The organism is Nitrospirillum amazonense (genome assembly GCF_029594735.1).
GTDB lineage: Bacteria > Pseudomonadota > Alphaproteobacteria > Azospirillales > Azospirillaceae > Nitrospirillum > Nitrospirillum amazonense.
The window spans coordinates 486806-544476 of sequence record NZ_JARPAF010000004.1 but is presented as its reverse complement, the minus strand read 5'-3'; the positions used below and the strand labels follow the sequence as shown (position 1 = coordinate 544476).

The window sequence follows — 57671 nt, the reverse complement described above, 5'->3', positions numbered from 1 at the left end:
CCCTGATCACCAACGCCGACAACGCCGTCACCAAGATCGACGCCATCGCGTCCGACATCACCAGCATCTCCAGCATCGCCACCAGCCTGAAGACGGCCATCAGCGAGGCCATGTCCGCCGACCAGACCAGCCGGTCGACCTATCAGGAGGAGGCGTCGGGCTGGCTGACCGACGTGGCGTCCATTCTGAACGACACCTATGGCGGGCAGTACCTGTTCGGCGGCAGCGACACCAACCACGCGCCGGTATCGGTGGACAGCTCGACCTACCCCGCCCAGACCTCATCCAGCAGCGCCGACACCAGCTATTACAGCGGCAACGACACCCTGGCGACCGTGCGCCTGTCGTCCACCCAGAGCGTCAGCTACGGCGTCACCGCCAGCGACCCATCCATCGAGAAGCTGATGCGGGCCATGAGCATGATCAGCAACACCGACCCGCTGGACGACACCACCCTCACCAACGCCCTGGATCTGGTGAACGACGCGTCGGACGGCTTGAGCGACATCAGCCAGACATTGTCCGACACATCTTCCAGAATACAGAAGGCGTCGAGCCATCTGTCCGATATAAATTCCTTCGCCACGACGCAAAGCAGTGACTTGAAAAGTGTCGATCTGGCGGAGGTGTCAACAACGGTGACGACACTACAGACGTCATTAGAGGCGACGATGCAGGCTATTGCCGCCTCACAGAAAATGAGTCTCGCGAACTACCTGTGATGACTCAAAACTTTTCGCAAAATAGCGAAAAAAGTGCGCCCGCTTTCATCTGACCTGCCGTTGAACCGTGCGAGGGGGAGTACGGCCCGGCCGCAAAAGGCGACCGTCCCACGAACCTCTCGCCAACCACATGGAGGTCCATGATGCCTGTCGTCACCACCAACACAGCGGCGAATTCCGCCCTGCGCTACCTGAACACCAATTCCGAGGCGGAATCGTCCTCGGTTTCCAAGATCGCGTCCGGTTCCCGCATCACCAAGGCGTCGGACGACGCCGCCGGCCTAGCGGTCGGCACCAAGATCCAGTCCGACGTCACCATGCTGAACCAGGCGTCGACCAACGCCTCGAACGGCGAGTCCATCCTGCAGGCGGCGGACGGCGGCATGGCCCGCATCTCCGACATCCTGCAGCGCATGGAATCGCTGGCCACCGAATCCGTCTCGGGCACCGTGACGGACACGGAGCGCGGCTACATCGACGCCGAATACCAGCAGCTGACGGACGAAGTGGACAGCATCTCCACGGGCACCCGCTTCAACAGCCAGAGCCTGCTGGACGGCACCGGCTCCTGGTCCTCGGGCGTCACCTTCCTGGTGGGCACGGCGACCACGGACACGATCACCATCACCCTGACCACGGTGGACAGCAGCGCCCTGGGCCTCACCGGCTCCAGCGTCTCGACCTCCGACGGCGCCACCTCGGCCATCACCACCATCAAGTCGGCGATCAGCGCGCTGTCGACCGCCCGCGCCAAGGTGGGCGCCCAGATCTCCCGCTTCGAATACCAGGGCGAGATGATCTCCACCTCGATCGAGAACCAGGAGGCGGCCCAGTCCGCCATCATGGACGTCGACGTGGCGTCGGAACAGACCAAGCTGTCCAACGAGGACACCCTGGTCCAGGCCGGCATCAACGCGCTGGCCAAGGCCAACCAGCTGCCGTCCGAGCTGCTGAAGCTGCTGCAGTAAGGACTGAACGGGGGCGCCCTCGCCGGGCGTCCCCCGTTTCCCAAGGGGTGAAAGGAAGGCCAGGGGGCAAGTCATGACATCGGTGTCCACCATCGGCAGCAGCACGTCGAGTTCGTCGACGGCCAGCACGTCCTCATCCGCGTCGTCCGTCACCGGGCTGGACTATTCGGCCCTGGTGGCCGCGGCGGTGGCCGCCAAGGAAACCCGAGCCGACACCATCGATAGCGAGATCTCGGACAACGAGTCCAAGATCTCGGCCTATGAGAATTTCCAGACGCTGCTGAACACCCTGGCGACGGCGGCGGAGGCCCTGTCCAACCCGGTGGACAGTTCCAGCACCAACCTGTTTTCCGAACGCACGGCCTATCTGTCAGGCGGCAGTTCCAGCGTCTCCGCCGACGACATGCTGGGCGTGTCGGTGGACGACGGCACCGCCACCGGCACCCACACCATCGTCATCAAGCAACTGGCGACGGCGGAAAAACTGGGCAGCAGCACCCAGACCAGCCAGACGGGCGCGCTGAACCTGTCCGGCACCTTCACCCTGGGCCTGGCCGATGGATCCACCGCCACCATCAGCGTGGCCAGCACCGACAGCCTCAAGGACATCGCCGCCGCCATCAACAAGCAGACCAGCAGCACTGACGTCTCCGCCAGCATCATCCAGGTGTCCGACGGTGCCTATGAACTGGTGCTGACCGCCAACGACACCGGCAAGGCCATCGAGTTCACCAACGACAGCAGCGGCATCATGACCTCGCTGGGCGTCACCAACAGCGACGGCAGCTACGCCGACGAGCTGACGGCGGCGCAGGGATCGGAAATCGAGGTCGACGGCATCGACATCCAGCGCACCAGCAACGTCATCAGCGACGTGCTGTCGGGCGTGACGCTGGACCTTTATTCCAGCGACTACGACAGCAGCACGGGCACCGGCTCCACCATCACCATGGAGCTGACGGCCAATCTCAGCGCCATCAAGAGCGGCATTTCCACCTTCGTCACAGCCTACAACGCCGTGCGCAACTTCATCTCCACCCAACAGGCCACGGCCACCGATGGCAGCCCGGCCAGTTCCGCCGTGCTGTTCGCCGACAGCCAGGTGCGGTCCATCTCCACCGCGTTGCAGAACGCCCTGAACCTGACCGACGGTACCTATTCCATCTCGTCCCTGGGGCTTTCCTTCAACAGCGACAACACCTTGGCCATCGACAGCACCACGCTGGACAGCGCGCTCAGCGACAACCTCGACGATCTGGAGACCCTGCTGGGCTTCAACTACTCCACCTCCTCGACCGAGCTGTCGATGCTGCGTTCCCCCGACAGCACCGACAGCCTGAACTTCAATCTGGACATCACCATGAACGACGACGGCAGCATCGCGTCCGCCGGCGTCGGGGGCGACACCTCCCTGTTCACCATCAGCGGCTCCCGCATCATCGGCAACGATGGCACGGCATATGCAGGGATGACGCTGGTCTACCTGGGCTCCCAAAGCCAGACGATCAGCGTCAGCACCAGCAGCGGGCTGGCCGACCTGATCTACACCACTTCAGACAACGCGGGGGACACCGACAGCGGCACCCTACAGAACCAGATCGACACCCTGACGGACTACGACACGGATCTGACCAGCAAGGCCGACGACATCCGCAGCCAGGCGGAGGCCTACGGCACCCAGCTGGCCACCTACTACGCCCAGCTGGAAGCCCAGGCGCAGACGGCGGCCACCTTGCTGAAGACCCTGAAGGCGTATTCCGACGCAAGCAACAGCAGCAGTTGACGCGCCGGCGGTTCCGCCGGCGCCGGCCGGAGGGACATCCCAGCACCCACCCTTCCCACCAGAGAGTGAAAAGAGCGGCCATGAACCACACCGCGTACCAGCGTGCCTCCAGCGCCTACGGATCGGCCAAGCAGACCCTGCCCCCCCACAAGCTGGTGGAGGCGCTGCAGGACCGCGCGCTGCAGCTGTGCACCTCCGCCGAGCGCCACGCCACCGCCGGCCAGTTCGACCGCTTCCATGCCGACATCGTGCATGCGATCCGCATCTACACCGGCCTGCAGGTGGTCATGACCAACCAGGTGGGCGGCCCCAGCGGCAAGGCGCTGAGCCAGCTCTATGGCGCCTTTATCCTGGCGCTGGGCCGGGCGGCCGGCGGTCGCGACGTGCCCGGCCGCGTGCGCCGCATTCAGGAACGCCTGGCGCTGCACCGGCGGCTGTGGGCGAAGCCGCCCAAGAATTGAGGATTATGCGACCAGGGTATGCCGTTTCGGGGAACAACCGACGGGCTTCCGCCCCGTTTAACGTACACCATCCGTAAATCCGCGCGAGGCGCGCGGATTTACGGATGGGCCCGGGAACATGGGGACCGCCTTCGGGCAAGGCGTGTTGAGCAATGGAAACCCGGGAGCGGCGGCAGCGGCTCCCGGGGGGGCCAAAAAGAAGAGATGGCGGTGACGATGACAAGCTCCCCTTACTCGCGCGGCGGCCCTGCCGGCGCGGCCCTGAACCCCGGGGCGCTGGACGCAAGGGGCCGGGACGCGGGCGCCCTGGCCGTACTGACGCCCGTCCTGGACGGCAACGATCTGGCCAACGCCACGGACGAAACGCTGATGGCCCTGTTGAAGACAGGGAACGTCGATGCCTATCGCCTGCTGATCCGCCGATACTTCCGCCGCCTGTACGCCGTGGCCCGTCGTATCCTGCCCAACGACAGCGACGCCGAGGACGTGGTGCAGGACGCCTTCCTGCAGGTGTGGAACCATCGCGAAACCTGGCAGCCCATCAGCGCGAAATTCACCACCTGGATCCACCGCATCGTCATCAACCGCTGTATCGACTACCGGCGGCGACCAGCGGAAAATACGCTGGAATTGACCGAAGACATCATGGACGACAGTCAAAGCTTTGACGAAATCGTCCTTGAAAAGGAATTGGCCACAGTTCTGCACACAGCGCGGCAACGACTTCCAGCTAGTCAGCAGGTGGCGCTGGCCCTATATTACGACCAATCGATGTCCGCCGCCGAAGTGGCGGCGGCCATGAACACCACCGTCGTGGCGGCGGAAGCCCTGCTGAAGCGCGCGCGCCAGCGCCTTCGCACCGCCTTCCGCAAGACCGCCATACGGCCCCGGGATGCTTTTGATGACGCCTGAGGAACTCGACGACCTGCTGTGCCAGTACGGGGCCCAGCTTCGCGCTTGGCCGGTCGAGCACCAGCGGGCCGTCACGGCCCTGCTGCGGGCTTCCCCCCAAGCCAGGGAGCGCGTGCGCGAGATGCGCCGCCTGGAGGCGATGATCGCCGACGACGCACCGGCGCTGGAACCGCCGCCCGGCATGCTGGAGCGGGTGGAGCGGACGCTGATGGGTGCCGCACTCAAGGACTGGAAGCCAGCTGCCTCGGCATCGGCCCGGGGCGCGTCCGCGTCCGTTTTTTTTGGGTCTTCCGGGGCAGCACCCGCCCAACCGCCATCGTCCGCCGCCGCCAACAGCGACACGGATCAGATCCCACCCGCCCGAGGGCGGCGGCAGGTCCCCGAACCTCATCGCGACTGACCCTGGCGCCCCGGGGCGCCACCCGCCCGGCCCTCTCGCCACTGGCCGGTCGGTGGAATGCCCCGTAGCGCCCGGTCGCGCCGTAACGGCATCCGGACGGATATGGAACCCCAATTTGGGAGGAGGAAGGTGAGCCCGCGCCTTTGGCGCCGGGCTTTGCCATGTGGTCGTTTTTGAACGCCACGACCCTTGCACGCGCGGACGTTGGCAACCTGTCGCCGCTTCCTGACATTTTTTTAATGCGACGGTTTCATCAGACCCCCGGGACGCCGTCCCCTTGATTGTCACGTTGACGTGGGACTGCGGCATGGGCACCTTCCGGCCCAACGCTTTATCCAAAATCCAAAGAATGGGGGCTTCGAAACCATGTCCAAGCGCGCAACCGCCCTGGCCCGCCGTCTGCTGGCCGGCCTCAGCTTCGGCGTCCTGATGGCGGCGGGAGCCGCCCAGGCCGACACCGTGCTGGTGACGGCCGACCATCTGGTCGACGTGCTGGCCGGCAAGGTGGTGGACCGGCCGGCGGTGCTGATCGTCGACGGCCGCATCACGGCGGTGGGCGCACAGGGGACGGTGACGGCGCCGGCCGACGCCCGCACGGTGGCCCTGCCCGGCCTGACGCTGCTGCCCGGCCTGATCGACATGCACACCCACATGACCAGCCAGCCCACCTGGAACGGCTATGAATCGCTGGGCGTGACCACCGCCGACAAGGCCATCGCCGGTGTCGCCAACGCCAAGGTCACGCTGATGGCCGGCTTCACCGCCGTGCGCAACGTGGGCGCCGACGCCTTCACCGACGTGGCCCTGCGCAACGCCATCGACAGCGGCCTGGTGCCCGGCCCCCGCATGAAGGTCTCCGGCCCCCTGCTGGGCGCCACCGGCGGCCATTGTGATGAAAACCTGCTGCCCGCCGACTATGGCCGCGTGGGCGAGGGTGTGGCCGACAGCCCCTGGGGCATGGTGCAGAAGGTGCGCTGGGTGAAGAAGTTCGGCGCCGACCTGGTGAAGGTCTGCGCCACCGGCGGCGTGCTGTCCAAGGGCGACAGCCCCGGCGCGCAGCAGCTGTCGCAGGAGGAGCTGGACGCCATCGCCAAGGAGGCCCACGCCCTGGGCATGAAGGTGGCCGCCCACGCCCACGGCACCGACGGCATCAAGGCCGCCATCCGCGCCGGCATCGACACCATCGAGCATGCCAGCCTGATCGATGACGAGGGCATCGAGATGGCCAAGAAGCGCGGCACCTGGCTGGGCATGGACATCTACAACGACGACTACATCCTGGCGGAGGGCGCCAAGGTCGGCATGCTGCCGGAAAGCCTGGAGAAGGAGCGCAAGATCGGCCGTGTGCAGCGCGAGAACTTCGCCAAGGCGGTGAAGGCCGGCGCCAAGATGATCTACAGCACCGACGCCGGCGTCTATCCGCACGGCGACAACGGCAAGCAGTTCGCCAAGATGGTGCAGTGGGGCATGACCCCGCTGGAGGCCATCCGCGCCGCCACCCGCAACGCCGCCGAGGCCATGGGCACGGACAAGGACATCGGCGCCGTGGCCGTGGGCCGCTACGGCGACCTAGTGGCGGTAAAGGGCGACCCGCTGGCCGACGTCACCCTGCTGGAGCACATCCCTGTGGTGATCAAGGGCGGCGACGTAGTTAAGGACCAGCGCTGAGTTTTTTGGCTCCCTCAATCGCCGGGCGCCCGCATCCGCGGGCTTGGCTATCCTCGCTGCGCCCTACGGTGCTCGCTGCAGTGCCGGCGGTCGCCGGCCTTGCCGTTCGAGAAGCCATTGACGTAAGCCGACACTGGAACCGGGCGGGCGAATGGGGGTAGCTTCTCCCCCGACCCCCGCCCGCTTATCCGGAGCTCACCCATGCTGACCCCCCGTCCCCTGACCGACAGCCTCAGCGTCGCCCCGCAGATCGAGGAGGCGGACTTCGCCCAGGCCAAGGCGCTGGGCTTCCGCACCATCATCAACAACCGCCCCGACGGGGAAGAGCCGGGGCAGCTGACCTCCGCCCGGGGGGCCGAGCTGGCCAAGGAGGCCGGCCTGGAGTACGTGTACCTGCCGGTCAACCAGTCGAACCTGGGCCCGCAGACGGCGGCCGCCTTCGCCGAAGCCCTGGCCAAGCTGCCGGGCCCGGTGCTGGCCCACTGCCGCTCCGGCACGCGCAGCACCATCCTCTGGTCGCTGGGCGCCGCCTCGAACGGGACGCCGGTGAACGAGATCATCGAGGCCGCCGGCCGCCAGGGCTATGACCTGAGCCCCTATGCCGGCGCCCTGGAAAGCCTGGCGCGCGGCTGAGCTTGATTTCATTCACCGATTAATCGTCAACATTGATCAACATAGACACATGATCCGCCGCATTCCCCTGGCGCTGGCCACCCTGCTGGCCGCCACCCCGATTGTCGCCACCGCCCTCCCCGCGGCGGCGCAAGGTCCCGCCTGCACCCGCCCCGACCGCCCCAAGCTGCCCCCCGGCAAGAAGTCCAAGGGACCGGAGATGGAGGCGGCGGAGAAGAAGGTGAGCGACTACACCACCAAGATGACCGCCTACCTGAAGTGCCTGGACAAGGCCAAGACCGACGCCATGACCGAGCACAAAGGCGTGATCGAGGAATGGAACGGCGTCATCGACGCCTACAAAAAGAACCCCGGCTGAGCGTTGCGCCCCGCCCCCGGCCAAGCCACGATCGTTCCCATAGACCGAACGGTACAATGCTGACAAAGCATTGGATAGATCGGTCGCCCTGCTTCTCAATAGGCCGGACAACCATGCCGGGGCAAACGGTCCCGGCCATGGCGCCATCCATTGAGGAGAGTCGGGACCATGGACCAAGGCCATCGGGTTCCCATGATCGGCAGGCGGGGGTTCATCGCGGGTGCCGCCGCCCTGGGCGCGCTGCAACGTCCCACCGGGGCGCTGGGCGCCATGATGCGCGACGGGGACGAGGCCGTGTTCACCACGGCCTTCCCGCAAAAGGGCCGGATGATCCTGCAGCGGACCCGCCCGCCCCTGCTGGAAACGCCGTTCGAGGTGTTCGACCAGGGCGTCTTCACCCCCAACGACCGGTTCTTTGTGCGGTGGCACTGGGCGGACATTCCCGAACAGGTGGATGTGGCCACCTTCACGCTGAAGGTGCACGGCCATGTGGACCGGCCCCTGACCCTGGGCCTGGGTGATCTGCTGGCCATGCCGCGCATCGAATACGCGGCGGTCAACCAATGCTCCGGCAACTCCCGCAGCCTGTTCAGCCCCCGCGTCGGCGGGGCCCAGTGGCGGCACGGGGCCATGGGCAACGCCCGCTGGCTGGGCGTCCCGCTGAAGGCCGTGCTGGACCGGGCCGGCGTCAAGGCCGGCACCGTGGCCATCCGCGCCCGGGGCCTGGACGAGCCCGTCGTGCCCGACGCCCCCGCCTTCGCCAAATCCCTGGCCATCGACCACGCCCGGGATGGCGAGGTCATGATCGCCTTCCAGATGAATGGCGAGCAATTGCCCCTGCTGAACGGCTTCCCCCTGCGGCTGGTGGTGCCGGGCTGGTATTCCACCTACTGGGTCAAGATGCTGAGCGATATCGAGGTGCTGGCGGCGGCCGACGACCAGTACTGGACCAAAATGGCGTACCGCATCCCGGACACACCGCACGCGTCGGTGGCGCCGGGGCAGGCCGGCTATGCCCAGGTTCCCATCAACCGCATGGTGCCGCGTTCCTTCATCACCAACCTGGTGGACGGCGCGCAGGTGGCGGCGGGCAAGCCCCTGGCCCTGCGCGGCCTGGCCTTCGGCGGCGACCAGGGGGTGGCGAAGGTGGAGGTGTCCGCCGATGGTGGCGGGACCTGGAGGCAGGCCCAGCTGGCCCAGGACGAGGGACGCTACAGCTTCCGCCAATGGCACCTCGCCGCCCCCGGCCCCGCCGCAGGCCCGGTGCGGTTGATGGCCCGTTGCACCAACACCGCCGGGGAGACCCAGCCCCTGGAGGCCAATTGGAACCCCAGCGGCTTCATGCGCAACGTGGTCGAGACGACCACGCTGACGGCCGCCTGACGGAGGAAGTCGCACGATGAATCGCACCTGGATTCTAGCCATCGCCGCCACCGGCCTTGCCGCGCCCGCCTTCGCCGCGTCCGACGCCACCACCGTCACGGGGCCCGGGGGCGTCACCCTGCGGTCCGTAACCGTGGACCTGCCCCAGTCGGACCGGGAGTTCCCCGGCACCGACGCGGCGGCCATCAACAACAACTGCCTGACCTGCCATTCGGCCGGCATGGTGTTGAGGCAGCCCCCCTTCCCCCGGGAGAAATGGGCGGAGATCGTGAACAAGATGATCCAGACCTACAAGGCGCCCATCGACGCCGGCGACGTCCCGGCCATCGTCGACTATCTGGCGAAGCGGTAGGACGGCGGGGCAAACGATCCTGTGGCAATCGCGGGCGTGATGCCTGATCTTGTCGGCCCCGCCGCCGACCCAGGTTGCCCAGTCCCGTGATCAGACGCCCCGTGATTCGACACCGTGTTCTGCCCGCCATCGCCACCGCCCTCCTGCTGGCGCCCCCGGCCCTGGCGGCCACCCCCTGCGCCACGGCGGGCAAGCGCACGGAACGGATGATCTGCGCCAGCCCGGCGCTGCGGGCCGAGGATGCGGAGATCGCGCGCCTGTACCGGCTGGCGAAGGCCAAGGCGGGCGCGCACGCGGCGGCCGTGATCGCCGAGCAGGCGCGCTGGCTGGCGACGCGCGACCGGCTGTGCGGCGACCTGGCGCCGGCGGATGACGAGCGGGCGCGCACCTGCCTGGCCCGCGCGCTGCCCCTGCGCCACGCCGCGCTGGCGGTGCAGGCGGCCAAGCCGGATAAGCCCTTCTGCGAGCGCGCAGCCGCCACCCTGGCCGCCGCGCGCGGGCTGGACGGCGGCCCGCCCGTGGGCGATTTGGATGAGCAGCTGATCGGCGCCGGCCTGTTGACCCCGGCGCCGGAGCAGGAACTGACCCAGGTGTGGCGCGACCGGCTGCCGCCGGAGGCGACGCAGGACGCCGGCGACCAGATGGCCGTTGTGCCCTTCGGCCGCGCCCATGTGGCGGTGACGGCGCTGGACGACGCCGCGTCGTGCACCAGCTTCAGCGTCCATTGGCTGGACACGGCCGGCAACGGCGGCCCCGCCCTGCCGCCGCCCGAGGCCCGCCCGGCGGACAAGCCGGCCTATTGCTGGTCGGAAAGCGCCGGCTTCGGCCAGGACGCCACCGGCGCCGCGGTCTTCTTCGCCCAGGATTCCGGCCCCAGCCGGCCCATGGCCCGTCCCAGCCATGCCGAGGTCCGCATCCACCCCGTGCATCGCGACCGCTGGGGGGCGGCCTGCCGCATCGAGGCGACCTACCAGACCGAGTTCCGCCTGGGCGACGGCCGCTGCGCCGCCGACGCCGCGACCTGCAAGGCCCTGGCCGAGGCCACCCCGCGCTGGGCCACCGCCCTGGCCGCCAGCCCCTGGTCCATCGGTGCCGACCACCCGCCCGGCCGCCCCGACTATCCCGCCCTGGACGGCCTGGCCCCCTACACCGGCCCCTTCGTCCCCGCCTTCCTGACCATCCCCAGCGTCAAGGGCTGGACCTACACCGGCCTGCCCAACTTCGAGGAGGAGGCGCCCGTCCTGCACTGGCAGAGCCCCGGCGGCCCCCTGATCCTGCGCCTGTCGCCCGGCATGCTGAACTGGCGCCCCGGCCCCATGATCCTGGGCGCCTGGCGGCGGGAGGGCGACACCCTGACCCCGGTGGCGGCCTACACCATCAACCAGGTGCGGGTGGGCGTGCCGGCGGTGACGATGGCGGCCCGGCCCTGAGGCCCGCCGTCAGCACCTATGGCGTTCCTGGCAAAGATGTTTAATTCTGTCGGCAACCTCCACCACCGGTTGCCTACCGCCGTGAACCGCCTTCCCGCCCTGATCACCGCCGCGCTGTTTCTTTCCAGCATTGCGCAGGCCGCCGGCCCCGGCTTTGACTGCGCTGCCGCCAAGACGGCGACCGAGCGCGCGATTTGCGCTGATCCGAAGCTGGCGGACCAGGATAGGGAGGTCGCGCGGCTTTACAGGCAAGTGTTGACTCAGGCCGGCACGGATGTGGCGGCACTGGTCGGCGAACAGCGCCGATGGCTGGCTACACGGGACCGCCTGTGCCAAGGGCCCGCCAGGCCGACGTCGCCCCTGACGGTCGGGTGGCCGACGGAGGAGGAATGCCTGTCCCAAACGATGACCCTACGCCAGGCGGCGCTGACGGCCCTGAGCAAAGGGGAAGGTGACCCGTCGTTTTGCCCTCGCGCTTCGATGACGCTGACCCTGGCCCGCACCGCTGACGATGCGCCGCTTCAAATTCCCCTGGATCGGCAGATGATCGCCGCCGGGCTCGTGGTTCCGGCGCCTGAGGAAAAACTGGACCCCACTTGGCGTCATCGGCTGCCGGCGGCGGCAATCAATCGGCGGGGCGACGCCATAGCCATCGTTCCCTTCGGGTCCTCGCACGTGGCGGTGACGGCAACGGGGGGCACGGCCGATTGCGTCAGCGTCACCGCCTTTCCCTTGGACGCCAGCGGGAAAGCCGGTCCCGCCCTGCCGCCGCCGGAAAACCACGCCCAGCCCTATTGCTGGACGGAAACCGTCGGCTTCGGCACGGACGGCAGCGGACAGCCTCTGTTCTTCACCCAGAACGCGGACAGTATCCGGGCCAAGGCCGGACCTGAGCGCTCAACCCTGTTCATCCGCCTGGCCAGGAAAGACCGCTGGGGCGACTCCTGCAACCTCGAGGTGACCTACCAAGCCGCCTACCGTCTGGGCGAAGGCACCTGCAATGCCAGCGCGCCCGTCTGCCAAGCCCTGCGGCAAGCGGCCCCCGGTTGGGCGGCCACGGTGGGCGCCAGCCCATGGGTAGAGGCGGGTCCTTTTCATCCGGCTGGTGGGCCCGCTTACCCCACCTTGCCAGACCTGACCCCACAGGAGATGGATGAACCATTGGACGCGACCTTTCGAATGCCGAACTTTCCCGGTTGGCATTATCGCGGCTTCTCGGCGTTCGAGATGTCGTCGCCATTGATGACCTGGCAAAGCCCGGACGGACCGCTGACCGTGCGCATCGCACCCGGCACCGTGGGCTGGCGGGTGGGCGCCATGATCTTGGGCGTCTGGCGGGGGCAAGGCGACACACTGACGCCCGTGGCCGGCTACGTCATCGACCATGTGCGCGTCGGTCACCCCAGCATCAAGACCGTCTCCTCCGTCCAAATTTACTGAGGCGAACCCATCGGTAGAACTGAGCGTCGCCCAACCATTCCCCCACCACCCCATTTCCCTCCCCATTGACACCTGCGCCCTCGGGCGCGCACAGTGCGGCCTTCGTTCCAGGGGTGCGCCGGAGGGCGCTGAGATCCGCGGAGAGACGCGGGGACCCTTTGAACCTGATCCGGATCGTACCGGCGTAGGGATGGGAACAGGGGCCTTCGCGTATCTACCCGCCAACGGGATCACACGCGCATCCGCCCTGTAGGCCGCGACTGCAGCGGCCGCCTTCCTCCCCCTCATCGTCGTTGCCCCGGGTTGGCGACATGTGACGTGCCGGACGCATCAGCGGCCAGAGAGCCAAGGGCGCCGGACTACGGAGGAGCACGACCCTATGCCCGATACCCTGACCCCGGCCGCGATTCCGGCGAACGACGGCTTCACCGTCACCACCGGGCCCCTGCCCGCCTCCCGCAAGGTCCACATCCCGGGCACCCTGCACCCCGACCTGCGCGTGGCCATGCGCGAGATCGACCTGAGCCCCAGCGCCAATGAACCGCCGGTGCGCGTCTACGACCCGTCCGGCCCCTACACCGACCCGGCCGTGACCACCGACATCCGCCTGGGCCTGGCGGAGCTGCGCCGCCCCTGGGTCGAGGGCCGGGGCGATGTGGAGCGTTATGAGGGCCGCGCCATCAAGGCGGTGGACAACGGCCTGAAGGAAGGCGAGAGCAGCCCCGTGCCGGTGTTCGACCGCGCCGGCCGCCTGCCCCTGCGCGCCAAGGATGGCCCCGGGGGTGTTGTCAGGGCGGTGACGCAGCTGGCCTACGCCCGCGCCGGCATCGTGACGCCGGAGATGGAATACGTCGCCATCCGCGAGAACCTGGGCCGCCAGGCGCTGAAGGAACAGCTGGAGCGCGACGGCGAAAGCTTCGGGGCATCCATCCCGGACTTCGTGACGCCGGAGTTCGTGCGGGATGAGATCGCGCGCGGTCGCGCCATCATCCCCAACAACATCAACCACCCGGAATCGGAGCCGATGGCCATCGGCCGCAACTTCCTGGTCAAGATCAACGCCAACATCGGCAATTCCGCCGTCACCTCCAGCGTCGCGGAAGAAGTGGACAAGCTGGTGTGGGCCATCCGCTGGGGGGCCGACACGGTCATGGACCTGTCCACCGGCCGCAACATCCACACCATCCGCGAATGGATTATCCGCAACAGCCCCGTGCCCATCGGCACCGTTCCCATCTACCAGGCGCTGGAGAAGGTGAACGGCAAGGCCGAGGACCTGACGTGGGAGGTGTTCCGCGACACCCTGATCGAGCAGTGCGAGCAGGGCGTGGACTATTTCACCATCCATGCCGGCGTGCGCCTGGCCCACATCCCCCTGACGGCCAAGCGCGTCACCGGCATCGTCTCGCGCGGCGGGTCCATCATGGCCAAGTGGTGCCTGGCGCACCACAAGGAGAACTTCCTCTACACCCGCTTCGAGGAAATCTGCGAGATCATGAAGGCCTATGACGTGGCCTTCTCGCTGGGCGACGGCCTGCGCCCCGGCAGCATCGCGGATGCCAACGACGCCGCCCAGTTCGCCGAGCTGAAGACACTGGGTGAGCTGACGCAGATCGCCTGGAAGCACGACGTGCAGGTGATGATCGAGGGCCCGGGCCATGTGCCCATGCACAAGATCAAGGAGAACATGGACCTGCAGCTGCAGTGGTGCGGCGAGGCGCCGTTCTACACGCTGGGGCCGCTCACCACCGACATCGCGCCCGGCTACGACCACATCACCAGCGCCATCGGCGCCGCCCAGATCGGCTGGTTCGGCACCGCCATGCTCTGCTACGTGACGCCCAAGGAGCATCTGGGCCTGCCCGACCGCGACGACGTGAAGGTGGGTGTCGTCACCTACAAGGTGGCGGCGCACGCGGCGGATCTCGCCAAGGGCCACCCCGCCGCCCGCCTGCGCGACGACGCGCTCAGCCGCGCCCGGTTCGAGTTCCGCTGGCGCGACCAGTTCAACCTGTCGCTGGACCCGGAAACGGCGGAAAAGTTCCACGACCAGACCCTGCCCGCCGACGGCGCCAAGCTGGCGCACTTCTGCAGCATGTGCGGGCCGAAGTTCTGCTCCATGAAGATCAGCCAGGAGGTGCGCGACCTGGCCGGCGTGGAGGGCAGCTTCGTCGAAGCCGAGAAGGGCATGGCCGAGATGTCGGAGGCCTTCCTGGCGCAGGGGGCGGAGATTTATCACACGCCCTGAGGCGCGCATCCGGGTTCAGCATCCCGACGTCCGTTCAATCCCCACCGGTACCCCGCCGGTGGGGATTGTCCTTTGTGCCGGGCCCGTGTCCTGATGCGCGGGCCACGGGTTCAGACAGGCACGGGTTCAGATAGGGAGGATCGTGGACGATGATCACCGTCTTCGGCGAAGGAAGGGGCTTTCGCGTCGTCTGGCTGCTGGAGGAAATGGGGCTGCCCTATCGGCTGAGGCCGGTGGATCTGCTCGCCGGCGTCGAGAATGATCCGGAGTACCTGGCCATCAACCCGGCCGGCTTCATCCCGGCGCTCCAGGACGGCGATGCCACCCTGGTCGAGTCCATCGCGATCATGGAATATCTGATCGCGCGGTACGGGCCCACGCCGCTGGCGCCGGCCGCGCAGGATCCCGCCTTCCCCGCCTATCAGCAATTCCTGCACCTGGGCGAAGCCGGCCTGGCCGCGTCGATGTACTTCGTCGTCGTCAGCCGCAACCTGGCGCCCGAGGCGGAGCGCCGGAACTGGGGCGCCCTCAAGGCGCTGGAGGTGTTCGAGAGCCGGCTGGGGCTGGTGACGCGCCAGCTGGCGCGCGCGCCTTACATGGCCGGCGAGACGTTCACGGCGGCCGACATTTCCGTGACCTACGCGCTTGAGTTCGCCCAGCGGGCCGGCGGCTACACCCTCAACGAGGCGCAGCGCGCCTACATCGCCCGCACCAGCGGCCGCGACGCCTATCGGCGGGCCATGGACACCTGCCAGGCCACCAAGGCCTGGGCCGCCGCCGTGGCGGCGTCGTGATCTTCCGCCGCGGAACCGCCGGGGAACCGCCTATCGCACCGTCCCGATACCGGCCAGGATGAGGTCGATGCCGGCCAGGAACTGGTCACGGTCATCGTGCGCCGCCAGCTGCGGCGCCACCCGACGCAGGAAGGGATAGTCGGCCGGATCCAGCCGCGCCCATCCCCCGGCGATGTCCGCCAGCGCCGCCGAGCGATCCGTCCCCGGCGCCTGCAGGCGCGCGTTCGCCGCGTTCTGCCCGGCGGCGCCGAAGATATAGGTCACCAGCGCCGACCAGGCGTTGAACCACGCCCCCTCCGGCACGCCCAGTTCCCACAGCCGGCCGCCTATGGCCTCAAACACCCGCAGCATCGCCGGCTGCCACGGCGCGCGGGAGAACTGGGCGCCCACCCAAGGGTGCGCGTCGATGGCGTCGAACATGGCCAGGGCGATCACCCGGATGGCCTCGCGCGGGTCCGCCCCGCCGGCCCCGGTCTCGGATATGGCCCCGGATATCGCCCCGGATATCGCCCCTGCCATGGCCCGCGTGACGACATGGTCGGTGGCCGCCGCCAACAGCGCGTCCTTGTCGGCGACATGCCAGTAGATGGCCCCGCTGCCCGTCGCCAGGCGGGCCGCCAGCGCGCGGAAGGTCAGGGCGCCCTCGCCGCCTGCATCGAGGATGGCGATCGCCGCCCCCACGATCCTTTCCCTGGAAAGCGCGTCCGCGCGCCGGTCGGTCCGTTTCGTCATGGGATCATCTTGACATTCATGGAACCCCGTTCCAATTAAATATCTATGGAACATCGTTCCAATCCCTTTGAGGAAGCAAGATGACACCCGTCACCATCGTCGGCGCCGGCCTGGGCGGTCTCACCCTCGCCCGCGTCCTGCATGTCCACGGCATTCCCACGATCGTCTATGAGGCGGAGGGGTCGGCCGGCGCCCGCGCCCAGGGCGGCATGCTGGACATCCATGAGCGGGACGGTCAGCTGGCGCTGAAGGCCGCCGGCCTGTTCGACCCGTTTCGCGCCCTGATCCATGCCGGTGGGGAGGCGTCGCGGGTGCTGGACCCCCAGGGCGCCGTGCTGATGGACCAGCCGGACGACGGCACGGGCGGCCGGCCCGAGGTGCTGCGGGGGGAGCTGCGGCGCCTGCTGCTGGACAGCCTGCCAGCGGGAACCGTCCAGTGGGGCCGGAAGCTGGCGCGCGTGGCGGCGCTGGGCGACGGGCGGCATGAACTGACCTTCACGGATGGGGCCAGCGTGACCACCGGCCTGCTGGTCGGGGCCGATGGCGCCTGGTCCAAGGTGCGGCCGCTGCTGTCGGACGCCACGCCCGCCTATGCCGGCGCCACCTTCATCGATACCTACCTGTTCGATGCCGACGCGCGATATCCGGCGACGGCCCAGGCGGTGGGCGGCGGTGGGATGTTCGCCATGACGCCCGGCCGGGGCATCTTCGCCCACCGTGAGCCCGGCGGCACGCTGCACGCCTATATCGGGCTGCGGCGGCCGGCGGAATGGATCGCCGCCATCGACTTCGGCGACGCGGCCGCCGCCAAGGCCCGCATCGCGGCCGAGTTCGACGGCTGGGCCCCGGCCCTGACCACGCTGATCACCCACAGCGACACGCCGCCCGTGCCGCGCCTGCTCCACACCCTGCCCATCGGCCACCGCTGGGACCGGGTGCCAGGCGTGACGCTGCTGGGTGACGCCGCCCACCTGGCCCCGCCGGCCGGCGAAGGCGCCAACCTGGCCATGCTGGATGGTGCTGAGCTGGCGCAGGCCATCGCGGCCCACCCCGGCGATATCGAGGCGGCGCTGGCCGCCTATGAATCCGTGATGTTCCCGCGCGGCGCGGCCGCCGCCGCCGGCGCTCACCGCATCCTGGATCTCTGCCTGGGCGACAGCGCGCCCTTCGGCTTGCTTGACTTCTTCGCCGGCGCCTTCGCACGCCGGGATGCCTCAGGGGAAGGCTGACAGTTCCTCCTCGATCTCGCGGCACAGGGCGGCGATGGCGTCGTAATCCACACCGGGCGAGCGGCCGGGGGTGGGTTGGCCCACACGGGTCAGGGCGACGTAGCCGCCCTGGCGGATGCCGTTGGCGGTCTCATCCAGCACGGTGCTGCCGAACTGGGTGGTGGGCTCGATCTGGCTGCGCTGGCGCCAATGGTTCCAGCTGTCGATGAAGACCAGCCGCTCCGCTTCCGGGAAATGCTGGGCGACATGGACCATGGCCCCAGCCAGGAAGCGGCGGTAGAGCACGGAGCTGGTGCTGGCCAGCAGCGTCGCGCCGCCCTGGGGATGGTCGGGCCAATCGGCGAAGTCCAGCACCACGCGGGGGAAGACCTTGCCCCGGCTGGGGCGGTCGACCATGCGGCTGTTCACGAACTGGGCATAGCTCATGATGGTGTCGTCGAACATGCCGCCGTCGGCATGCCCCGCCTCCGCCTGCAGGAAGGTATAACCGTTCAGCAGCTCCGCCGGCTTGCAGGAGCGCCACTGCGCCGGGCTTGGGTCCAGCAAGGCGTCGAAGCCAGCATCCAGCAGGCCGCCGCGCACCTCCGCCGCCGTGGCGATAAGGTAGAGGCCGCCCAGGCCGGCCGCGGCGGCCGCCTGGCGCAGCAGGGCCACCGTGCCCGCCGGGTCGGGCATCGTGTAGGGCTCATTCACCACCAGCACCTGGCGGCCGTCGGCCAACAAAGGGCTGAAACCGGCAATGGCCGCCATCAGGGCGGCTGCGTCGGAGGCCGGGTCGTCCACCGGCGCCGGCGTCCAGCGGAAGGCCAGGCCGAAATCGTCATCACACCAGGCGTCCAGGCACTCCGCCCCCGTGAGGTAACCGCCCTCAAGCCGGTGGCAATCCAGGACGAAACCGCCGATGCCGGTGGCGCGCGCCACCGCCACCACCCGGCCGGCGCCGGCCGCGTCCGCCAGATCGTAGCGCCCCAGCGCTTTGCCCGGCTGCAGCAGGGGGCTGTGATGACGGCGGGCGGGATAGGCGTCCAGCGCCCGCGCCCAGGGATCACCGCCGCCCAGCGCCTGCCACAGCGGGCCGGATGACTGGAAGCGGACGTCGAAGAAAGCCAGGACGCGCAGGTTCAGGGGCGGGATCATGCCGCGTCTCCTCTTTCACGGACGGGGGTGCCATAGGCCTCCTCCGCCACCTCCAGGATGGCGGCCACCAGGTCGGCGGGCGCCGGGTGGTTCCGGCATCCCGGCCCCTCATCCAGCGCGCAGGCCTTGTAGCCGCCGCAGGGGGCGCAGGGCAGCGCCGGCGTGGGCAGGCGATAGCCCGCGCGCCGGGGCGCGTCGGAATTGCCGGGAAAGGTGGGGCCGAACACCGCCACGGTGGGATGGCCCAGGATCTGGCTGGCGAAATGCAGGGGAAAGCTGTCGACGCTTACCATGACGTGATGGTCGCGGATCAGGGCCGCCAGCCGGCCGGTGCTGCCGGCGCTGGCCGGGGTGGCGCCGTCCGCCGCCAGCCCCGGCGCGTCCAGCACCGTGACGGCGCAGCCCAAGCGGACCAGGGCCCGGACCAGCACCCGGGCTTGAGCGCTGGGATAGGCCTTCAGGGGCCAGCCGCCGGACAACTGCATCAGCACCCGCAAGGGCGTAAGCGGCAAGGTGCAGCGGCCGGCCTTCACGGGCGCGCGGCGGTAGAGCGTGTCCTCCAGCCTCGCCACCGGATCGCCCAGGGCGAAGCGCGCCTGGTCCACCAGGTTGAAGGGCGTGCGGGAATAGGATTTGGAGAAGCGGCAATAGACCATGAAGGTCCCGGCCCGCACCTCAGGATCGATGTGCGCCAGGCTGTCCAGGTAATAGCGGCCGTCCGACACCTCACCCGTACGGCTGACCGGCGGGATGTCCAGCACGATGGGCTCCAGCCGGTTGCCGCAATCCTGGAAGATGTCGAGATAGTCGCGGCAGACCACCTGGCGCTGGAAGGCCAGCTGCCCCGCCGGCACCAGGCGGGAGGCCAGGCTGAAGAACAGCACGTCGCCGGCATGGCCTGGGTGGTGGGCGGCGAAGGGCAGCCGGCGCCAGTCCGCCCGCGTGCGGATCAGCCGCACGGCATCGGCGCATTGCGCCTGCCAGGCCGCCAGATTGTCGCCCAGGATATAGCCCTGGGCGGTGATCTTGGGCAGGGGCGCCAGCGGCTTCAGCGGCGTCTGGCGCCGGGGCACGATCTGGCCGGTGAGTTGCAACAGCAGCTGCGCGTCCGTCGCTGCGCGATTGGCGGACAGCAGGCACAGGAAGCGGCCCAGGCCCTGGTCGAACAGGGCGCGCGGCAGGACATAGGCGACGGGAAAGGTCTCCGCATCCGTCAGCACACAGGGGCAGCGCAGGGTGTCGCCACCGCGCAGCAAGTCGACCAGCCGGGCACCGCGCGAGGCCAGCAGCGGATTGCCGATCACCACCGCGTCGGCCCCGGGCACGCGCGCCAGGGTACGGCGCGCCACCTCCCACACATAACGGCCGGGGGGTGAGGTGGCGCTGTCCAGCAGTTCCCCCCGCGATAGCTCACCCATGGAGTAGCGGAAGTCGAACGCCTCCATCCGCCCACCGGTAATCGCGACACCGCCCAGCATGGTCCCTGCCCCTTCCTACGCCGCGTTGTCTTGGGCCGCGTCGCCCAGGCCCAGGACGGAGGCCGGGCCGGCGCCGTAGACCTCGGCCGCCACCTCCAGGATGGCGGCCACCAGCTGGGCCGGGCGCGGCTGGTTGGCACAGTCGCGGGTCATCAGCAGGGGGCAATAGTCCAGGCAGCCGCAGGGGCCGCAGGGCAAGGCGGGGGCCGGCAGGCGGTAGCCCGGACGCCGGGGTGCATCGGAATTGCCGGGGGCGGTGCAGCCGAAGATGGCGACGGTGGGATGGCCCAGGATCTGGCTGGCGAAATGCAGGGGGAAGCTGTCGACGCTGAGGAAGACGTGATGGTCGTCCAGCAGGGCCTTCAATGCGCCGGTACTGCCGGCCGTCACCACGGTGGCGCCGTCGGCCGCGGCGTCGGGCAGGTCGATGACGGTGACGACGCACCCCAGGCCGACCAGGGCACGGATCAGCACGCGGCGGTCCTTGGCCGGATAGGTCTTGAGGTCCCAGCCGCCGGTCAGCTGCATCAGCACCCGCATGGGGCCGCCGGGCGGCAGGGATGCCGGGTGGTGCTGGACGGTGGGCGCGTGGGCATAGAGCGTGTCGGCGAAGGTGGCCACCGGGTCGCCCAGGCTGAACCGCGCATGGTCGATCAGGTTGAAGGGTGACTTGGCGTAGGCCTTGGAATAGCGGGAGAAGACGATGAAGGTTTCCTCATCCACCCCCGGCGGCAGGTGGGCCAAGCTGTCGATGAAATAGCGGCCGTCGCCCACGTCGGTGTTGCGCGGCGCCGGCGGGATGTCCAGCACGATGGGCGCCAGCCGGTTGCCGCAGTCCTGGAAGATGTCGAGATAGGCCCGGCACACCACCTGGGACTGGAAGGCCAGGTGTCCGTCCGGCACCAGGCGGGAGGCCAAGCTGAAGAACAGCACGTCGCCGGCATGGCCCGGGTGATGGGCGGCGAAGGGCAGATCGCGCCAGTCGTCGCGCGCCCGCATCAGCTTCACGGCGTTGACGCATTGGACCAGCCAGGCCTCCAGGTTGTCGGCCAGGATGAAGCCCTGGGGCGTGCTTTCCGGCAGGGACCCGATGGCACGCAAGGTGGTGGGCCGGCGCGGCACGAAGCCGCCGCCCGTCAGGCGCGACAGCAACTGGGCGTCGGCGGCGGAGCGGCTGACCGACAGCAGGCAGAGGAAGCGGCCCAGGCCCTCATCCAGCAGTCGGCGCGGCAGGATGTAGGCGATGGGGAAGGTGCCCTCGTCCGTCACCACGGCCGGGGCGGGCAGCGGCCCGCCCGCCAGCACCAGCTTCGCCAAGCGGCTGGCGCGGAGGGGCAGGATGGGGTTGGCGACGACCACGGCGTCGGCGGTGGGACAGGCGGCCAGCGTGCGGCGCGCCACCTCCCACACGTAGCGGCCGGGGGGCGTGGTGGCGCTGTCCAGGATGTCGTTGGGCGTAAGCGCGCCGACGGAAAAGCGGAAGTCGAAGGATTCCACCCCGCCGGCCGTTATCGCCAGACTGCTCAGCATCGCCGCCCCCACGGATGAGCCGGCGCCCCGCTCCCGGATTCTGCCCCCCGGGTGGCACCGGCAAAAATAGATTCAATTTTAGCTACACGGATGGGGCCGCCAAAACAGGCGCGGTATTTGCGCAAGGGGCGGCCGCCGCCCCGCCGGTGGTGGGCCGCCCGACTTGCCGCCACAGTGGGAGGATGGGGAAGCGGGGGCGGCGACATGACGGCGGTATCCAAGGAACGGTTGATGGTGTCGCCGGAGTTGGCGGCCCTGTTCGGGCAGGCGCAGCACCATGACCGCGCCGGGCGCCTGGATGAGGCGGAAAGGCTGTGCCGCCTTATCCTGCGCCGCCTGCCTAACGAGACGGCCGTGCTGCACCTGCTGGGCGTCATCCTCTGCCGCACCCGGCGCCTGGTGGAGGGGGCGGAGATGCTGGCCGGCGTGGCGGCGGCCCAACCCGGCAACATCCCGGCCCTGCGCGCCCTGGGCGACGCCTTCCATGCCCTGGGCCACCTGGCCGACAGCGTCATCGCCTACCAGCGCATCCTGTTCCTGCAGCCGGGCGACGCCGACGCGCACCTGCGGCTGGGCCTGTCGCGCCAGGCCCTGGGCCAGCTACCCAGCGCCATCGCCGCCTTCCGCATGGCCGCCGCCCTGAAGCCCGCCGACGCCGATATCCGCGTCACCCTGGGCATGGCGCTGGAGGCGGCCGGCGACACGGCCGCCGCCCTGGCCGCCTATGCCGACGCCATCCGCCGCGACGCCGACAACGCCCCGGCCTTCCTGGGCCTGGGCAACGTGCTGGCCGACCAGGGCCGCGCGGCGGAGGCCATCGCCGCCTACGCCCGCGCCCTGCACCTAGCGCCCGACTGGCCGGACGCCCTGACCAACCTGGGCCTGGCCCTGCAGGCCGACGGCCAGCTGGACCAGGCGCTGGCCCTGCACCGCCGCGCCGTCCAACTGGCCCCCGACACCGCCAACGTGCACGTCAACCTGGGTACCGCCCTGCAGCTGGCGGGACAGGGTGAAGCCGCGGTGGACAGCTATCGCCGCGCCGTGGCCCTGGCGCCGGAGGACGCGACCTGCCTGTCCAACCTGGGCCAGGCTTTGGCGGAACAGGGCGACGTCGTGGAGGCGCTGGCCGTCCACACCCGGGCGGCCACCCTGGCCCCCGACAACGGCGTGGTGCGCTTCAACCAGGCGCTGGCCTGGCTGCTGGCCGGCGACGACGCGCGGGGCTGGCCGGCCTACGCCTGGCGCTGGCGCGGCGGGGTGGATGAGCTGGCGGACCGGGGCTTCGCCGTACCCGAATGGCGGGGGGAGGACCTCGGCGGCCGCACCCTGCTGGTGCACGCCGAGCAGGGCCTGGGCGACACCCTGCAATTCGTGCGATTCCTCAGCCGCCTGCCCGGCGATGGCCGCATCGTGCTGGAGGTGCAGCCGCCCCTGCTGGCCCTGTTGCGCGGCAGCTTGGCGCACAGAGATGTGGACGTGGTGGCACGGGGGTGCCCCCTGCCCGCCTTCGATTTGCATGTGCCGCTGATGAGCCTGCCGGCAGCACTGGGCATACAGGAGGCCGCCGGGCTGGCGATGCCGGCGCCCTACCTCAAGGCCGAGGCCGATCGCGTCCGCGCCTGGGCAGGACGGCTGGGTACGGACGCCCTCAATGTCGGCCTCGCCTGGTCCGGCAACCCCAGGCACCGGGCCGACCGGCTGCGCAGCATGCCCCTGGCCGACCTGGCCGGCCCGCTGGCGGCCCTGCCCGGCGTGACGCTGTGGCCGGTGCAGGCCGACCGCCGGCGGGGCGATGAGGAGGTGCTGGCGGCCCTGGGCATGGCCGATATGGCGCTGGACGGCTTCACCGACACCGCCGCCCTGGTGGCGGGACTGGACCTGGTGATCACCGTGGACACGGCGGTGGCGCACCTGGCCGGGGCGCTGGGCCGGCCCGTGTGGCTGCTGCTGCCCTACGCCCCTGACTGGCGCTGGCGCCTGAACAGCCAGGACACCCCCTGGTACCCGGCCATGCGCCTGTTCCGGCAAGACCGGCAGGGCGACTGGGCCCCCGTCATCCGCCAGGTGGTAGCTGCTCTGAAGGCGCACTGACCCACCACCAGCGGCATGAAACATGCCGCTGTAGGCCCCGACCGGGGCCGCCGGAGATTTCCGGGGAGCCGAAGGCAGACTGGAAATCGAGGATCAGCCAAAGCCGCGGATGCGGCTGCCGGCGCGTGAGGAACCCGTATTACTGTCCCAGCTTGTGAGCCTTTTCCGTCAGGTAGTCCATGAGGGCCAGCAGCACGCCGGACGCGACGAACACCACGTGGATGACGGTGGACCACATCAGGTCGCGGTCGCTGTAGTCGCTGACGCTCATGAAGGCGCGCAGCAGCTGGATGCCGGAGATGGCGACGATGGAGGCGATGAGGCGCAGCTTCAGCCCGCCGAAATCCACCTCGCCCATCCATTCCAGGCGGTCGTGGTGGCTGGCCACGCTGATCTTGGAAACGAAGTTCTCATAACCGGCGAAGATCACCATCAGCACCAGATTGGCGATCAGCGACAGGTCGATGAGCGACAGCAGGCCCAGGATGATCTCATGCGAGGTGGCGCTGGCCAGATGGTTGATCAGCTCCCACAGCTCATGGACGAAGCCCGCCAGCGGCAGCAGCAGGGCCACCACCAGGCCAAGGTAAAGGGGGGCGAGCAGCCAGCGGCTGGCGAACAGCACGCTTTCGATCCACCGGTCCATGGGCGTCCTTCCGAAGGGCGACCGCCGGGCGGGCGGCCAAATGCTTGATCGGCGACGACATTACCCGATTTCGGCGGCCGATTTCGACCGCCTTCGTCGGGAGAGTGCGGGGACTTACATCCCGCCGGGACCACCGCCCCCCATGCCGCCGCGACCGCCGCCGTGCCGGCCGCCACCACCCATGCCGCCCCCGCCATGGCCACCGCCGCCCGGTTCCCGGGTGCTGAGGTCGACCTTCTCGATCTCCTCGATGGTCAGCTGGCCGTCGTGGTTGGCGTCGATGACCTCGAACAGGGCGCGGGCGTAGGCGCGGAATTCTTCGCGGGTCACGCGGAAGTCCAGGTTGGTGTCGGCCGCCATGATGGGGTCGACCCCACCCCGGCCGCCGCCGCCCATACCGCCGCCCATGCCCCCACCCATCCCGCCGGGACCGCGACCACCGCCGGAAGGACCATCAGGCGATGCACCCTCGGGACCGGCGCCCGGCGCGTCGCCGGGTCCCCCGTCGGGGCCATCCTGGGGGGGGCCGCCATGGGGGCCGCCCTCGGGGGCACCATGCCCCATCAGGGCCATGCGATCCGCCCGTCGCACTTTCTCCAGCTCGGTCACGTTCAGGGCGCCGTCGCCGTTCAGGTCGTAATGCGTGAAGACGGCGTCGGCCTCGGCCTGGAATTCCTCCCGCGACAGCTTGCCGTCCTGATTGGTGTCCACCCGGTTGAACCAGGCGCGCAGCGACACCTTGGCCGCGTCCTCCGACGTGGTGCGACCCAGCGTCTGCCCAAGGGGCGTGGTGACGGTGTAGAAGGTCTTGTGGCTGGAGCACGCCGCCGTCAGCGCCAACGCGCCCAGCAGGGCCGGGCGAATCAGGGTGCGGCGACGTGCTGGGGGGCGATGCATCGGGTGTTCCTTTATGTTGCGCGGGATGCGCTGTCGTGAAACCGTCGCCGGGGCCGTCGCCGGCCCGGGCGGCACGGGGACGCCGGCACCGGACCGGCGCTGGTAACCGGCCCTTGCACGCTTGAGTCCCCGCAAACTGTCGGGCTCCGCGCGGCAATGCAGACCATCCACAGCATGATTTGGCCTGCCCCGTTGGTAAACAACGCTTTTACAACGCCCCCTAAATGGCAAAGCCGCCATGCGCGCGCGGCAATAGGGGCCCTGATTTTCTCATTTTTGCCGGGCGGGCTCACCGTTATGGTTAAGTCGGTGGCGGCGAGACAGGATCGCGCCGTCCCATCCGCATGGAGCGGGGCCCGCATGCCCCGTCCAGTCGGCATCCCATCCCTCCGGCCGGTTCCGGCCGTTCCTATCCCGCTGCTGGAGGCATCCCCCCGATGCTGCGTCCCGGTTTCCCCGTCGCTTCCACCACCGTTCCCGCCCGGTCCCGCCGGCGCCTGGGCCTGACGGCCGCCGCCCTGCTGGGCATGCTGGCGCTGCCCATGCCGCTGTCCGCCGGCGCCCATGCCCAGGAGACCCAGCCGCAGCCGCCGCAGGCGGCGGTTACGCCTGACGCCCCGGCGCCCGACGGCGATGGCGCCCGCACCGAGGTGGCCGAGGCCAAGACGGCAGAGGCGCGCGCCGCCATCGCCGCCTCCCAGGAAGAGGACGCCAACGATCCGCTAGAGGGCATGAACCGCGCCATCTTCTGGTTCAACGAGGGCGTGGACACGGTGTTGCTGCGCCCGGCCGCCAAGGTCTACCGCACGGTGATGCCGGACTTCGCCCAGACGGGCATCCGCAACGTGCTATGGAACCTGCGCTCCCCCCTGACCCTGGCCAACAAGCTGTTGCAGGGTGACTGGGACGGCGCCGAGGTCGCCACCGAGCGCTTCCTCATCAATTCCACCATCGGCCTGGGCGGCCTGATCGACGTGGCGGGCGACCACGGCCTGACCTACGAGTATGAGAGCTTCGACCAGACGCTGGCGGTCTGGGGCGTGCCCGAAGGCTTCTATCTGGTGCTGCCTGTCCTGGGCCCCTCCACCCTGCGTGACGCCGTGGGCTTTGGTGTCGAGGCCTATGGCGACCCCGTGTCGCGCTATCTCAGCAATACCCACGACGATTGGGCCAGCTACACCCGCGCCGGCGTCTACGCCGTCGATCTGCGCGCCCAGTACCTGGACGTGCTGGACGACATGAAGCGCAACAGCGTGGACTATTACGCCACCATGCGCTCGCTGTACCGCCAGCGGCAGAACAACTACATCCGCAACGGCAAGGTGGACCCGGACCAGTTCCCGTCCATCCCGGACTATGACAGCAAGTAAGCCCTCCCGTTCGGATTAGAAGCCTCATCCTCAAGGCCTGGTGCACGGTTCGCCCCGCGCACCAGGCCTTGTGCATTTGGGCCCGTGGTGCCAAGGTCATTGTGATCACAAGCTTGGGACAGGGGCGCGGCCAGCGCCCCTGCCCTGGCTTCGTGGGAACAAGACCCCCCGAAGACGGGGTCACGCACGAGGAACAGGACCCACCATGCCCCTTCCCCGCCCGCAGCCGATGGCGCTGCCGGTCAGCGACCTGACCCTGGATATGGGCCCCAAACTGGACATGGAGCGCTATGTCCCGGCCTTCCTGAATTCCATCGCCAACAAGCTGTCCAGCGGCGCCTCGCGCCTGTACTTCAAGCACTTCGGCATCGGGGTGGTGGAGTGGCGCATCATCGTCCACCTGGTGGCGGAGCCATGGTGCACCGCCGCCCGCATCTGCCAGCTCATCGGCATGGACAAGGCCGCCGTCAGCCGCAGCTATGCCCTCATGGAGGATCGCGGCCTGATCCAGTTCCGCCCGGCGGAGCCGAGGGGCCGCGAGGCCGCCCTGACGGTGGCCGGCCGCGACCTGCACGACCGCATTCTGGTCATGGCGCTGGAGCGGGAGCGGCGCCTGCTGGCCGACCTCAGCCCGCGCGAGGTCGACACCCTGATCAACCTGCTGGGCCGCCTGCAGGCCCGCATCCCCCACGTCAACGCCTACGACCCCACGCCGGAGGAGATCGGCCTGCCCGCGGGGGCCGGGGGGCCGGCCAAAGCCTCCTGAGGCCTTTCGGCACCCCGTGGTCAGCACCCCCGGGCGGCGGCGTACGCCGCCCGTTCCAGCCCCTCGCGGAAGTCGGGATGGGCAATGCCGATCAGCGCCCGCGCCCGCTCCGCCAGCGTCAGTCCGCGCAGGTTCACGACCCCGAATTCGGTGGCGACGTACTGGACATCGTTACGTGGCGTCGTCACCGGCCCCGTCAGGCGCGGGACGATGCGCGAGGCGGTGCCGCCGGCGGCGGTGGAATGGCAGGCGATGATGGACTTGCCGCCCGTCGAGGCCGAGGCGCCGCGCACGAAATCCAGCTGGCCGCCCGCGGCGCTGTATTGCCAGCCGGCAAGGCATTCGGAATTGCAGGCGCCCTGCAGGTCGACCTCCAGCGTGGCGTTGACGGAGACCACGGTGTCATTCCGGGCGATCACCGCCGGGTTGTTCACATAGTCCACCGGCTGCGCCTCGCAGTCCGGGTTGCCGTCGAGGAAGTCGTACAGCGCCCGGTCCCCCATGGCGAAGGTGAATACCGTCCGTCCTGTGTGGATGGCCTTGCGGCTGTTGTCGACCGCACCCCGGCGCATCAGCTCCGCCAGGCCGGGGGTCATCAGTTCGGTGTGGATGCCCATGTGCCGGCGGTCGTGCAGGGCGGCGCACACGGCATCGGGCAGGGCGCCGATGCCCATCTGCAGGCAGGCGCCATCCTCCACCAAATCCGCGATCAGGCGGCCGATCGTCCTGTCGTTGTCCCTGATCCTGGCGGGCGGCACCTCCAGCAGGGGCACTGGGTTTTCCACAAGAGCGGTCACACGATCCAGGGGAATGCGGCAATTGCCCAGGGTGCGCGGCATGGCCGGGTTCACCTCCAGGATCACCTGGCGGGCGCTCTGCGACACGGCCAGGGCGTAGTCGGTGTTGGTGCCCAGGCTGAAACAGCCGTCCGCATCCATGGGCGCCACGGTCGTCAGCAGCACATCCACGTCCACCTGGCGGCTGAGGACGTGCGGCGCCTGGCTGAAGGCGGTGGGGATGAAATCCACCACCGGCAGGCCGTGCGACCCCGCATCCTTGTCCAACGCGCGCTCCAGTCCGCCGTGGAACAGGCTGACCGGCCGGACCCGATGGCGCAGGTCGGACCGCAGCAGGGGGGCCGCGTTGGCGAAGGCCAGCAGGTAGTAGAGCGAGAGGTCGCCCACCTGCCCCGCCTCGGCCCGCCGGGCCAGCGCGCGCAGCAGGGCCGGCGGCTGCGACACGCCCAGGCCCATGGCGATGCGGGAACCTGAGGGAATCAGGTCCACGGCCGCCTCCGCCGCCATGCGGCGTGCGGCATAGGCCTCGGCGTATGGTCCCATGTCATCCTCCCGTCCGGCTTGTTCGGACCATCCTGGCATGAAGCCCGGCCGGTGCCATCCGGTTTTCGCCGCCCCCGCCACCCGACAGGGCGCTGTAACAAACAAGCCCCATCACCATCCAGATTCGGCCCAATCGCGGACACAATCCGGCGGCACAAGTAACCGCAGGGCAAACTTGAGTATTATCCACGCCCGCGTATCGAACCACTAAGTTTCACCGAGACCGGACCCTGATCCCGGTTGATGGCGCCGCCTTCCTGCCGCCCTGGTCATTGCGGGAACCTTCCCCTGGTCTTTGGGGTTTAGGCACACGCGGCGCGCCCCATGCGGGTCCGGCTGATCGAAGACGAAGGAGATGGACATGCGGATGCATTTGCTTGCGGCCACGCTGTTGGCCACCGGTCTGATCGGCGGCACGGCCCTGGCCCAGACCGCCGATACCCCGGCCACCGGCCCGAACGACACGATTTCCCCGCCCGAGGCCAATTCCCCGCCGCCCGCCCCCATGGGTGACGAGGGCATGATCGGCCCGGCGACCACCACCACGACCTCTTCCCAGTCCTACAGCACCGAGAGCCACACCTACATCGTGCGGCCCAAGGGCATGATCTCGACCGGCACCGGCAAGGTGAACACCGCCATGAAGCCGGGCGACACCGTGCCCAAGCCCACCTGCCTGGAGGGCACGGAGCCGCGCGTGTGGACCGCCCCGGTGGTGTTCGGCATGCCGCAGGGCAAGGGCCGGGTGGAAGGCATCGACACCTGGGTCGAGAACCAGGGCGGCCAGTGGGTGATCAAGTCCGCCATGCGCGCCGGCGAAGGCGACGCCCCGGTCAGCGACAAGGGCCAGGGCGGCTGGGTCGAGGTCAGCACCATGTGCGCCCTGCCGGGCGTGACCGACAGCCAGCGTGAGGCCGGCGCCATGCAGGGCGCCATGAACTAAGCGTGGCCCATGTCTGACGCGTCTGACGCGTGAAGGGCGGTTCCCAGCCGGGGGCCGCCCTTCTCATTTGTGGGATCATACCAGCGGCACGAGATAGCGGCTCGTGCCGCTGTAGCCCGCGACTGCGGGGGTGCCGAAGATTTCCGGGGAGCCGAAGGCGGACTGGAAATCAAGGACAAGCCAAGGCCGCGGATGTGGCCGCCCGGCGCCTGAGGGGGCATTTGAGCGGTCATGATCAAATGCCGCGCGTATCAAATGTCCTGGACGTCGATGACGCCGGGGATGGAGCGCAGGGCGGACCGGCTGGCGCTGCTGATCTGATAGGCCTGGGGCAGCACCAGCTCCACCTCTAGCCGGTCGACCTCCACCATCAGATGGATCTTGCCCCGGCCGGCGGGCAGGCGCTTCAGCACCGTCTGCAGGCCTTCCACCGGCGCCTGGTCCTTCAGCGTGACCCGCAGGCCGGACGCGACCTTGGCGACCTCATCCTCCAGCAGCTGCACGCCACTGCCGGTCAGGCGCAACTCCTCCCCGTTCTGCTGCACATCCACCGTCATCAGCACGGCCTTGCCTGGCTCCAGATGCTCGCGCGCCGGGGCCAGCGCCTCGGAGAACAGCGTCACCTCATAGACGCCGGAGGCATCCGACATGCCGATGAAGGCGAAGCGGTTGCCGCTCTTGGCCGTCCGCTCCTGCCGGGCGACGACGATGCCGGCCATGCGGAAGCGGGTGGACCCGCCGCCGCGCGCCACGATGCCCGGCAGGTCGGCGAAACGCACCACCTTCAGCTTGGCCAGGGGAGCCGCGAAGGCGTCCAGCGGGTGGGCCGACAGGTAGAAGCCGATGGCTTCGAACTCGTGCCGCAGCTTTTCCAGCGGTTCCCAATCCACCACGCGCGGCAGTTCCGGCGCCTTCAGCGGGGCGGACGCGCCGAACAGGCTGTTCATGCCGCTCTCGCGCTCCGCCGCCTCGGCCTGAGCGTAGCGCAGCATGATTTCGATAGCGGAATGAACCTGGTGGCGGTTGGGCACCAGGCTGTCGAAGGCGCCGGCGGCGGCCAGGTTTTCCAGCTGGCGCTTGTTGATGACCTTGTTGTCCAGGCGGCGGGCGAAGTCGAACAGGTCGCGATAGGGGCCGTTGGCGTCCCGCTCCGCCACCACCGCCGCCATGGCCGGCCCGCCCACGCCCTTCACCGCCGCCAGGGCGTAGCGCACGGCGCGGTCGCCATTGGGCAGGATCTCCACGCGGAAGATGTCGCCAGAATGGTTGATGTCCGGCGGCAGCAACTTGATCTTCAGCCGGTCCAGTTCCTGCCGGAACTGGTTCAGCTTGTCGGTGTTGCCCAGATCCAGCGTCATGGACGCGGCCATGAACTCCACCGGGTAGTTGGCCTTGAGGTAGGCCGTCTGGTAGGCGACCAGGGCGTAGGCGGCGGCGTGCGACTTGTTGAAGCCGTAGCCGGCGAACTTGTTCACCTGGTCGAAAATCAGGCCCGCCTGTTCCGCGTCCACCCCGCGCGCCGTGGCGCCGTCGATGAACTTGGAGCGTTCCTTCTCCATCTCCTCCTTGATCTTCTTGCCCATGGCGCGGCGCAGCAGGTCGGCGCCGCCCAGGCTGTACCCGGCCAGCACCTGGGCGATCTGCATCACCTGTTCCTGGTACACCATGATCCCGAAGGTCTCCTTCAGGATGGGCTCCAGCGAGGGATGCATGTAATCGGGCTCCTCCTGCCCGTCCTTGACCTTGATGTACTTGGGGATGTTGTCCATCGGGCCCGGCCGGTACAGCGAGACCAGGGCGATGATGTCCTCGATGCGGTTGGGCTTCATGCGGCGCAGCACGTCGCGCATGCCCGAGCTTTCCAGCTGGAACACGCCCGACGCCTCGGCCCGGCCCAACAGCTTGTAGGTCTTCTCGTCGTAGAGGTCGAGGTTCAGCAGGTCCAGGTCGGGATTGCGCGGCCGGATCAGCTCCACCGCCTTCTGCAGCACGGTCAGGGTCTTCAGGCCCAGGAAGTCGAACTTCACCAGGCCGGCCAGTTCCACATACTTCATGTTGAACTGGGTGACCGGCATGTCCGACCGCGGATCGCGGTACAGCGGCACCAGCTGGTCCAGCGGGCGGTCGCCGATCACCACGCCGGCGGCGTGGGTGGAGGCGTGGCGGTAGAGGCCTTCCAGCTTCAGCGCCACGCCGATCAGGCGGTCCACCGTCTCATCCTGGCGGCGCATCTCCTGCAACAGCGGCTCGCCGTCCAGCGCCTCCTGCAGGGTGACGGGGTTGGCCGGGTTGTTGGGCACCATCTTGCAGATGCGGTCGACCTGGCCATAGGGCATCTGCAGCACGCGCCCCACGTCGCGCAGCACGGCGCGGGCCTGCAGCTTACCGAAGGTGATGATCTGGGCCACGCGGTCATGGCCGTACTTGGCCTGGACATAGCGGATGACCTCGTCCCGGCGATCCTGGCAGAAGTCCACGTCGAAGTCGGGCATGGACACGCGTTCGGGGTTCAGGAAACGCTCGAACAGCAGGCCGAAACGGATGGGGTCCAGGTCGGTGATCAGCAGCGACCAGGCGACCAGCGAGCCGGCGCCCGAGCCGCGGCCCGGCCCCACGGGGATGCCGTTGTCCTTGGCCCACTTGATGAAGTCCGACACGATAAGGAAGTAGCCGGGGAACTTCATCCGCTCGATGACGGACAGTTCGTAATCCAGGCGCTCGCGGTAGCGCTTCTCCGTGTCCGCCTTATCGTCCTCCCCCATCTCGGGCGTGAAGACGTAGCGGGTCAGGCGGAAGGTCAGGCCGTCATGGGCCTGGGCGCGCAGTTCCTCCGCCTCCGTCCGGCCTTCCTCGGTGGGGAAGTTGGGCAGAATGGGGTTGATCTTGCGCGGCATGTAGGCGCAGCGCTGGGCGATAACCACCGTATTGTCCACCGCCTCCGGCAGGTCGGCGAACAGCGCCCGCATCTCCTGGGCACTCTTGAAATAGTGGTCGGGGGTCAGGCGGCGGCGGTCGTCCTGCATGATGAAGGCGCCATCGGCGATGCACAGCAGGGCGTCGTGCGCCTCGTACATGTCGGCGGTGGCGAAGTAGCAATCGTTGGTGGCGACCAGCGGCAGATCGTGGGCGTAGGCCAGATCGACCAGCGCGCCCTCGATGCGCTGTTCCGCCCGGCCGATGGCGGTGTCCTTGTCATGCCGCATCAGCTCGACATAGAGGCGCCCCGGGAACAGGCGCTTCAGTTCCAGCAGCAGCTCGGCCGCCGCCGGTGCCTGGCCCTCCAGCAGCAGGCGCCCCACCCCGCCGTGGATACCGCCGGTGAGCGCGATCAGGCCATCGCTATGCCCCTCCAGCGCCGCCATGGACACCTGGGGCTCCAGCCCCGGCTCCGTCTCCATGTACGCCTTGCTGATCAGCTCCATCAGGTTGGCGTAGCCCTGGGCGTTCTGCGCCAGCAGCACCAGCTGGTCGGCCCCGAAGGTGCCGGGGCGCTGCGGCCCGCGCGTGGTCGCCACCGGGCCCCAGCGGCCGATCCACATCTGGCAGCCGACGATGGGCTGCACGCCCGCGTCCGACGCCGCCATGGCGAATTCCAGGCTGCCGAACAGGTTGCCGGTGTCCGTCACCGCCACCGCCGGCATGGCGTTCTTGGTGCACAGCTTCACCAGCTCCTTCACCTTGATCGCCCCCTCGGACAGCGAGTAGGCGGAATGAGTGCGCAGGTGGATGAAGCCGGGATGGGACATGGGGGCGGGACGGTCCGGGACAGGGGTGGGACAGGCAGTTTACGAAGGCCGCGAAGGCCGCGTCACCTGTCCTCTCGGCAACCCCGATTCCCCCAATGAAAACGCCCACCTGGAGAGGGCGCCGGTGTTGCCCGGCACCACCCCAGGTGGGCGCTGTACTCTACGCCGTCGCGACTCAGGCGGCCTGAACCGACGAGCGAATCAGGTGGTCGAAGGCGCCCAGGGAGGCCTTGGCCCCTTCGCCCATGGCGATGATGATCTGCTTGTAGGGCACCGTGGTGACGTCGCCGGCAGCGAAGATGCCGGGGACGGAGGTCTCACCATGGTGGCCGACGATCACCTCGCCGCGCTGGGTCAGTTCCACCGTGCCGCGCAGCCAGTCGGTGTTGGGCAGCAGACCGATCTGCACGAAGATGCCCTCCAGCGCCAGGCGATGCGTCTCGCCCGTGGCGCGGTCCTTGTAGACCAGGCCGTTCACCTTGTTGCCGTCGCCCGTGACCTCGGTGGTCTGGGCCTGGGTCAGGATGGTGACGTTGGCCAGGCTTTTCAGCTTGGTCACCAGCACCGCGTCGGCGCGCAGCTGACTGTCAAATTCCAGCAGCGTGACGTGGGAGACGATGCCGGCCAGGTCGATGGCCGCCTCGACGCCGGAGTTGCCGCCGCCGATCACCGCCACGCGCTTGCCCTTGAACAGGGGGCCGTCGCAGTGCGGGCAGAAGGCCACACCCTTGGTCTTGTACTGTTCCTCGCCCGGCACCTTCATCTCGCGCCAGCGGGCGCCGGTGGCCAGGATCAGGGCCTTGGCCTTCAGCTTGGCGCCGCTTTCCAGCGTCACCTCGTGCAGGCCGTCGACCGTGGCCAGGGCCTTGGCACGCTGCTGGTTCATGATGTCCACCTCATAGGTGCGAACATGCTCTTCCAGGCTGCGGACCAGCTTGGGCCCTTCCGTCGCGGTGACGGAGATGAAGTTCTCGATGCCCAGCGTGTCCATGACCTGGCCGCCAAACCGCTCCGCCACGATGCCGGTGCGGATGCCCTTGCGGGCGGCGTAAATGGCGGCCGCGGCGCCGGCGGGGCCACCGCCCACCACCAGCACGTCGAACGGGTCCTTGGCGTCGATCTTGGCGGCCTCGCGGGCGACGGAGCTGCTGTCCAGCTTCGCCAGGATCTCCTCCAGCTCCATGCGGCCCTGGCCGAAGGGTTCGCCGTTCAGGAAGACGGCCGGCACGCCCATGATCTGGCGCCGCGTCACCTCGTCCTGGAAGACGCCGCCGTCGATCATCTCATGGCGGATGCGGGGGTTCAGCACCGCCATCAGGTTCAGGGCCTGCACCACGTCCGGGCAGTTGTGGCAGGTCAGCGAGATGAAGGTCTCGAAGTGGTAATCGCCCTCGATGGCCTTGATCTGCGCGATGACCTCGTCGCTGACCTTGGGCGGATAGCCGCCGGCCTGCAGCAGCGCCAGCACCAGCGAGGTGAACTCGTGGCCCATGGGCAGGCCGCTGAAGCGGATGCCGATGTCGCCCGCCGGCCGGTTGACGGTGAAGGACGGGCGGCGGCCGGCGCCGTCCACGTTCTCGTTGATGTTCACCAGGGCGGAGGCTTCGGCGATATCGGCCAGCAGCTCCATCATCTGGCGGGAGGTGGCGCTATCGTCCGGGTAAGCAACAATCTCGATCGGCTGCTTCACCCGTTCCAGATAGGCCTTCAATTGGGTCTTGAGATTGGCGTCCAACATCGGGGCGGGCTTTCTGGCGGAGATTGAGGGAAAGGGCGGGCAAAGAGGGGGCGGTCACCGGCGCCAGGGAAGGCGGCCAGATGCGCATTTTGAAACGTAATGTCACAGGCGGACTGTTCAAGCGGGCGCGCCACCGAAGGCGTCGCGGCCCGGACCTAAGCCTCCGAGGGCGTGGGCCGGGAGGCGTCCAGGGGCCCGAGGGCCCCCGGACAGGAACCGGGACGTCGCCGTCCCGGTCCGGCATCAACCAACGCGGATCAGATCTTGCCGACCAGATCCAGCGACGGCTTCAGGGTCTCGGCACCCTCGGTCCACTTGGCCGGGCACACTTCGCCGGGGTGGCTGGCCACGTACTGGGCGGCCTTCACCTTGCGCAGCAGCTCCGACGCGTCACGGCCGATACCGTTGTCGTGGATCTCGCACAGCTTGATCTGGCCTTCGGGATTGATCACGAAGGTGCCGCGCAGGGCCAGGCCCTCTTCCTCGATCAGGACGTCGAAGTTGCGGGCCAGCGTGGCGGTCGGGTCGCCGACCAGCGGGTACTGCACCTTGGCGATGGTGTCGGAGGTGTCGTGCCAGGCCTTGTGGGTGAAATGGGTGTCGGTCGACACGCCATAGATCTCCACGCCCAGCTTCTGGAACTCGGCGTAGTTGTCAGCCAGGTCGCCCAGCTCGGTCGGGCACACGAAGGTGAAGTCGGCCGGGTAGAACACCACCACGGACCACTTGCCCTTCAGGTCGGCTTCGGTCACGGGCACGAACTTGCCGTTGTGGTAAGCGGTCGCCTTGAAGGGCTTCACTTCGGTATTGATGAGGGACATCGTTAATTCCTTGGCTGTTGAATTAATGAATAGCGGTCGGTTTCGGCGGGGCGCCCCGGCCGCGATCCCCATCAGGGGCCCTGCGGCGTTCGCCCTACCGACGAACAGGACCATACCGACATCTTAGAATAATTCCAATTATAAAAATTGAGAGCCGTTTGCAGTCGCAGCATGCCAGCGTCGCGATGCGCGATGGAGGCGCCCCCTTGGCATCGGCGACAGGCGGGGCCAACAGAGAGGCGATGGTCCCGACCGACCGGTGGGGCCGGCCGGGTGCCATCTTAAAAGCAGCGGCGGTGAAGCGCCACCGCTAAGCCCTTCAGCCCTGCGGGATGGTCAAGCCCTCGCCCTTACAGGTGGCGACGAAGTCATTCAACACCTTGCCGATCACCTGCGGCACCATGGTCTTGGACTTGGCCATGGTCTGCTGCATCACCTGAGGCATCTGGGTGATCAGCTTGGCCCCCGCCGGCGTGTCATAGAACGCCAGCACCTGCTCCAGCTCCGCCTCCGTGAACAGCTCCGCATAGGTGGTGGCGATGGCGTCGGTCACGGGGGCCAGGGCCCTTTTGAAATCGGGCAGCAGCCGCTTGTCGACCAGGCCCTGCACGTCCGCCTCCCGCCCGGGGTTGGCGATCTTCAGCTTCTGCACCAGGGGATCGATGGCCATGGGCAGTATCTGCTGCATCAGGTCGCCGGCGTGCGTCTTCTCAATCAGCTTGTGCGCCAGCTCCAGCGATTTCGGCGATGGCGTGCCGGCATTCTGGGCGCCGGCGTTTTGGGCGAAGGCCGGAGCGGCCACCATGACCCACGCGCCGACCAAGCCGGCGGCAATTCCCTTCAACAAAGCGCTTTCCCCTTCTGGTGTTGCTGAATTCAGCACCACCAGCCTAACCCGCCGCCCCGCGCGGCGCGATGGCCAACCGCCACTTATGGCTGAATGTCGCAGGGCGGATTACATCGGTAGGACGCCCTCTCACCCCTGGGGCACGACCAGGCCCTTGCCCTTGCACGCGGTGACGAAGTTCCCCAGCACGGGCCCTAGGGCCTGGGGCAGGACGGCCTGCGCGCGGGCGCGGCCCCGCTGCTGCACGCCCGGCATCTCCTTCAGCATCTTGGCCCCTGCCGGCGAATCGTAGAAGGCCAGGATGGCCGCCAGCTCCGCCTCCGTGAAGCGCGCGGCGTAGGCCTGGGCATAGCCGTCGATGACCGGCGCCATGGCCTTGCGGAAATCCGGCAGCAGCGTGTGCTCGAACAACGCGTCGACATCGGCCTCGCGCCCCGGGTTGGCGGCCTTCAGGTTGAAGGTCAGCGGCTGGACCGTGGCGCCCAGGACCTGCTGCATCAGGTCATCGGCGTCGACCCTGTCCGCCAGCGCCCGGGCCAGTTCCAGGGCTTTGGGCGTTGGGGCGGCCATGGGGGTGGGGGATTGGGCGAGGCCCGATCCAGCCCACATCATGACGACCATACACAGGCCGGCCATGCCAGCGGCGGTTCCCTTGCGCACTCCCATCCCTCCCTTGCCGTGCCCTGCGGGGCTTTATGCCCGCGAGCTTAGCGCCAGGGGTGCGGGATCCGGAAGATGGGGGCCGCCGTCTACATCTAAATGTCAAACGCCGCCGCCCGGCATCCCGGACGGCGGCGTTGCGGTCTTTGCGGCGATGCAGGCCTCAGCCCGGCTGGTACAGCTGGTCGAAGCTGCCGCCGTCGGCAAAGTGGGCTTTGTGGGCGTCGTGCCAGCCACCGAAGGTGGTGATGTCGAACAGCTCCACCTTGGCGAACTTGTTCACCACCTCCTGCAGCACCACCGGGTCGCGCGGGCGGTAGAAGTGCTTGGTAGCCAGAATCTGCGCCGGCTGGGTGTACAGTGTCTGCAGGTAGGCCTCCGCCACCCGGCGGGTGCCGTGGCGGTCCACCACCTTGTCCACCACCGCCACCGGCGGCTCCGCCAGGACGGAGACGGACGGGGTCACCAGCTCGAACTCGCCCGGGCCCAGTTCCTGTATGGCCAGGTAGGCCTCGTTTTCCCAGGCCAGCAGCACGTCGCCCAGGCCACGCTGCACGAAGGTGGTGGTGGCGCCGCGCGCGCCGGTGTCCAGCACCGGCACCTTCTTGAACAGCGCCTTGATGAAGTCGCGGGCCGCCGCGTCGCCGCCCTTGGCACGGGCGTAGCCCCAGGCCGCCAGGTAGTTCCAGCGGGCGCCGCCGGACGTCTTGGGATTGGGGGTGATGACCTCCACCCCCGGCTTCAGCAGGTCCGGCCAGTCCTTGATGCCCTTGGGGTTGCCCTTGCGCACCAGGAACACGATGGTGCTGGTGTAGGGCGTGGAATTGAAGGGCAGGCGCTTCTGCCAATCCTTGTCGATCAGGCCGCCATTCTCGACGATGGCGTCGATATCGTAGGCCAGCGCCAGCGTGACCACGTCGGCCTCCAGCCCGTCGATGACGGCGCGGGCCTGCTTGCCCGACCCGCCGTGCGAGGTGTTGACGCTGACCTGGTCACCGCCCGAGGCCTTGGCCCATTCCTTGGCGAACAGGTCGGCATATTCCTTGTAGAACTCGCGCGTCGGGTCATAGGAGACGTTCAGCAGCTGCGAGGCGGAGCGCGCACGCACCGACCCCAGCAGGGCCACGCCGGCGGCACCCGCCATGGCGGTCAACAGTGTTCTGCGATGCATTCGGATTCCCCCTAGGTAGTGCGAGCCCCGGCCCGGAGTCCGATGTCCTGACCCCGGGGCCCCGGCGAAGGAGGGCGCATCCCCTGTGACAGGACATCGCACCCCATCCGCGCTGTTGACGCCCATGACAAACGACACCGCAATCTGTGTCAACCGAAACATTAATAACAGATAATTGATGTTATTATGAGGTGCGCCGATTTCCTAGCGGCCATTATCCCGCCAAGCCAAAGCTTTGCCCGGATCCGCGCCGATTAACCAAAATGAGTCTGTGGAATTGGAAGCGGATCACACCATGTCGGCGCATGGCAGTGTTGCGGCCCACCCCCCGTTCCGGGCGCCATCACCATCACCTTTCCCGCAATTTTGTCACAGAAGCTTGAAGGAAAATGGTTTTCCATAACGTGAGACCGTCATCGCGACCATGGCGCGGGGCTTGGGACTATCCGAATGCCAGGACGCTGGAACCTCGACAAACATGCCGTTTACGAACACATTATGAGGGAACATTGACGCTTTCACAGGAATGTTCCGTACAATGCCCGCCGCCTTCCCCCTGTTCCTGACACTGACCGGCCAGACGGTGCTGATCGTCGGCGGGGGGGAATTGGCCCTGCGCAAGGCGCGCCTGGTGGCGGGCGCCAGCGGCGACGGCCGGGGCGCGCGCCTGGTGGTGGTGGCGCCAGATGTGCACCCGGATCTGGCCGCGCTAGCCGCGGAGGTGCGCCGCCGCCCCTTCGCCGCCCATGATTTGGACGGGGTCACCCTGGTGTTCGCCGCCGGCGAGGATGAGGATGAGGCGGCCCTGGTGGCCGACTTGGCCCGCGCCCGGGGCCTGCTGGTGAATGTGCCGGACCGCCCCGCCCTGTCCACCTTCATCATGCCCGCCATCGTCGACCGGGGCCCTATCACCGTCGCCATTTCCACCGGCGGCACCTCACCCGTCCTGGCCCGCCGCCTGCGCGCCCGCATCGAGGCGGCGCTGGAACCGGGCCTGGGGCGCTTGGCCACCTTCCTCGACGGCTTCCGCGCCGCCGTCCGCGCCGTGAAATCCGACGAGACCGCGCGCCGCCGCTTCTGGGAACGGGTGATCGATGGCCCCATCGCCCAGCGCTTCCTGGCCGGCGACGAGGCTGGCGCGCATGAGCAACTGGTGAAGGTGCTGAACGCCGCCGAAAGCGCGGAGGGCGGCTCCGTCGCCTTGGTGGGCGCCGGCCCCGGCGACCCGGATCTGCTGACCCTGCGTGCCCTGCGCGTGCTGCAGAACGCCGACGTGGTGGTGCACGACAAGCTGGTTGACGACCGCATCCTGGATTACGTCCGCCGCGACGCCCGCCGCGTCTATGTCGGCAAGTCCAAGTCCTGCCACACCGTCAGCCAGGATGAGATCAACGCCCTGCTGGTGCGCGAGGCCCAGGCCGGCCACCGTGTCGTCCGGCTGAAGGGCGGCGACCCCTTCGTCTTCGGCCGGGGTGGCGAGGAGATGGCCGTGCTGCGCGCCGCCGGCGTGGCGGTGGAACTGGTGCCCGGCATCACCGCCGCCGTGGGCTGCGCCGCCGCCACCGGCATTCCCCTGACCCATCGCGGCCTGGCCCAGGGCATCACCCTGGTGACCGCGCATGGCGCCGCCGCCGAGGGCGGCTCGGCCGAGCCCGCCATCGACTGGACGGCCCTGGCCCGCCTGGACCACACGCTGGCCGTCTATATGGGCCTGAGCAAAGCCGGCCTGGTGGCCGAGCGCCTGATCGCCGCCGGCAAGGCGCCCGGCACCCCGGCCGCCGTGGTGCAGAACGGCACGCGTCCGGACCAGACCCTGGTCGTGGGCCGGCTGGCCGACCTGGGCGCGCTGGCCGCAGGCCTGACTGGCCCCGCCCTGATCCTGGTGGGGGAGGTCGTGACCCTGGCCGACCCCGCAAAAATCGCCGCCTCCGACATCATCACCGACATTTTCACCACCCTCAGCTCCACTCCGGGCCGCCTCGGCGACACGACCCCGGAAAATGGGCTGAAAGCCGCCGTCTGAAGAGGATAGTCCCATGGCCCGCGTTACCGACGCCCCCAAGGTCGTCACCGCCAACCGCCTGCAGGACGGCGCCGTCGTCTGGCTGACCGCCGCCGGTACGTGGTCCACCCGCGTGGCCGATGCCCAAGTGCAGACCGAGGCGCCAGAGGCGGAGACGGCCCTGGGCATCGCCCGCGCGTCCGCCGCCCGGCAGGAGGTGGTGGAGCCCTATGCCGTGGACGTGGCGGTGGAAGCCACCGGCCCCCGCCCCCTGAAGACGCGGGAGTGGATCCGTGCCGCAGGCCCCAGCATCGACGCCATCCCCACGGCGGCGTGACGTCGGCGCCCCCAAAATTCCCGCATGAATGAAGACCACATCGAGCTTGCCGTCATGAGCCCCTCCGCCGCCGCCCGTCAGATCGACCCGCCCGCCAACGGCCTGTCCAGCCATGCCGGCATCTACCACTACGACCAGGTGGACCGCGATTTCCTGAAGGAGCGGGTGGAGCAGTTCCGCCGCCAGGTGGCCCGCCGCCTGGCCGGGGAGCTGACGGAGGACGAGTTCAAGCCGCTGCGCCTGATGAATGGCCTGTACCTGCAGCTGCACGCCTACATGCTGCGCATCGCTGTGCCCTACGGCATCCTGACCAGCCGTCAGGTGCGCCAGTTCGGCCGCATCGCCCGGCAGTACGACAAGGGCTTCGGCCACTTCACCACCCGCCAGAACCTGCAGTTCAACTGGATCAAGCTGGTGGATGTGCCGGCCATCCTGGACCTGCTGGCCGAGGTGGACATGCACGCCATCCAGACCAGCGGCAACTGCATCCGCAACGTGACCTCGGACCAGTTCGCCGGTGTCGCCAGCGATGAGGTGGTGGACCCCCGCCACTATGCCGAGGTGCTGCGCCAGTGGTCGACCCTGCACCCGGAATTCTCGTTCCTGCCGCGCAAGTTCAAGATCGCCATCACCGGCAGCAGCGCCGACCGCGCCGCCATCTGCATCCATGACGTGGGTCTGATCGCCAAGCGCGACGCCGAGGGTGCCGTCGGGTTCGAGGTCTATGTCGGCGGCGGCCTGGGCCGCACCCCCTTCATCGCCAAGAAGCTGCGCGACTTCCTGCCCGAGGATGAGCTGATCGCCTATCTGGAGGCGGTCTTGCGCGTGTACAACGCCTACGGCCGGCGCGACAACATCTACAAGGCGCGCATCAAGATCCTGGTGCACGAGCTGGGCATCGACGCCTTCCGCGACGAGGTGGAGGCCGAGTTCGCCCGCATGCCGGTGGCCCAGTACCGGCTGGAGCCGGCCATCCTGGACGGCATCCGCGCCCGCTTCGCCGGCCAGCCCTATGAGGCGCTGGAGCCCATCTCCGGCGTCCTGGCCCGCGCGCGGCTGGAGGACCAGGCCTTCAACCGCTGGGTCCGCACCAACGTCGCCGCCCACCGCCAGCCGGGCTACGCCATCGCCACCATCACCCTGAAGCCGGCGGGCGGCATCCCGGGCGACGTCTCGGCGGATCAGATGGACGCCATCGCCGACCTGGCCGACCGCTACAGCTTCGGCGAGATCCGGGTGACGCATGAGCAGAACCTGGTGCTGGCCCATGTGCGTCAGGATGACCTGCCCGCCCTATGGACGGCGCTGGCCGACATCGGCTTCGGCGAGGCCAATTCCGGCCTGATCACCGACATCATCGCCTGCCCCGGCCTGGACTACTGCGCCCTGGCCAACGCCCGTTCCATCCCCCTGGCCCAGCGCATTTCCGAGCGCTTCGCCGACCTGGACCGCCAGCACGACATCGGTGAGCTGAAGATCAAGATCAGCGGCTGCATCAACGCCTGCGGCCATCACCATGTCGGCCATATCGGCATCCTGGGCGTCGACAAGAAGGGGGTCGAAGCCTACCAGCTGACGCTGGGCGGTTCGGCCGCCGAGGTGGGCGCCATCGGCGACATCCTGGGCCCGGCCCTGTCGGCCGATGAGACGCTGGACGCCATCGATGCCGTGGTCGGCATCTATCTGGACCGGCGCCAGGACGGGGAACGCTTCCTCGACACCCTGGCCCGCATCGGTCACACCCCGTTCAAGGACAAGGTCTATGCCGCTCATTGACTCCGGAAAGCTGGTCGACGACGCCTGGGTGCGCCTGGGCGATGACGACGCCCTGCCGGCGGCGGACGTGCCCGTCATCGTCAGCCTGTCCCGCTTCCAGAAGGACCGCGCAACCCTGGTGGGCCGCAACGGCGGCCTGGGCGTCTGGCTCGCCAGCAACCAGCACCCCAAGGACATCGCCGACCACCTGGCGGATTTCGCCCTGGTAGCGCTGGACTTCCCCAAGTTCCGCGACGGCCGCGGCTTCACCATCGCCCGCGAGCTGCGCGAGCACCTGGGCTATCGCGGCGTCATCCGCGCCACCGGCCACACCCTGCCCGACCAATATCTGGCCCTGGTCCGCTGCGGCGTCAGCCAGGTGGAGATTCCGGAAGGCCGCGATCCGGCGCTGTGGGCCCACGCCCTGACCGAGATCAGCACCGCCTACCAGGTGTCGGTGGCGGGCCCCCTGTCCATGGCGCGGCTGTCGCGCCACAAGAAGACGGAGCATGCAGCGTGACGGCGACAGGCGACCGGGCGGCCAATCTGGCCCGGACCTACGCCGGCCTGACGGGCCTGGCACTGCTGGAACCGCTGCTGACGCGGGAGCTGAAGGGCGAGATTGCCCTGGTCTCCTCCTTCGGGGCGGAATCCGCCGTGCTGCTGCACATGGTGGCGGAGATCGACCCGGCCACACCGGTCATCTTCCTGAACACCGGCAAGCTGTTCGGCGAAACCCTGCGCTATCGCCGTGAGCTGGTGGCGCGCCTGGGCCTGACCGACGCGCGGGAGATCAAGCCGCTGCCCGAGGACGTGGCGGCGCGCGACGCCGACGGCCTGCTGTGGCGCACGAACCCGGACGCCTGCTGCCGCTTCCGCAAGGTGGAGCCGCTGAACCGCGCGCTGGAGGGCTTCGGTGCCTGGATCACCGGGCGCAAGCGCTTCCAGGCCAGCACCCGCGCCGACCTGGTGACCATTGAGGCGGCCGAGGGGCGGCTGAAGGTCAACCCGCTGGCCGACTGGGACCGTGACGATCTCGTGGCCTATCTGGACCGCCATGACCTGCCGCGCCACCCGCTGGAAGCCGACGGCTATCTCTCCATCGGCTGCATGCCCTGCACCGACCGCGTCGCCCCGGGCGATGATCTGCGGTCCGGTCGCTGGGCCGGCATGGGCAAGACAGAATGTGGCATCCATCTGCCGCTGTCCGCCGTGGCGGCTCCCTCCAGCTAAGCCCGCCTCAGCCCTGGGCCTCTTTCGGCACGGCCTGCGGGCCGGCGGCGGGCCCAAGGGCGGTGGGGCGCGAGGCAGCGTCGCGCGGCTTGAACACTTCGCGCAGCTTGTCCACCGCGGCATCGAACATGGCGAACACCGCCTCTACGCTGTAGCCAGCCAGGAAGGCCGCGCCCAGCAGTGAGATCTGGGCGGAGGCCGTGGGTTCGATGGTGGCAACCACGCTCTTGTAGAACAGCCCGGTGGACAGCCCCAGCGTCAGGCCCAGCGCCCGGCGCAGCACCATGCGGAAGCCCAGTTGCGGCATGAAGGAGGCGTTGATCACCGCCTCCGTCAGCACCCGCGCGATATAGGCGCAGGCACCCAGCAGCCCGAAAATAGCCGGCAGGACGTACAGCGTCAGCGCCGTGCCGGCGCTCCACGCCAATTCCACCGTGTGCAGCAGGACCGTGTCGGCATCCTCCCCCGAGGGGGCGGCCGGCGCCCCGGCGTCCCGCCGCTGGCAAAAGCCGTGTGCATCGAAGCTGAGGGTCACGACACGGGAAAGCGGATGGCAGATCCAGGGGGCCAGCAGCTTCGCCGCCGCCTGCCGCCGCAGTTGGACCAGCGGCTCCTGAGCCGCCGTCAGGGCGGAGGCTCCCGGGCTGGCGTTGGCGTCCGCAGCCCCTTCCCCCATGGGGCGCTGCGCCGCCGCCCCCTCGATGAACAACAGCTGGCGCACCCCGGTCTGGGCCAGCAGGTTGGTGCCGTTGGCGGCGTGGATCTGCACGATGGCCGTGACCAGCGCCACGCCCACCAGCCACACGACGCCACTGCGTATGGTCCTTTGCACCAGCCCCGCCCGGGTCAGGGAGCGCCACCAGCCCGCCAGGCCCAATTCGCGCCGAAACTCGCGGATATGGCGCAGGCTGCCGCTGGTGGCCGGGGCGATGACCACCGACAGCGCCTGGTACACCACCCACAACGCCTGCTTATCCTCCAGGCTCAGCCGCTCCGGCGGGCTGGCGGTGACGCGCACCGCCGCGTCGATCACCGCCCGTTCCAAGGCCAGGCCCCGGCCGGCGGCGTAACCCAGCATGATGCGCACGTCATCCTGCCATTCGTCCCAGCGCTGGTGGTCGCGCGCATCCGTCCCGCCCGCGGCCGGCGCCGTGGCGATCCCATCTCCGTTCGTTCCATCGGTCATGGCCCGCCCCTCCCCGCCGCAAGATCTCAATTAAAGAGATATGCGATGGCAAAGTCTTTCTCTTTTTTTAAGACATTGGCATTCCGGCGGTTCGCCGCCATGCTTCGCCCGCCGGGGACGACCCCGGCCCACCATCCGCCATCCCCGGTGGCCGGCGTCCCTTCGGCGGGGACGGCCCCGCCCCTTCACACACACCGGAGAACCGCCATGGCCTGGCTATGGTTGCTGCTGGCCGGCCTGTCCGAAGTGGGCTGGGCCGTAGGCCTGAAATACACCGACGGCTTCACCCGCCTGGTGCCGTCCGTCCTCACCATCGCCGCCATGGGCATCAGCCTCGGCACGCTGGGCCTGGCCTTGCGCACCCTGCCGCTGGGCACGGCCTACGCGGTGTGGACCGGCATCGGCACGCTGGGCACCGTCGTCGCCGGCATCCTCCTGTTCAACGAGCCGGCGACGGCCCTGCGCCTGGCCTGCATCGGCCTGATCGTGGCCGGCATCGCGGGCCTGAAGCTGGCGCACGGGTAAACCTCAGATCACCCAGGTGACCACCATGGCGGTGTCCACCACCGCCATGGCGGCCATGCAGGCCCAGCCGAGGGCGCGCAAGACCGGCGGCAGGACGAAGTCGCCCATGATCTCGCGCTTGGTCGCCATGCGCATCATCATGACGATAACCGGCACGGCCACCAGGCCGTTGACCACCGCGCTCCAGAACAGGGCCTTCACCGGGTCCATGTCGATGACGTTCATGACCGAGCCCACGGCCATGGCCAGCAGGATGGCGCCGTAGAAGGCCTTGGCCTTGTCCCAGGGCCGCGCCAGGCCCACCGGCCAGCGCCGCGCCTCGCCCAGCGCATAGGCCGCCGACCCCGCCAGCACCGGCAGGGCCAGGAGGCCGGTGCCGATGATGCCCAGGGCGAAGATGGCGAAGGCGAAGGTGCCGGCGATGGGGCGCAACGCCTCCGCCGCCTGGCTTGAGGTCTGGATGTCGGTGACGCCGTGGACATGCAGGGTGGCGGCGGTGGTGATGATGATGAACAGCGCCACGCCATTGGACAGCAGCATGCCGATGTAGGTGTCCAGGCGGATGCGCCGCAGTTCCTCCGGCGCCTGTTCCGGCGCCTTTTTCAGGGGCTGGGCCTTGGGGTCGCCCTTTTCCTCCTCCACCTCCTGGTCCGCCTGCCAGAAGAACAGGTAAGGGCTGATGGTCGTGCCGAAGACGGCGACGACGGCCACCAGATACTCCGATTTCAGCGAGACGGGCGGGTGGATCACGGCATGGCCCAGCTCGGCCCAGGGAATGGGCACCACCAGTACGGTGGCGACATAGGCGAACAGCGACAGCGTCAGCCATTTCAGGATAGAGACGTAGCGGCAGTAGGGCACCAGGATCTGCAGGGCGGCCGAGGCGCCGCCGAACAGCAGGACGTACAGCCATTGCGGGCCGCCGATCAGCAGGCCCAGCGCCGCCCCCATGGCCCCCAGGTCGGCTCCGATGTTGATGACGTTGGCCGCCACCAGCAGGAAGACGATGGCGTTGATGGTCAGCGGGGGATAGTGGCGGCGCAGGTTGCCGGCGATGCCATGGCCCGTCACCCGGCCGATGCGGGCGCTGATTTCCTGGATCGCCGCCATCAGCGGGTAGGTCAGGATCAGGGTCCAGGCCAGGCCGTAGCCGAACTGCGCCCCCGCCTGGGAATATGTCGCGATGCCGCTGGGGTCGTCGTCGGACGCTCCGGTCACCAGGCCTGGGCCCAGGCATTGCCAGATGGTGCGGGGCTTTTTCGGCCCCCCTTCGCCGGTTTTGGAATCCCGCCCCGCCGGGGCGGGCGTGGGCACGGCTGTCGTTTCGGATGGCGCCGATCCCGGCTCCAGGGTGTCCAAGGCTAGCCTCCCCGCTGTCCCTTTGAAAGGCGGGCGAGCCGCACCCCGCGTGCGCGCTCGCCCCACCCTTTAAAGATGCGGACGGGATGCCTTGTTCCTTCCCGCTTCCAGGCTAGGCCGGTCAGGCGCCTTGCAGGACCGGCGGGTCGCACTCCTCACACTCTTCCTTCAGCGCCGGTTCCGCCAGGCGGTCCAGGATCTGCTTCAGGGTGGCGAGATCGGTGGCGCAGCCCTGGGCCTCTGCCAGGATGCTGTCCATGATCTGGAAGCCCAGCGACCGGTAGCTCTCGAACTGGCTTTCGGAGAACCACTGGTCTGTGGTGGATTCGTGCGGGAAGGTGGGGTGGGCGTTGGCGTAGGCCTTCACCCCCGCCCCTTCATCGCAATTATGGAAGCTGGCCTTGACGTACAGGATGATGCCCGGCTTGGCCGCCGGCCCGTCGGCCATGGCGTAGTCGATGACGCCCATGGCGTGATAGGGCACATCGGTCAGCGTCACCCCCGGCGCCGGCCGCGGCTGCATCTTCTGCAGTTCGTGGAAGCGGATGGGAATGCCGAAGTCGATGCCGATCTTGCGCACGGCCATGCCCAGATCGGAGTAGGTGAAGGTGGGGTCCTCACCGGCGTCGCTGACCACAATGTAGCGGCAGCGGCGGCGGACCATCTCATAAAGGCCCAGATCCTCGAAATGGCCGCCGTCCGACAGGGCGACATAAGGCTGGTCGTCCGTCGTCAGGCCGAAGGCGTCCTTCACCAGGGGTGCCGCCGCCGTCGGCGGGCCGTTGCGGTACCAGGACTTCTCCCCCACCGGCGCCGGATTGCCCAGCCACCAGCCCAGCCGCATGTTCAGCAGGGTCAGCAGCAGGGACACGGTGGGTGAGGAGTGATAGCCGGCGTTGGGGTCCACCGCGGCCCCGGAGATGGCCATGGCCGTGCCCAGCGAGATGCCCGGGTTGGTGGGGTCATCCTCCGGACGGGGCGGGCATTTCGGCTGGCGCGCGAACGGCCACAGGCGGAACCGGCGGCCGCTGTGCGACGAGCCACCGTATTTCGAGGACGGCCGGAAGGCGCCGCGATAGGCCACCAGGGTGCCGCCCGGCTGGTCCAGCAGGGGGCACAACGACGCCGCCCCGCTGTGCAGCGGCGTGATGGTGAAGGACATGCCCTTGCGCTGCTGCCACGCCAGATTACGGGTGGAGATGACGTTCAGGGTCGTGTTCAGGACATGGAAGGGCCGCCAGTTGTCGCCCGTCCGGTCCTCACGCTTCGCCGGCCACAGCGACTGCATGGTCGGGTTGTCGTCCATGTCGAAACCGGTGAAGCGGTCCGGCTTGCGACCGATGTGCGACGCCCCCAGGAAGGCCCGGACCAGGCGGTTGCGATAGAGGCCGTGCAGGGAAAAGCGGTTGATGTTGATGTACTTGGACGCGAAGAAGGCGATGATGCCCAGGATCACCCCCGCGATCACCAGCAGCGGCACCACCATGCTGCGCTCCTGCGCCTCCACCATGCCGCTCTGGAACAGCACCGACCCGGCGCTGTCCGGCAGGATGAGGTAGTTGCCGTAGGAGATCAGGTAGGCGAACAGGGAGTCGCGCAGCACCACCAGGTCGATGACGGCCGACCCCAGCACCAGCAGCAGGGCGAAGAACAGGGGCGCCGACAGGCTGGCCGCCACGTTGTAGGCAATGGCGACAGGGCTGCGGTTGGGGGCCTGGTTGGACGGCTGGGCCGAGGTGCGGCCGCTGCCGCCCGTCAGCCAGCCGACCATGGCGGTGGCGCCGCCGCCGGCCACCAGCCAGTCGAACAGGGCCTGCGTGCCCAGTTCCACCTGCCCGGCCGTCCACGACCCCAGGAGCGCCAGGGCCACGCCGGCGATCCAGGCGATGCAGGTCGCCAGGTACCAGCCGGCCGACCGCGCGAACCACTCGCGCTGCTCATCCGAGCGGGGGGTGTTGCTGGTCAGCGCCACATAGCAGGTCTCGGCCATCAGCTGCGACACCAGCAGCCACGGCGGCGCGAACAGCAGCAACAGCAGCAGGCGCACGGCCGGATCACCGCCGGAGCCGATGACATGGGCGCCGAAGCCCAGGAAGGCGCCGTAGGCGATGCCCGCCACCAGCCAGCCCCAGGTGGTGCGGTGCTTCAGCCGCGCCCAGCGCTTGAGGTCCAGCAGCGCCGTGAACAGCTCCCCCGTCGTCAGCAGGGTGATGAGCTGGGCCGCCCCGTAGACGACGAAGCCGAGGATGCCGCCGAAGACCAGCAGGTCGGCCAGCGGCGTGACGATCAGCAGCTGATAGCCGATGGTGGTGTCCAGGGCCCCGGTCCAGGCGACGCCGCCCAGGAACATGGGCAGCAGGTTGCCCTTGAGGAATTGTCCCTGTGTTGGGCTGGCCGTGCCGCTGAGCCTCATGGCGCGCAGCGTGAACCTTAGTCCTATGAGCACCAGAGCCAGGGAGATGACGGCCAGGATGACCAGGGCCAAGCCGTACTTCTGGTCGCCGAAGGGATGAGACAGCCAGGCCACGCCCACGGCGGCCAGCTTCACCACCACCAGGCTCAACAGGAACAGCGGGATCAGCAGCACCCAGTTCAGCAGCAGGTTGCGCAGGATCATCGCCGCCGCCGCCCAGGTATCGGCCGAGACCAGGCCCACCTTGGGCGTGAGGTAGTTGCTGTCGCGGCGCAGGTCGCCGATGGCCGTGGGCTCGACGGCGCTGACCTCATGGCCGCGGGTGTTCAGCTGCGGCAGCACCTCGGCATAGGGCTGGCGCGACAGCCAGGCCGACAGCCAGCTGCCGATATAGCCGCCGCCGGAGACGGTGGAGAGATAGTTGAACTGGCCCAACAGGGCCTTGTCCGGCGGCGGCAGGCGGAAATCCTTGCAGGGCCGCGGCCGGGCGGCCAGCGCCTGGATGATGCCCAGGCCGAAGGTGGCGCTGCGGATGCCGCCGCCCGACAGGCAGAGGGCGGTGGATTCCAGGGTGTTGAGCGCCAGGGTCAGGTCCTCGTCCTGCACCCCGTCGAGTACGTGGTCACCATGGATGCTCTTGGCCTCGGCCCGCAGAACCTCGATGGTGCTAAGCGGATTGGTCATTGGTCTAGCCCCCCTGAGTCTCACGCCCGCGCCTGATGGCGGCGGTTCTGCTGGCAACGGGTCTGCTCGATGATCACCTCGGCCGCCTTCTCCCCGATCATGTAGACGGCGCTGACGATGAAGTAGCCGGGGATGCGCGGGAAAACGGAGGCATCCACCACCCGCAAGCCCTTGACCCCATGGACGCGGAAATCACTGGACAGCACGCCACCCCCCGTGGCGCTGCCGATGGCGCAGGTGCAGGAGGCGTGATGCCCCCAGGCATGGGTGCGCACGAAGTGCTTCAGCTCCTCATCCGTCTGCACGGCGGGCCCCGGCAGCAGTTCCTGCTTGGCGATGCCCTGGTCGTACAGCTTCTTGGTGACGGCGCGCACGAAGCGGATGCCCTCGACCACGCTGTCCAGGTCCTGCCCCGACTTGTCGGTCCCTTCCTCGAAGTAGTGGAAGTTGATGTAGGGGGTGTCGCGCGGGTCGGCCGACCGCAGGGTCACCTCGCCGCCGCGGTTCAGCGTGTGCGCCTTCAGCACCGCCCAGGTCAGCATGTTCAGATGCTCCGGGAACAGGCTGGAATAACCGGGGTAGTAGCCGCGGAACTCACCCAGCAGGCCGAAGCAGAACAGGTCGGGCATGGGCCGCTCGGGCGCCGAGCGCTTGGTGACGGCCAGCACGGCGCCGTTGGTGGTGTAGACGCCCTCGCGGTTCTCCTTCCATTGCTGGTACTGCGGATCGCCGGCGGCGAACTTGGCGCCCTTCAGCACCTCCCAGTCCGTGGTCATCTCGTTGACGACGCCGACCTCGTAGCGGTCCTGCAGGTTGCGCCCCACGCCGGGGCTGTCGACCCGTACCGGGATGTTGAATTTCTCCAGCGTTTCCCGGGGGCCGATGCCTGACAGCATCAGCAGCTGCGGCGTGTTGAAGGCGCCGCCGGACAGGATGACCTCATGCTTGGCGTAGACGGCGCGCTTTTCCCCGCCCGTGCCCTGGGCGAAAGAGGCGGAATACAGCTTCTCACCTTTCTCGTATTCCACGCCGATGGCGCGCGGCTCGCCCCCCAGCGGCCCGTCCTGCGGCGCGGACTCGTCGAACAGGACGCGGGTGACCAGGGCGTCCAGTTCGATGTGCAGGCGATCGGGATGCTTCTCCGCCACCTCCAGCAGGCGCTCGCGCGTGCCGGTGCGGGCATGGTTGCGGTTGGACAGGGGGACGTAGCGCAGGCCGAACGCGTCCGCATCCACCAGCCGCACGTCGTTGGGATCGCCCTCCCCCTCCAGCAGCCATTCGAAGCCCTGGTCGGGGTTGGGATCGCGCAGCAGCACGGCCTTGGCGCAATCCAGCAGTCCCTGGATCAGGGGCTTGTCGCCCAGCGCCTGCAGCGGGATGGCCTTCTGGGTGTGCAGCCAGCCGCGGAAGCCGTGGCCCGACGGGTTGATCAAGCCCAGGCTCAGCCAATACAGCAGGCGATAGAACCAGCGGTAATGGCAGTTCTCCAGCTTGCGGAACAGCCGGCGCATGGCCTCCGGCTTCCAGCTGATGTCGCCGGTCAGGTCGGCGATGAACTGCCAGTCCTCGTTGTTGGGATAGACGACGATCTGGGCGTTATGCGCCGTGCAGCCGCCCAGGGTGCCGGCGCGGGGATAGAGGATGCCGTCGACCGGCCGCCCGTTGGGCGGTGGATACACCGGCACATACTTGGGGTCGGAGGTCTGCACCGCCTGGTCGCTGTAGTGGCGCACGAAGAAGTCCCAGCGCATGCCCGTGTTTTCCGAGGCGAAGGCGTGGAGTACCGGCACGTCGTAATCGTCCGGCAAACGGTTCTCGTTCGGATAATAGGGATCGCCCCCATGGGACTTGCGCGGGTCCCCCCCCGCCTCCAGCACCAGGACGGTATACCCGGCCTCCGCCAGGCGGGCCGCCACCGTGCCGCCCCCGGCGCCGGAGCCGACGACGATGAAGTCATATTGAGCCGATTGAACGGATGCGTCGTTTACATCTGCCATAGCCTGTCCCCCATGCCTGGCCCGTGGGAATGCCGCCCCAACCGCCGGCCGCGGAGCACGCGGCCGGACGGGGTTTGAAGGGCGGGGTGGTCAGAAGGTCTTCAGGAACTCGATCAGCGCTTCCTTGTCCTCATTGCTGAGCGCCGTCGTCTCGGACGTGAAGCTGGTCCCGAAGTAGTGGCCGCGGTTGACCTCGAAATCCGGGCACTTGCTGAAGTCCAGCAGCGGCTTCCGGAGGTTGGCGAACACCTTGCGCGCCTCCTCGTCTGTCGCGTTCTTGGGCAGCTGCGCCAAGTCGTGGGTCGCTTTTTTCAGCAGCTGCAGCAGTTGGACATAGCGGGGCAGGTTCTCCGCCAGGGTGGCGTCGTCCTTGTACAGCTCGGTGTTGGAGATGAGGTTGACCGGCGTGTCCTTGGGGATGGGCCCCACCATCAGGTCGCCGTCGCCGAAGATGCTGGGCAGCCAGCGGTGCAGCGGGCTGAGCAGCGGCTTCAGGAAGGCGGGCAGGAAGCCGCCGGGCACCTTCAGATAGCTGCCGACACTGGTGCGGTCGATGAGGAACACCCCCTTGTCGCCCAGCAGCTTGTCGTGGGGGCGCGTCTCGGGCGACAGCATCTGCCGGATCGAGACCTCGAAGGTCTTCACGCGCTCCTCGACCGACGGATTCAGCGGGTCAAACGGGTAGTAAGGCTTTTGGTCGGGCGGCGGCGGCAGCGGCGGCTGCGCGTAGAATGACCCGCCGGGCCAGCCCACCGTGTTGTTCACCAGGTAAGGCGCTGTCGACCACAGGGCCACCAGCGAGGGCACGCGGGTGTAGCCGCGGCCGCCGGCCGGCATGACGTAGTCCTTCTCCTCACCCGTGAAGGGATCGTGGATCTTGATGGTGCCGACGGACGGCAGCTGCTTGTAGGAGGTGGAGGAGAAGTTGTCCCAGATGTTGCCGGCGATGGCGTTGGTGGCCAGCGGGCTGCAGGCGTTGGTCTGCAACAGGGTCACGGGCACCCGCATGTCGGTTGACAGGTAGTTGTCCGTCAGGAAGTCCGGCGCCTTCACCATCTCCTTCATCTGCGCCTTGAAGGCGTCCGATTTCACCCAGGCCCAATACTCGTTCCAGCAATTCAGGTAGTCGGGGCCGTTGCACGTGCTGAAGTCGATTTCCTTGGGCAGCGGCGGCTGCTTGCTGGAATGGCAGCCGGCGCAGGTCTCGGCGAATACCTCCTTGCCCCGCTCCAGCTTGGCCAGGTCGGTCGTCATATGGGCCTTGCCGCCCGGCGCATCGGCCAGCTTGTGGCCCTTCTGGATATCCGTGTTCAGGAAATACTCGGCGAGAAAGCCCGTCTGTGCTTCCGTCGCCTGCCAATAGCTGGAGTTCTTGCGGCCCACCTCGATCTGGATGGCCGTGTTGGGCACGCCGCCGAACAGCGGGTTGAAGTGGCGCAGCCATTCCTCGCTGAACAGGCCGATGTTGATGAAGACGCGGTTCAGCGCCCCCTGCACCCCGACGCTGTCGGAACCGTCCTTGAGCACGTGCGGCGTGATCACCCGCTTGCCGTCGAGGCTGCCCTTCAGGAATTCGTTGTTCAGCTCGGGCCCGCTCAAGGTCTCAATCCCGCGCTGCATGGCCACGTTCATGCGGGCGCCAAGGCCATAGACCGCGTTCATGGTGCGGGGATTGTTGATGTAGTCGGTGGAAACCAGCGAGGTATCCAGCGCGCCGGGGCGTGAGGTGTGCACCAGCTGGATCAGGTAGTTCTGCTCGCTCGCCTTGCGCTCCGGCGAGCCCGGCTTGCCGTAGTTCCAGCCGAAGATGCGGTCGATCCAGAAATACTGGGCGCCGACCACCGCGCTCATGTTCTCCCACTTCGGGTTTTCCGGGTCGGCCGGCGGGTTGGTCGGGCTGGGCCCCACATGGCAGAAGCCGCAGGACATGCCCACGCGGTAGGGGCGGACCAGGTTCTTGTCGTTGTAGTAGGACGGATCCTCGTAATACTTCTTCGCGTCCCAGTGCTTCTTCGCCTTTTCGTCGAAGGCGGGATTGGGGAACAGGCGCAGACCGACGATGCCCGTGGGATAGCCATAGTAGGAGCCCACCGGGAACTCGACGCCGTCCAGCTTGGTGCCGCGCGCGCCGATCTTGACTCCGGGGTACTTCTTCTCATTGGCGAAGGGGTCCTCGGGACAGTTGGGATCGTCCTTCACCCGCTGATCCAGCCACAGGCCGAACCGGTCCTCCGAAGGGCCTGTGGGCGCCACGAAGCACGGCTCATTCATTAGACCCAGTTCCCTGAACCGGGTACCACGGCCATAGGCCAGCGACGGATGGCTGGAGATGGTCTTCAGCAGGTCGAAGTTGCCGAAGGCGCTGTCCGTGATGAGGTCCCAGAAGCGGTCGTTGCCGCCGGTCCACACCACCCAGTTGTTGCGGCCCTTGACCTCATCCGAGGTCAGCTTCACACCGCCGTCCATGTCCTTGAAATAGTCCTCGTCGGCGGCCGGGAAGGTGTCGGCGGCCCGTCCGGCCCGCATCGCCTCATCCTTCACCTGCTTGTCACCGCAGCCAGACAGCAGCAGCACCGCCGCCACCAGGGTCGCAAAGACCCCAAGACCGATCCGCGCCATGCCCCACCTCGCGCCCTGAAAAGTTGTTCGTTGGTCTGGACATTATATCCGGAGCGAACTAGTCTCAAGCCAAAGATACAACTTACAGGAAATATAGTTCCTGTTGTTACGCCGTTTATCTCGAATTTGATATCCGGCTTCCACCCCTAAAGTGTAAGGCCGCCCTTCAGAACGACATAACCCTTCCGACGGGGTGCCGGTGGCTGAGCAGGCTTGAATATCATTGAAAATCAATGTGATACGGCGCATTGCGCGAACCTGGCGGGACTGACGGAGGAAGACGATGGGGCGCATCTTCAACAGGACCAGGGGCCTGAACATCCTGGGAAAAGCGCTGCGGCGGCTGCGGCTGCCGGGGCTCGCGCTGGTTGCATGCCTTGGCCTGGCGAGCCCACAACCTGCGCGCGCGTCGGACCATGCCGACCCGACCAACCTGACCGACCCGACGGCCAACATCACGGATCTGTTCTTCTACCCGGACGGGGACGACATGATCCTGATCTTCGACGTCAACCGCGCCCTGTTGGCGCCCAAGCCCTACAACCTGGCGCCCTATGACTATGAGATCCACATGGACCTCACCACGCCGGTGTCCTTCCAGGATCCGGTCATCCGCGCCCGGTACGGCGGCACCGTGCTGGTGCCCGACCAAATCCATCCCGACGTCACCATCAAGGTGAAGCTGCAGGACGACGTGACGGTGAACACCATCACCTACACGGGCCTGAAGGATACCGACAAGATCAAGACCTACTTCGGCGTGCGCGACGACCCCTTCGTGTTCCCGCGCTTCTTCAAGAAGAACGTCATCGCCATGGTGATGCGCATCCCCAAGAGCGCGTTTCCGGCGGACCAGCACGACTTCATCCTGTGGGGCACCACCGCCAAGGATGGGACGGAGATCGACCATGTCGGGCGGTCCATCCGCACCCAGTTGCCGCGCTTCGGCTTCATCAACACGATGCCGCCCAAGGACCAGCTGAAGGCGCTGATGGCGCGCAAGGCCAAGCTGGACAACATCTACAACTACCTGCACAGCGCCAAGGAATGGTGGGCGATAGCAGCAGCCGACTTCCTGCAGTTCACCCTGCAGCTGCGGCCCTATGACCTGCAGCCCGACGTCATGGTCTACACCGACCGCTTCCCCGTCGGTTACCCCAACGGCCGCCTGCTGACCGACGACGTGGTGGCCCAGACCTGCGCCTTCGGCGACTGCCTGCTGCAGGAAATCTCCTTCATCGAGGGACCCTATCCGCGCGCCACGGTGAACGACAAGCCCTTCAGTGCCGAATGGCCCTACCTGGCGCCGCAATGGCCGGACCAGACGCCGGCGCCATCCAACGCCCACAGCGTCCTACCCTGGGTCATCCTGGGCGTGATCGTGCTGCTGCTGGTCAGCTGGGGAATCGTGGAGATCATCCGCCGCCTGGTCCGGCACCTGCTGCGCTGGTGGTGGCGCCGGATTGACGCCTGATGGGGACGGGACGCGCCTGCCTGACCGCGCTGGCGGTAGCCTTCTGGACCGCCGGCGCCCTGGCGCATGATTTCTGGATCGAGCCGTCCACCTTCCGTCCCGGCCCCGGCACCGCCGTGGCGGTGGGCCTGAGGGTGGGAGAGAATTTCATTGGCGATCCCGTGCCCCGCACCGCCAGCCTGATCGACCGCTTCTTCGTCCGCCAGGCGGGGGAGGAGCAGGCGGTGGGCGGCGCCGACAACATCGACCCGGCCGGCTTCCTGCGCGCCGACGGCCGGGCCACCGCCCTGGTCGGCTATACCGGCGGCGGCAGCTATATCGAACTGCCGGCCGAGCGCTTCACCGCCTATCTGCGTCAATACGGCCTGGACGGCATCGTGGCGGAGCGGGACCGGCTGGGGGAAAGCGGCCTGGCAGGCCGCGAATGCTTTTACCGCTATGCCAAGTCCCTGCTGGCCGGCGCCAAGGCCGATCCGGCGGTGACCCGGCCGCAGGGCTTCACCTATGAGATCGTGCCCGACGCCGACCCCACGGTGGCCGGCACCGCTCCGGTGCGCGGCCATGTGCTGTTCCTGGGCCAACCGGTGGCGGGGGCGGTCGTCACCGCGCACCTGCAAGGCCAACCGGCCGTGCGCCTGGCCACACGCAGCGACGCCCAGGGCGCCTTCGCCTTTCCCCTGCCCCAGGGTGGTGTCTGGCTGATCCGGTCGGTGCACATGGTGCGGGCGGGCACGCTGGCCCACTGGCTGCATCACCGGGACTGGGAAAGCCACTGGGCCTCACTGACCTTCGACTGGCCGGGAGCCCCGTCATGAAGGGCTGGCTCTGGGCCTTGCTGCTGGCGCTGTGCCTGGCGGGCGGCACCCAGGCGCATGAGATCGGCACCACGCAGGTGCAGCTGACGGTGGGGCCGGGCGACGCCTGGTCCGCCACCATCACCACCGCCCCCACCGCCTTGGTGAACAAGCTGGAGGCGGCGGCCGGCCAGCCGCTGAGCCGCGACCTGACGGCGGAGCGGGTGCGGGCCGTCCTGCCCGCCTACGCCGCCGCCATCGCCGCCCAGGTGGATCTCAGGGCCGACGGCGCCGCCCAACCCGCCACGGTGGCGGTGGAACAGGTGGAGATGCCCAGCGACATCACCCTGCCGGCCTTCGTCGTGCTGCGCGCCGACGGCCCCCTACCGCCCGGAGCGCATGCCGTCACCTGGCGTTACGGCCTGGTCTACAGCACCTATGGCGTCGTCTTCACCGACGCCACCGGCGGCACCCCGCAAACCCAGTGGCTGGAGGGCGACGCCGCCAGCCAGCTCTTCGCCCTGGCGGCCAACGCCGCCCCCCTTGCCCTGCCCCGGCTGGCGGCCCAGTACCTGGAACTGGGCTTCCTGCACATCCTG

Annotated in this window: 47 protein-coding genes and 1 riboswitch (1 of these 48 cut by a window edge); of the genes, 29 read left to right on the top strand and 18 right to left on the bottom strand. The window is 68.4% G+C overall.

Translation table 11 applies throughout. The features are described from left to right. From P5F91_RS23240 to P5F91_RS23170, 15 genes are all read left to right on the top strand, one after another. Positions 1-722, top strand: the 3' portion of a protein-coding gene (locus P5F91_RS23240; protein WP_186454498.1) for a flagellin. The gene continues 193 nt to the left of window position 1, outside the view; 722 of the gene's 915 nt are visible here — the last part of the coding sequence; the start codon falls outside the window, past its left edge; the stop codon is at positions 720-722. 140 nt (positions 723-862) lie between these two features. Beyond that, positions 863-1690 carry a flagellin gene (locus P5F91_RS23235; protein WP_004273368.1) on the top strand — a complete coding sequence of 276 codons (828 nt, stop codon included), beginning with the start codon at positions 863-865 and terminating at the stop codon, positions 1688-1690. A 73-nt stretch (positions 1691-1763) separates the two neighbouring features. Next, a complete protein-coding gene (gene fliD / locus P5F91_RS23230) occupies positions 1764-3473 on the top strand; it encodes a flagellar filament capping protein FliD (RefSeq protein ID WP_145608388.1) in 1710 nt (569 codons plus the stop codon). 80 nt (positions 3474-3553) lie between these two features. Further along, positions 3554-3934, top strand: a complete 381-nt coding sequence (locus P5F91_RS23225) for a flagellar export chaperone FliS (protein WP_145608390.1) — start codon at positions 3554-3556, stop codon at positions 3932-3934. Positions 3935-4150: 216 nt separating this feature from the next. Then, complete coding sequence (locus P5F91_RS23220) at positions 4151-4846, top strand: sigma-70 family RNA polymerase sigma factor (RefSeq protein ID WP_186454499.1); 696 nt, start codon at positions 4151-4153, stop codon at positions 4844-4846. Next, entirely contained in the window at positions 4836-5246 is a 411-nt protein-coding gene (locus P5F91_RS23215; protein WP_277908391.1) for a hypothetical protein, read from the top strand. The genes P5F91_RS23220 and P5F91_RS23215 overlap by 11 nt, the downstream gene beginning before the upstream one ends. 366 nt (positions 5247-5612) lie before the next feature. Beyond that, on the top strand, positions 5613-6914 hold the full coding sequence (locus P5F91_RS23210; RefSeq protein WP_145608395.1) for a Xaa-Pro dipeptidase: 1302 nt from the start codon (positions 5613-5615) through the stop codon (positions 6912-6914). A 201-nt stretch (positions 6915-7115) separates the two neighbouring features. Further along, the gene (locus P5F91_RS23205; RefSeq protein ID WP_211106799.1) at positions 7116-7547 is read left to right on the top strand and encodes a protein tyrosine phosphatase family protein; all 432 of its coding nucleotides are present in this window, start codon (positions 7116-7118) and stop codon (positions 7545-7547) included. A gap of 49 nt (positions 7548-7596) precedes the next feature. Further along, a complete protein-coding gene (locus P5F91_RS23200; protein WP_145608397.1) occupies positions 7597-7905 on the top strand; it encodes a hypothetical protein in 309 nt (102 codons plus the stop codon). Positions 7906-8073: 168 nt separating this feature from the next. After that, positions 8074-9288: a molybdopterin-dependent oxidoreductase gene (locus tag P5F91_RS23195; RefSeq protein ID WP_277908390.1), complete on the top strand. Its 1215-nt coding sequence runs from the start codon at positions 8074-8076 to the stop codon at positions 9286-9288. Positions 9289-9304: 16 nt separating this feature from the next. Next, on the top strand, positions 9305-9640 hold the full coding sequence (locus tag P5F91_RS23190; protein ID WP_145608400.1) for a cytochrome c: 336 nt from the start codon (positions 9305-9307) through the stop codon (positions 9638-9640). A gap of 101 nt (positions 9641-9741) precedes the next feature. After that, positions 9742-11070, top strand: a complete 1329-nt coding sequence (locus tag P5F91_RS23185; protein ID WP_277908389.1) for a lysozyme inhibitor LprI family protein — start codon at positions 9742-9744, stop codon at positions 11068-11070. An 18-nt stretch (positions 11071-11088) separates the two neighbouring features. Next, complete coding sequence (locus P5F91_RS23180) at positions 11089-12510, top strand: lysozyme inhibitor LprI family protein (RefSeq protein ID WP_277908388.1); 1422 nt, start codon at positions 11089-11091, stop codon at positions 12508-12510. A 99-nt stretch (positions 12511-12609) separates the two neighbouring features. Next, positions 12610-12720: riboswitch (TPP riboswitch) on the top strand. 169 nt (positions 12721-12889) lie between these two features. Next, the gene (thiC, locus tag P5F91_RS23175; protein WP_277908387.1) at positions 12890-14758 is read left to right on the top strand and encodes a phosphomethylpyrimidine synthase ThiC; all 1869 of its coding nucleotides are present in this window, start codon (positions 12890-12892) and stop codon (positions 14756-14758) included. Positions 14759-14907: 149 nt separating this feature from the next. After that, positions 14908-15552 (top strand): glutathione S-transferase family protein, encoded by a 645-nt coding sequence (locus P5F91_RS23170; protein WP_277908386.1) that lies wholly within the window; start codon positions 14908-14910, stop codon positions 15550-15552. A 30-nt stretch (positions 15553-15582) separates the two neighbouring features. Here the strand turns inward: P5F91_RS23170 and P5F91_RS23165 are convergent, their stop codons facing one another. Next, positions 15583-16284, bottom strand: coding sequence for a TetR/AcrR family transcriptional regulator C-terminal domain-containing protein (locus tag P5F91_RS23165; RefSeq protein WP_277908385.1), 702 nt, complete (start codon positions 16282-16284; stop codon positions 15583-15585). Between the two features lie 80 nt (positions 16285-16364). Here P5F91_RS23165 and P5F91_RS23160 point away from each other — a divergent pair, with 80 nt between their 5' ends. Continuing rightward, the gene (locus tag P5F91_RS23160) at positions 16365-17513 is read left to right on the top strand and encodes an FAD-dependent oxidoreductase (protein WP_277908384.1); all 1149 of its coding nucleotides are present in this window, start codon (positions 16365-16367) and stop codon (positions 17511-17513) included. Here P5F91_RS23160 and P5F91_RS23155 read toward each other — a convergent pair. From P5F91_RS23155 to P5F91_RS23145, 3 genes are read right to left on the bottom strand one after another with little or no spacing between them, the layout of a single operon-like run. After that, the gene (locus P5F91_RS23155) at positions 17499-18650 is read right to left on the bottom strand and encodes a glycoside hydrolase family 99-like domain-containing protein (protein ID WP_277908383.1); all 1152 of its coding nucleotides are present in this window, start codon (positions 18648-18650) and stop codon (positions 17499-17501) included. The two genes, P5F91_RS23160 and P5F91_RS23155, sit on opposite strands and share 15 nt — an antisense overlap. Beyond that, positions 18647-20128: a glycosyltransferase family 9 protein gene (locus P5F91_RS23150; protein ID WP_277908382.1), complete on the bottom strand. Its 1482-nt coding sequence runs from the start codon at positions 20126-20128 to the stop codon at positions 18647-18649. Before P5F91_RS23150 ends, P5F91_RS23155 begins: the two co-directional genes overlap by 4 nt. A 15-nt stretch (positions 20129-20143) precedes the next feature. Then, a complete protein-coding gene (locus P5F91_RS23145) occupies positions 20144-21658 on the bottom strand; it encodes a glycosyltransferase family 9 protein (protein WP_277908381.1) in 1515 nt (504 codons plus the stop codon). Between the two features lie 204 nt (positions 21659-21862). On the opposite strand from P5F91_RS23145, the gene P5F91_RS29925 reads away from it, so the two are divergent. Further along, positions 21863-23749, top strand: coding sequence for a tetratricopeptide repeat protein (locus P5F91_RS29925; protein ID WP_422394493.1), 1887 nt, complete (start codon positions 21863-21865; stop codon positions 23747-23749). A gap of 139 nt (positions 23750-23888) precedes the next feature. Here P5F91_RS29925 and P5F91_RS23130 read toward each other — a convergent pair whose 3' ends face one another. Further along, positions 23889-24395, bottom strand: a complete 507-nt coding sequence (locus P5F91_RS23130; RefSeq protein ID WP_145608419.1) for a TIGR00645 family protein — start codon at positions 24393-24395, stop codon at positions 23889-23891. A gap of 114 nt (positions 24396-24509) precedes the next feature. Further along, complete coding sequence (locus tag P5F91_RS23125; RefSeq protein ID WP_277908380.1) at positions 24510-25292, bottom strand: EF-hand domain-containing protein; 783 nt, start codon at positions 25290-25292, stop codon at positions 24510-24512. A gap of 437 nt (positions 25293-25729) precedes the next feature. On the opposite strand from P5F91_RS23125, the gene P5F91_RS23120 reads away from it, so the two are divergent. Beyond that, positions 25730-26662, top strand: coding sequence for an MlaA family lipoprotein (locus P5F91_RS23120; protein ID WP_246134174.1), 933 nt, complete (start codon positions 25730-25732; stop codon positions 26660-26662). A gap of 205 nt (positions 26663-26867) precedes the next feature. After that, positions 26868-27428 carry a MarR family winged helix-turn-helix transcriptional regulator gene (locus tag P5F91_RS23115; protein WP_145608422.1) on the top strand — a complete coding sequence of 187 codons (561 nt, stop codon included), beginning with the start codon at positions 26868-26870 and terminating at the stop codon, positions 27426-27428. Positions 27429-27448: 20 nt separating this feature from the next. On the opposite strand, the gene P5F91_RS23110 is transcribed toward P5F91_RS23115, so the two are convergent. Further along, positions 27449-28768 (bottom strand): acetyl-CoA hydrolase/transferase family protein, encoded by a 1320-nt coding sequence (locus tag P5F91_RS23110; RefSeq protein ID WP_277908379.1) that lies wholly within the window; start codon positions 28766-28768, stop codon positions 27449-27451. Between the two features lie 361 nt (positions 28769-29129). Here P5F91_RS23110 and P5F91_RS23105 point away from each other — a divergent pair, with 361 nt between their 5' ends. Continuing rightward, complete coding sequence (locus P5F91_RS23105; protein ID WP_145727678.1) at positions 29130-29711, top strand: hypothetical protein; 582 nt, start codon at positions 29130-29132, stop codon at positions 29709-29711. A 251-nt stretch (positions 29712-29962) separates the two neighbouring features. Here P5F91_RS23105 and dnaE read toward each other — a convergent pair whose 3' ends face one another. The 6 genes from dnaE to P5F91_RS23075 form a co-directional block, all read right to left on the bottom strand. Further along, a complete protein-coding gene (dnaE, locus tag P5F91_RS23100) occupies positions 29963-33457 on the bottom strand; it encodes a DNA polymerase III subunit alpha (protein WP_277908378.1) in 3495 nt (1164 codons plus the stop codon). Between the two features lie 175 nt (positions 33458-33632). Beyond that, positions 33633-35195, bottom strand: a complete 1563-nt coding sequence (gene ahpF / locus P5F91_RS23095; protein WP_145608430.1) for an alkyl hydroperoxide reductase subunit F — start codon at positions 35193-35195, stop codon at positions 33633-33635. A gap of 257 nt (positions 35196-35452) precedes the next feature. Continuing rightward, a complete protein-coding gene (gene ahpC, locus P5F91_RS23090; RefSeq protein ID WP_145608432.1) occupies positions 35453-36016 on the bottom strand; it encodes an alkyl hydroperoxide reductase subunit C in 564 nt (187 codons plus the stop codon). A gap of 319 nt (positions 36017-36335) precedes the next feature. Then, a complete protein-coding gene (locus P5F91_RS23085; protein WP_145608434.1) occupies positions 36336-36860 on the bottom strand; it encodes a DUF2059 domain-containing protein in 525 nt (174 codons plus the stop codon). A 132-nt stretch (positions 36861-36992) separates the two neighbouring features. Next, positions 36993-37523, bottom strand: a complete 531-nt coding sequence (locus P5F91_RS23080) for a DUF2059 domain-containing protein (RefSeq protein WP_211106800.1) — start codon at positions 37521-37523, stop codon at positions 36993-36995. Positions 37524-37686: 163 nt separating this feature from the next. Beyond that, a complete protein-coding gene (locus P5F91_RS23075; protein ID WP_211106801.1) occupies positions 37687-38694 on the bottom strand; it encodes a sulfate ABC transporter substrate-binding protein in 1008 nt (335 codons plus the stop codon). A gap of 538 nt (positions 38695-39232) precedes the next feature. On the opposite strand from P5F91_RS23075, the gene cysG reads away from it, so the two are divergent. Genes cysG through P5F91_RS23050 form a run of 5 tightly spaced genes read left to right on the top strand, consistent with a single transcriptional unit; the run spans position 39233 to position 44021 of the window. Continuing rightward, positions 39233-40717, top strand: coding sequence for a siroheme synthase CysG (gene cysG / locus P5F91_RS23070; protein ID WP_145608436.1), 1485 nt, complete (start codon positions 39233-39235; stop codon positions 40715-40717). Positions 40718-40730: 13 nt separating this feature from the next. Further along, entirely contained in the window at positions 40731-41033 is a 303-nt protein-coding gene (locus tag P5F91_RS23065; RefSeq protein WP_145608438.1) for a DUF2849 domain-containing protein, read from the top strand. 24 nt (positions 41034-41057) lie between these two features. Then, positions 41058-42809: a nitrite/sulfite reductase gene (locus P5F91_RS23060; RefSeq protein ID WP_422394492.1), complete on the top strand. Its 1752-nt coding sequence runs from the start codon at positions 41058-41060 to the stop codon at positions 42807-42809. Then, positions 42796-43308, top strand: a complete 513-nt coding sequence (locus P5F91_RS23055; protein WP_145608440.1) for a DUF934 domain-containing protein — start codon at positions 42796-42798, stop codon at positions 43306-43308. Before P5F91_RS23060 ends, P5F91_RS23055 begins: the two co-directional genes overlap by 14 nt. Next, positions 43305-44021, top strand: a complete 717-nt coding sequence (locus P5F91_RS23050) for a phosphoadenylyl-sulfate reductase (RefSeq protein WP_145608442.1) — start codon at positions 43305-43307, stop codon at positions 44019-44021. Before P5F91_RS23055 ends, P5F91_RS23050 begins: the two co-directional genes overlap by 4 nt. A gap of 7 nt (positions 44022-44028) precedes the next feature. Here P5F91_RS23050 and P5F91_RS23045 read toward each other — a convergent pair whose 3' ends face one another. Further along, positions 44029-45207, bottom strand: coding sequence for a hypothetical protein (locus tag P5F91_RS23045; protein ID WP_277908377.1), 1179 nt, complete (start codon positions 45205-45207; stop codon positions 44029-44031). Positions 45208-45414: 207 nt separating this feature from the next. On the opposite strand from P5F91_RS23045, the gene sugE reads away from it, so the two are divergent. Further along, entirely contained in the window at positions 45415-45732 is a 318-nt protein-coding gene (gene sugE, locus P5F91_RS23040; RefSeq protein ID WP_277908376.1) for a quaternary ammonium compound efflux SMR transporter SugE, read from the top strand. A 3-nt stretch (positions 45733-45735) separates the two neighbouring features. Here sugE and P5F91_RS23035 read toward each other — a convergent pair whose 3' ends face one another. The 4 genes from P5F91_RS23035 to P5F91_RS23020 form a co-directional block, all read right to left on the bottom strand. Then, positions 45736-47091 carry an NRAMP family divalent metal transporter gene (locus tag P5F91_RS23035; protein WP_277908375.1) on the bottom strand — a complete coding sequence of 452 codons (1356 nt, stop codon included), beginning with the start codon at positions 47089-47091 and terminating at the stop codon, positions 45736-45738. Positions 47092-47212: 121 nt separating this feature from the next. Then, positions 47213-50188, bottom strand: a complete 2976-nt coding sequence (locus P5F91_RS23030) for a patatin-like phospholipase family protein (RefSeq protein WP_145608448.1) — start codon at positions 50186-50188, stop codon at positions 47213-47215. A gap of 20 nt (positions 50189-50208) precedes the next feature. Continuing rightward, positions 50209-52185, bottom strand: coding sequence for a GMC family oxidoreductase (locus tag P5F91_RS23025; RefSeq protein ID WP_277908374.1), 1977 nt, complete (start codon positions 52183-52185; stop codon positions 50209-50211). Positions 52186-52275: 90 nt separating this feature from the next. Beyond that, the gene (locus P5F91_RS23020) at positions 52276-54804 is read right to left on the bottom strand and encodes a cytochrome c family protein (protein WP_277908373.1); all 2529 of its coding nucleotides are present in this window, start codon (positions 54802-54804) and stop codon (positions 52276-52278) included. Between the two features lie 283 nt (positions 54805-55087). Between P5F91_RS23020 and P5F91_RS23015 the strand changes: the two genes are divergently transcribed. The 3 genes from P5F91_RS23015 to P5F91_RS23005 all read left to right on the top strand — a co-directional run. Then, a complete protein-coding gene (locus P5F91_RS23015) occupies positions 55088-56278 on the top strand; it encodes a hypothetical protein (protein WP_277908372.1) in 1191 nt (396 codons plus the stop codon). After that, on the top strand, positions 56278-57093 hold the full coding sequence (locus P5F91_RS23010) for a DUF4198 domain-containing protein (RefSeq protein ID WP_277908371.1): 816 nt from the start codon (positions 56278-56280) through the stop codon (positions 57091-57093). Before P5F91_RS23015 ends, P5F91_RS23010 begins: the two co-directional genes overlap by 1 nt. Next, positions 57090-57671, top strand: a 582-nt coding sequence (locus tag P5F91_RS23005; protein ID WP_277908370.1) for a hypothetical protein, incomplete at its 3' end; no start/stop codon positions are given. The genes P5F91_RS23010 and P5F91_RS23005, both read left to right, overlap by 4 nt.

Excerpts from the sequence above, each read along its gene's own strand:
- P5F91_RS23105 (WP_145727678.1), top strand. The coding sequence starts at position 29,130 with ATGCGGATGCATTTGCTTGCGGCCACGCTGTTGGCCACCGGTCTGATC.
- P5F91_RS23160 (WP_277908384.1), top strand. The coding sequence starts at position 16,365 with ATGACACCCGTCACCATCGTCGGCGCCGGCCTGGGCGGTCTCACCCTC.
- P5F91_RS23150 (WP_277908382.1), bottom strand. The coding sequence starts at position 20,128 with ATGCTGGGCGGTGTCGCGATTACCGGTGGGCGGATGGAGGCGTTCGAC.
- P5F91_RS23145 (WP_277908381.1), bottom strand. The coding sequence starts at position 21,658 with ATGCTGAGCAGTCTGGCGATAACGGCCGGCGGGGTGGAATCCTTCGAC.
- ahpF (WP_145608430.1), bottom strand. The coding sequence starts at position 35,195 with ATGTTGGACGCCAATCTCAAGACCCAATTGAAGGCCTATCTGGAACGG.
- P5F91_RS23020 (WP_277908373.1), bottom strand. The coding sequence starts at position 54,804 with ATGGCGCGGATCGGTCTTGGGGTCTTTGCGACCCTGGTGGCGGCGGTG.
- P5F91_RS23195 (WP_277908390.1), top strand. The coding sequence starts at position 8,074 with ATGGACCAAGGCCATCGGGTTCCCATGATCGGCAGGCGGGGGTTCATC.
- P5F91_RS23120 (WP_246134174.1), top strand. The coding sequence starts at position 25,730 with ATGCTGCGTCCCGGTTTCCCCGTCGCTTCCACCACCGTTCCCGCCCGG.
- P5F91_RS23210 (WP_145608395.1), top strand. The coding sequence starts at position 5,613 with ATGTCCAAGCGCGCAACCGCCCTGGCCCGCCGTCTGCTGGCCGGCCTC.
- P5F91_RS23200 (WP_145608397.1), top strand. The coding sequence starts at position 7,597 with ATGATCCGCCGCATTCCCCTGGCGCTGGCCACCCTGCTGGCCGCCACC.
- P5F91_RS23125 (WP_277908380.1), bottom strand. The coding sequence starts at position 25,292 with ATGCATCGCCCCCCAGCACGTCGCCGCACCCTGATTCGCCCGGCCCTG.
- dnaE (WP_277908378.1), bottom strand. The coding sequence starts at position 33,457 with ATGTCCCATCCCGGCTTCATCCACCTGCGCACTCATTCCGCCTACTCG.
- P5F91_RS23065 (WP_145608438.1), top strand. The coding sequence starts at position 40,731 with ATGGCCCGCGTTACCGACGCCCCCAAGGTCGTCACCGCCAACCGCCTG.
- P5F91_RS23055 (WP_145608440.1), top strand. The coding sequence starts at position 42,796 with ATGCCGCTCATTGACTCCGGAAAGCTGGTCGACGACGCCTGGGTGCGC.
- P5F91_RS23110 (WP_277908379.1), bottom strand. The coding sequence starts at position 28,768 with ATGGGACCATACGCCGAGGCCTATGCCGCACGCCGCATGGCGGCGGAG.
- P5F91_RS23025 (WP_277908374.1), bottom strand. The coding sequence starts at position 52,185 with ATGGCAGATGTAAACGACGCATCCGTTCAATCGGCTCAATATGACTTC.
- ahpC (WP_145608432.1), bottom strand. The coding sequence starts at position 36,016 with ATGTCCCTCATCAATACCGAAGTGAAGCCCTTCAAGGCGACCGCTTAC.
- P5F91_RS29925 (WP_422394493.1), top strand. The coding sequence starts at position 21,863 with ATGACGGCGGTATCCAAGGAACGGTTGATGGTGTCGCCGGAGTTGGCG.
- P5F91_RS23010 (WP_277908371.1), top strand. The coding sequence starts at position 56,278 with ATGGGGACGGGACGCGCCTGCCTGACCGCGCTGGCGGTAGCCTTCTGG.
- P5F91_RS23235 (WP_004273368.1), top strand. The coding sequence starts at position 863 with ATGATGCCTGTCGTCACCACCAACACAGCGGCGAATTCCGCCCTGCGC.
- P5F91_RS23225 (WP_145608390.1), top strand. The coding sequence starts at position 3,554 with ATGAACCACACCGCGTACCAGCGTGCCTCCAGCGCCTACGGATCGGCC.
- P5F91_RS23015 (WP_277908372.1), top strand. The coding sequence starts at position 55,088 with ATGGGGCGCATCTTCAACAGGACCAGGGGCCTGAACATCCTGGGAAAA.
- P5F91_RS23115 (WP_145608422.1), top strand. The coding sequence starts at position 26,868 with ATGCCCCTTCCCCGCCCGCAGCCGATGGCGCTGCCGGTCAGCGACCTG.
- P5F91_RS23030 (WP_145608448.1), bottom strand. The coding sequence starts at position 50,188 with ATGACCAATCCGCTTAGCACCATCGAGGTTCTGCGGGCCGAGGCCAAG.
- sugE (WP_277908376.1), top strand. The coding sequence starts at position 45,415 with ATGGCCTGGCTATGGTTGCTGCTGGCCGGCCTGTCCGAAGTGGGCTGG.
- P5F91_RS23215 (WP_277908391.1), top strand. The coding sequence starts at position 4,836 with ATGACGCCTGAGGAACTCGACGACCTGCTGTGCCAGTACGGGGCCCAG.
- P5F91_RS23060 (WP_422394492.1), top strand. The coding sequence starts at position 41,058 with ATGAATGAAGACCACATCGAGCTTGCCGTCATGAGCCCCTCCGCCGCC.
- P5F91_RS23155 (WP_277908383.1), bottom strand. The coding sequence starts at position 18,650 with ATGATCCCGCCCCTGAACCTGCGCGTCCTGGCTTTCTTCGACGTCCGC.
- P5F91_RS23130 (WP_145608419.1), bottom strand. The coding sequence starts at position 24,395 with ATGGACCGGTGGATCGAAAGCGTGCTGTTCGCCAGCCGCTGGCTGCTC.
- P5F91_RS23220 (WP_186454499.1), top strand. The coding sequence starts at position 4,151 with ATGACAAGCTCCCCTTACTCGCGCGGCGGCCCTGCCGGCGCGGCCCTG.
- P5F91_RS23190 (WP_145608400.1), top strand. The coding sequence starts at position 9,305 with ATGAATCGCACCTGGATTCTAGCCATCGCCGCCACCGGCCTTGCCGCG.
- cysG (WP_145608436.1), top strand. The coding sequence starts at position 39,233 with ATGCCCGCCGCCTTCCCCCTGTTCCTGACACTGACCGGCCAGACGGTG.
- thiC (WP_277908387.1), top strand. The coding sequence starts at position 12,890 with ATGCCCGATACCCTGACCCCGGCCGCGATTCCGGCGAACGACGGCTTC.
- fliD (WP_145608388.1), top strand. The coding sequence starts at position 1,764 with ATGACATCGGTGTCCACCATCGGCAGCAGCACGTCGAGTTCGTCGACG.
- P5F91_RS23075 (WP_211106801.1), bottom strand. The coding sequence starts at position 38,694 with ATGCATCGCAGAACACTGTTGACCGCCATGGCGGGTGCCGCCGGCGTG.
- P5F91_RS23205 (WP_211106799.1), top strand. The coding sequence starts at position 7,116 with ATGCTGACCCCCCGTCCCCTGACCGACAGCCTCAGCGTCGCCCCGCAG.
- P5F91_RS23170 (WP_277908386.1), top strand. The coding sequence starts at position 14,908 with ATGATCACCGTCTTCGGCGAAGGAAGGGGCTTTCGCGTCGTCTGGCTG.
- P5F91_RS23180 (WP_277908388.1), top strand. The coding sequence starts at position 11,089 with ATGGCGTTCCTGGCAAAGATGTTTAATTCTGTCGGCAACCTCCACCAC.
- P5F91_RS23165 (WP_277908385.1), bottom strand. The coding sequence starts at position 16,284 with ATGACGAAACGGACCGACCGGCGCGCGGACGCGCTTTCCAGGGAAAGG.
- P5F91_RS23045 (WP_277908377.1), bottom strand. The coding sequence starts at position 45,207 with ATGACCGATGGAACGAACGGAGATGGGATCGCCACGGCGCCGGCCGCG.